53 protein-coding genes (1 of these 53 running past the window's edge) are annotated in these 56,621 nt (G+C 71.1%); 23 read left to right on the forward strand and 30 right to left on the reverse strand.

The features are described 5' to 3' along the window. Positions 1-324 precede the first annotated feature (324 nt). The 5 genes from ACBJ59_RS41650 to ACBJ59_RS41670 form a co-directional block, all read right to left on the reverse strand. Complete coding sequence (locus ACBJ59_RS41650) at positions 325-900, reverse strand: calcium-binding protein (RefSeq protein ID WP_375115624.1); 576 nt, start codon at positions 898-900, stop codon at positions 325-327. 141 nt (positions 901-1,041) lie between these two features. Beyond that, a complete protein-coding gene (locus tag ACBJ59_RS41655; RefSeq protein WP_364114868.1) occupies positions 1,042-1,641 on the reverse strand; it encodes a response regulator transcription factor in 600 nt (199 codons plus the stop codon). Next, positions 1,638-2,750 (reverse strand): sensor histidine kinase, encoded by a 1,113-nt coding sequence (locus ACBJ59_RS41660; protein WP_375115625.1) that lies wholly within the window; start codon positions 2,748-2,750, stop codon positions 1,638-1,640. The genes ACBJ59_RS41655 and ACBJ59_RS41660 overlap by 4 nt, the downstream gene beginning before the upstream one ends. Beyond that, positions 2,747-3,853 (reverse strand): sensor histidine kinase, encoded by a 1,107-nt coding sequence (locus tag ACBJ59_RS41665; RefSeq protein ID WP_375115626.1) that lies wholly within the window; start codon positions 3,851-3,853, stop codon positions 2,747-2,749. The genes ACBJ59_RS41660 and ACBJ59_RS41665 overlap by 4 nt, the downstream gene beginning before the upstream one ends. Before the next feature lie 45 nt (positions 3,854-3,898). Continuing rightward, on the reverse strand, positions 3,899-4,903 hold the full coding sequence (locus tag ACBJ59_RS41670) for a hypothetical protein (protein ID WP_375115627.1): 1,005 nt from the start codon (positions 4,901-4,903) through the stop codon (positions 3,899-3,901). A gap of 118 nt (positions 4,904-5,021) precedes the next feature. On the opposite strand from ACBJ59_RS41670, the gene ACBJ59_RS41675 reads away from it, so the two are divergent. The 5 genes from ACBJ59_RS41675 to mug are packed head-to-tail and all read left to right on the forward strand — an operon-like array spanning position 5,022 to position 11,904. Further along, the gene (locus ACBJ59_RS41675) at positions 5,022-5,936 is read left to right on the forward strand and encodes an LLM class F420-dependent oxidoreductase (RefSeq protein ID WP_364114860.1); all 915 of its coding nucleotides are present in this window, start codon (positions 5,022-5,024) and stop codon (positions 5,934-5,936) included. Between the two features lie 44 nt (positions 5,937-5,980). Beyond that, positions 5,981-7,498, forward strand: a complete 1,518-nt coding sequence (locus ACBJ59_RS41680) for a 3' terminal RNA ribose 2'-O-methyltransferase Hen1 (protein ID WP_375115628.1) — start codon at positions 5,981-5,983, stop codon at positions 7,496-7,498. Continuing rightward, on the forward strand, positions 7,482-9,941 hold the full coding sequence (locus ACBJ59_RS41685; protein WP_375115629.1) for a polynucleotide kinase-phosphatase: 2,460 nt from the start codon (positions 7,482-7,484) through the stop codon (positions 9,939-9,941). Before ACBJ59_RS41680 ends, ACBJ59_RS41685 begins: the two co-directional genes overlap by 17 nt. A gap of 57 nt (positions 9,942-9,998) precedes the next feature. Beyond that, positions 9,999-11,399: a sugar porter family MFS transporter gene (locus ACBJ59_RS41690; protein WP_375115630.1), complete on the forward strand. Its 1,401-nt coding sequence runs from the start codon at positions 9,999-10,001 to the stop codon at positions 11,397-11,399. A 10-nt stretch (positions 11,400-11,409) separates the two neighbouring features. Further along, on the forward strand, positions 11,410-11,904 hold the full coding sequence (gene mug / locus ACBJ59_RS41695; RefSeq protein ID WP_375115631.1) for a G/U mismatch-specific DNA glycosylase: 495 nt from the start codon (positions 11,410-11,412) through the stop codon (positions 11,902-11,904). Positions 11,905-11,914: 10 nt separating this feature from the next. Here the strand turns inward: mug and ACBJ59_RS41700 are convergent, their stop codons facing one another. The 3 genes from ACBJ59_RS41700 to ACBJ59_RS41710 all read right to left on the reverse strand — a co-directional run bounded on the left by ACBJ59_RS41700 (position 11,915) and on the right by ACBJ59_RS41710 (position 15,399). Continuing rightward, the gene (locus ACBJ59_RS41700; protein ID WP_375115632.1) at positions 11,915-12,784 is read right to left on the reverse strand and encodes a CAP domain-containing protein; all 870 of its coding nucleotides are present in this window, start codon (positions 12,782-12,784) and stop codon (positions 11,915-11,917) included. Positions 12,785-12,990: 206 nt separating this feature from the next. Further along, positions 12,991-13,467 carry a DUF3307 domain-containing protein gene (locus ACBJ59_RS41705; RefSeq protein ID WP_375115633.1) on the reverse strand — a complete coding sequence of 159 codons (477 nt, stop codon included), beginning with the start codon at positions 13,465-13,467 and terminating at the stop codon, positions 12,991-12,993. A 702-nt stretch (positions 13,468-14,169) separates the two neighbouring features. Then, on the reverse strand, positions 14,170-15,399 hold the full coding sequence (locus ACBJ59_RS41710; RefSeq protein ID WP_375115672.1) for a class I SAM-dependent RNA methyltransferase: 1,230 nt from the start codon (positions 15,397-15,399) through the stop codon (positions 14,170-14,172). Between the two features lie 85 nt (positions 15,400-15,484). Between ACBJ59_RS41710 and ACBJ59_RS41715 the strand changes: the two genes are divergently transcribed. After that, a complete protein-coding gene (locus ACBJ59_RS41715) occupies positions 15,485-17,125 on the forward strand; it encodes an alpha/beta hydrolase (RefSeq protein ID WP_375115634.1) in 1,641 nt (546 codons plus the stop codon). Here the strand turns inward: ACBJ59_RS41715 and ACBJ59_RS41720 are convergent, their stop codons facing one another. After that, positions 17,126-19,174: an APC family permease gene (locus tag ACBJ59_RS41720; RefSeq protein ID WP_375115635.1), complete on the reverse strand. Its 2,049-nt coding sequence runs from the start codon at positions 19,172-19,174 to the stop codon at positions 17,126-17,128. Positions 19,175-19,276: 102 nt separating this feature from the next. Here ACBJ59_RS41720 and ACBJ59_RS41725 point away from each other — a divergent pair, with 102 nt between their 5' ends. The 4 genes from ACBJ59_RS41725 to ACBJ59_RS41740 all read left to right on the forward strand — a co-directional run bounded on the left by ACBJ59_RS41725 (position 19,277) and on the right by ACBJ59_RS41740 (position 21,751). Beyond that, a complete protein-coding gene (locus ACBJ59_RS41725; RefSeq protein WP_375115636.1) occupies positions 19,277-19,942 on the forward strand; it encodes a potassium channel family protein in 666 nt (221 codons plus the stop codon). Further along, positions 19,942-20,601 (forward strand): TrkA family potassium uptake protein, encoded by a 660-nt coding sequence (locus ACBJ59_RS41730; protein ID WP_364114840.1) that lies wholly within the window; start codon positions 19,942-19,944, stop codon positions 20,599-20,601. Before ACBJ59_RS41725 ends, ACBJ59_RS41730 begins: the two co-directional genes overlap by 1 nt. A 210-nt stretch (positions 20,602-20,811) precedes the next feature. Further along, positions 20,812-21,198: a cyclase gene (locus ACBJ59_RS41735; protein ID WP_375115637.1), complete on the forward strand. Its 387-nt coding sequence runs from the start codon at positions 20,812-20,814 to the stop codon at positions 21,196-21,198. A gap of 115 nt (positions 21,199-21,313) precedes the next feature. Further along, a complete protein-coding gene (locus ACBJ59_RS41740) occupies positions 21,314-21,751 on the forward strand; it encodes a hypothetical protein (protein ID WP_375115638.1) in 438 nt (145 codons plus the stop codon). Between the two features lie 109 nt (positions 21,752-21,860). On the opposite strand, the gene ACBJ59_RS41745 is transcribed toward ACBJ59_RS41740, so the two are convergent. After that, positions 21,861-22,142 carry a hypothetical protein gene (locus ACBJ59_RS41745; protein ID WP_375115639.1) on the reverse strand — a complete coding sequence of 94 codons (282 nt, stop codon included), beginning with the start codon at positions 22,140-22,142 and terminating at the stop codon, positions 21,861-21,863. Positions 22,143-22,234: 92 nt separating this feature from the next. Then, positions 22,235-23,473: a 3-phosphoshikimate 1-carboxyvinyltransferase gene (gene aroA, locus ACBJ59_RS41750; RefSeq protein WP_375115640.1), complete on the reverse strand. Its 1,239-nt coding sequence runs from the start codon at positions 23,471-23,473 to the stop codon at positions 22,235-22,237. A 157-nt stretch (positions 23,474-23,630) separates the two neighbouring features. On the opposite strand from aroA, the gene ACBJ59_RS41755 reads away from it, so the two are divergent. Then, a complete protein-coding gene (locus ACBJ59_RS41755) occupies positions 23,631-25,364 on the forward strand; it encodes an HAD hydrolase family protein (protein ID WP_375115641.1) in 1,734 nt (577 codons plus the stop codon). Positions 25,365-25,401: 37 nt separating this feature from the next. Here the strand turns inward: ACBJ59_RS41755 and ACBJ59_RS41760 are convergent, their stop codons facing one another. From ACBJ59_RS41760 to ACBJ59_RS41785, 6 genes are all read right to left on the reverse strand, one after another. Beyond that, entirely contained in the window at positions 25,402-26,073 is a 672-nt protein-coding gene (locus ACBJ59_RS41760; protein ID WP_375115642.1) for a DUF3159 domain-containing protein, read from the reverse strand. Between the two features lie 4 nt (positions 26,074-26,077). Then, positions 26,078-26,464, reverse strand: a complete 387-nt coding sequence (locus ACBJ59_RS41765; protein WP_364114824.1) for an OB-fold nucleic acid binding domain-containing protein — start codon at positions 26,462-26,464, stop codon at positions 26,078-26,080. A 29-nt stretch (positions 26,465-26,493) separates the two neighbouring features. After that, positions 26,494-27,129 carry a DUF3710 domain-containing protein gene (locus ACBJ59_RS41770; protein ID WP_375115643.1) on the reverse strand — a complete coding sequence of 212 codons (636 nt, stop codon included), beginning with the start codon at positions 27,127-27,129 and terminating at the stop codon, positions 26,494-26,496. Positions 27,130-27,213: 84 nt separating this feature from the next. After that, positions 27,214-27,654: a dUTP diphosphatase gene (dut, locus tag ACBJ59_RS41775; protein ID WP_364114820.1), complete on the reverse strand. Its 441-nt coding sequence runs from the start codon at positions 27,652-27,654 to the stop codon at positions 27,214-27,216. Then, positions 27,651-28,205 carry a PaaI family thioesterase gene (locus ACBJ59_RS41780; RefSeq protein ID WP_375115644.1) on the reverse strand — a complete coding sequence of 185 codons (555 nt, stop codon included), beginning with the start codon at positions 28,203-28,205 and terminating at the stop codon, positions 27,651-27,653. The genes dut and ACBJ59_RS41780 overlap by 4 nt, the downstream gene beginning before the upstream one ends. A 134-nt stretch (positions 28,206-28,339) precedes the next feature. Further along, complete coding sequence (locus tag ACBJ59_RS41785; protein ID WP_375115645.1) at positions 28,340-29,746, reverse strand: AI-2E family transporter; 1,407 nt, start codon at positions 29,744-29,746, stop codon at positions 28,340-28,342. 163 nt (positions 29,747-29,909) lie between these two features. Here ACBJ59_RS41785 and ACBJ59_RS41790 point away from each other — a divergent pair, with 163 nt between their 5' ends. Beyond that, the gene (locus tag ACBJ59_RS41790) at positions 29,910-32,057 is read left to right on the forward strand and encodes a DUF6351 family protein (RefSeq protein ID WP_375115646.1); all 2,148 of its coding nucleotides are present in this window, start codon (positions 29,910-29,912) and stop codon (positions 32,055-32,057) included. Here ACBJ59_RS41790 and ACBJ59_RS41795 read toward each other — a convergent pair. Then, a complete protein-coding gene (locus ACBJ59_RS41795) occupies positions 32,035-33,282 on the reverse strand; it encodes an MFS transporter (protein WP_375115647.1) in 1,248 nt (415 codons plus the stop codon). The genes ACBJ59_RS41790 and ACBJ59_RS41795 overlap by 23 nt on opposite strands. Before the next feature lie 41 nt (positions 33,283-33,323). Between ACBJ59_RS41795 and ACBJ59_RS41800 the strand changes: the two genes are divergently transcribed. After that, on the forward strand, positions 33,324-33,842 hold the full coding sequence (locus ACBJ59_RS41800) for an ArsR/SmtB family transcription factor (protein ID WP_375115648.1): 519 nt from the start codon (positions 33,324-33,326) through the stop codon (positions 33,840-33,842). 42 nt (positions 33,843-33,884) lie between these two features. On the opposite strand, the gene valS is transcribed toward ACBJ59_RS41800, so the two are convergent. Next, positions 33,885-36,398: a valine--tRNA ligase gene (gene valS / locus ACBJ59_RS41805; RefSeq protein WP_375115649.1), complete on the reverse strand. Its 2,514-nt coding sequence runs from the start codon at positions 36,396-36,398 to the stop codon at positions 33,885-33,887. A 78-nt stretch (positions 36,399-36,476) separates the two neighbouring features. Between valS and ACBJ59_RS41810 the strand changes: the two genes are divergently transcribed. Beyond that, positions 36,477-36,761: a DUF4235 domain-containing protein gene (locus tag ACBJ59_RS41810; RefSeq protein WP_364114806.1), complete on the forward strand. Its 285-nt coding sequence runs from the start codon at positions 36,477-36,479 to the stop codon at positions 36,759-36,761. Here the strand turns inward: ACBJ59_RS41810 and ACBJ59_RS41815 are convergent. Genes ACBJ59_RS41815 through ACBJ59_RS41825 form a run of 3 tightly spaced genes read right to left on the reverse strand, consistent with a single transcriptional unit; the run spans position 36,694 to position 40,627 of the window. Then, entirely contained in the window at positions 36,694-38,127 is a 1,434-nt protein-coding gene (locus ACBJ59_RS41815) for a trehalose-6-phosphate synthase (protein ID WP_375115650.1), read from the reverse strand. The two genes, ACBJ59_RS41810 and ACBJ59_RS41815, sit on opposite strands and share 68 nt — an antisense overlap. Positions 38,128-38,144: 17 nt before the next feature. Continuing rightward, complete coding sequence (locus ACBJ59_RS41820) at positions 38,145-39,683, reverse strand: FAD-dependent monooxygenase (RefSeq protein ID WP_375115651.1); 1,539 nt, start codon at positions 39,681-39,683, stop codon at positions 38,145-38,147. Then, positions 39,680-40,627: an MBL fold metallo-hydrolase gene (locus tag ACBJ59_RS41825; RefSeq protein WP_375115652.1), complete on the reverse strand. Its 948-nt coding sequence runs from the start codon at positions 40,625-40,627 to the stop codon at positions 39,680-39,682. Before ACBJ59_RS41825 ends, ACBJ59_RS41820 begins: the two co-directional genes overlap by 4 nt. Positions 40,628-40,873: 246 nt before the next feature. Between ACBJ59_RS41825 and paaI the strand changes: the two genes are divergently transcribed. The 3 genes from paaI to ACBJ59_RS41840 are packed head-to-tail and all read left to right on the forward strand — an operon-like array spanning position 40,874 to position 43,175. Further along, on the forward strand, positions 40,874-41,242 hold the full coding sequence (paaI, locus tag ACBJ59_RS41830) for a hydroxyphenylacetyl-CoA thioesterase PaaI (protein ID WP_364115152.1): 369 nt from the start codon (positions 40,874-40,876) through the stop codon (positions 41,240-41,242). Beyond that, the gene (paaK, locus tag ACBJ59_RS41835; protein ID WP_375115653.1) at positions 41,239-42,561 is read left to right on the forward strand and encodes a phenylacetate--CoA ligase PaaK; all 1,323 of its coding nucleotides are present in this window, start codon (positions 41,239-41,241) and stop codon (positions 42,559-42,561) included. The genes paaI and paaK overlap by 4 nt, the downstream gene beginning before the upstream one ends. Before the next feature lie 8 nt (positions 42,562-42,569). Further along, a complete protein-coding gene (locus tag ACBJ59_RS41840) occupies positions 42,570-43,175 on the forward strand; it encodes a TetR/AcrR family transcriptional regulator (protein ID WP_375115654.1) in 606 nt (201 codons plus the stop codon). Between the two features lie 28 nt (positions 43,176-43,203). Here the strand turns inward: ACBJ59_RS41840 and ACBJ59_RS41845 are convergent, their stop codons facing one another. From ACBJ59_RS41845 to ACBJ59_RS41860, 4 genes are all read right to left on the reverse strand, one after another. Then, positions 43,204-44,031 (reverse strand): hypothetical protein, encoded by an 828-nt coding sequence (locus tag ACBJ59_RS41845; protein WP_375115655.1) that lies wholly within the window; start codon positions 44,029-44,031, stop codon positions 43,204-43,206. A gap of 93 nt (positions 44,032-44,124) precedes the next feature. Continuing rightward, positions 44,125-44,424, reverse strand: a complete 300-nt coding sequence (locus tag ACBJ59_RS41850; protein ID WP_090929286.1) for a DUF4193 domain-containing protein — start codon at positions 44,422-44,424, stop codon at positions 44,125-44,127. A gap of 319 nt (positions 44,425-44,743) precedes the next feature. Beyond that, on the reverse strand, positions 44,744-45,976 hold the full coding sequence (locus ACBJ59_RS41855) for a sensor histidine kinase (protein WP_375115656.1): 1,233 nt from the start codon (positions 45,974-45,976) through the stop codon (positions 44,744-44,746). A gap of 71 nt (positions 45,977-46,047) precedes the next feature. Next, positions 46,048-46,701 (reverse strand): response regulator transcription factor, encoded by a 654-nt coding sequence (locus ACBJ59_RS41860; RefSeq protein ID WP_138693059.1) that lies wholly within the window; start codon positions 46,699-46,701, stop codon positions 46,048-46,050. Positions 46,702-46,938: 237 nt separating this feature from the next. Between ACBJ59_RS41860 and ACBJ59_RS41865 the strand changes: the two genes are divergently transcribed. After that, the gene (locus ACBJ59_RS41865; RefSeq protein WP_165974805.1) at positions 46,939-47,103 is read left to right on the forward strand and encodes a hypothetical protein; all 165 of its coding nucleotides are present in this window, start codon (positions 46,939-46,941) and stop codon (positions 47,101-47,103) included. A gap of 54 nt (positions 47,104-47,157) precedes the next feature. Here ACBJ59_RS41865 and ACBJ59_RS41870 read toward each other — a convergent pair whose 3' ends face one another. Both ACBJ59_RS41870 and ACBJ59_RS41875 read right to left on the reverse strand, forming a co-directional pair. Beyond that, positions 47,158-47,946, reverse strand: a complete 789-nt coding sequence (locus tag ACBJ59_RS41870; protein ID WP_375115657.1) for an inositol monophosphatase family protein — start codon at positions 47,944-47,946, stop codon at positions 47,158-47,160. Then, positions 47,946-49,922, reverse strand: a complete 1,977-nt coding sequence (locus tag ACBJ59_RS41875) for an alpha/beta fold hydrolase (RefSeq protein ID WP_375115658.1) — start codon at positions 49,920-49,922, stop codon at positions 47,946-47,948. The genes ACBJ59_RS41870 and ACBJ59_RS41875 overlap by 1 nt, the downstream gene beginning before the upstream one ends. Positions 49,923-49,978: 56 nt before the next feature. On the opposite strand from ACBJ59_RS41875, the gene ACBJ59_RS41880 reads away from it, so the two are divergent. Next, positions 49,979-50,965, forward strand: a complete 987-nt coding sequence (locus ACBJ59_RS41880; protein WP_375115659.1) for a ferrochelatase — start codon at positions 49,979-49,981, stop codon at positions 50,963-50,965. On the opposite strand, the gene ACBJ59_RS41885 is transcribed toward ACBJ59_RS41880, so the two are convergent. Further along, complete coding sequence (locus tag ACBJ59_RS41885) at positions 50,956-52,146, reverse strand: lytic transglycosylase domain-containing protein (RefSeq protein WP_375115660.1); 1,191 nt, start codon at positions 52,144-52,146, stop codon at positions 50,956-50,958. The genes ACBJ59_RS41880 and ACBJ59_RS41885 overlap by 10 nt on opposite strands. 92 nt (positions 52,147-52,238) lie before the next feature. Here ACBJ59_RS41885 and ACBJ59_RS41890 point away from each other — a divergent pair, with 92 nt between their 5' ends. The 3 genes from ACBJ59_RS41890 to ACBJ59_RS41900 all read left to right on the forward strand — a co-directional run bounded on the left by ACBJ59_RS41890 (position 52,239) and on the right by ACBJ59_RS41900 (position 55,550). Continuing rightward, positions 52,239-53,441 (forward strand): MFS transporter, encoded by a 1,203-nt coding sequence (locus ACBJ59_RS41890; RefSeq protein WP_375115661.1) that lies wholly within the window; start codon positions 52,239-52,241, stop codon positions 53,439-53,441. 99 nt (positions 53,442-53,540) lie between these two features. Next, positions 53,541-54,221 (forward strand): polysaccharide deacetylase family protein, encoded by a 681-nt coding sequence (locus ACBJ59_RS41895; protein ID WP_375115662.1) that lies wholly within the window; start codon positions 53,541-53,543, stop codon positions 54,219-54,221. Positions 54,222-54,269: 48 nt separating this feature from the next. After that, positions 54,270-55,550 carry a D-arabinono-1,4-lactone oxidase gene (locus ACBJ59_RS41900; RefSeq protein ID WP_375115663.1) on the forward strand — a complete coding sequence of 427 codons (1,281 nt, stop codon included), beginning with the start codon at positions 54,270-54,272 and terminating at the stop codon, positions 55,548-55,550. A gap of 105 nt (positions 55,551-55,655) precedes the next feature. Here ACBJ59_RS41900 and ACBJ59_RS41905 read toward each other — a convergent pair whose 3' ends face one another. After that, positions 55,656-56,444 (reverse strand): hypothetical protein, encoded by a 789-nt coding sequence (locus ACBJ59_RS41905; protein WP_375115664.1) that lies wholly within the window; start codon positions 56,442-56,444, stop codon positions 55,656-55,658. Between the two features lie 113 nt (positions 56,445-56,557). Here ACBJ59_RS41905 and ACBJ59_RS41910 point away from each other — a divergent pair, with 113 nt between their 5' ends. After that, a protein-coding gene (locus ACBJ59_RS41910; RefSeq protein ID WP_375115665.1) for a S8 family serine peptidase crosses the window boundary here: on the forward strand, positions 56,558-56,621 show its beginning. 884 nt of this gene lie beyond the right edge of the window; 64 of the gene's 948 nt are visible here — the first part of the coding sequence; its start codon is at positions 56,558-56,560; the stop codon falls past the right edge of the window.

Genomic DNA, 56,621 nt, shown 5'->3' on the forward strand with positions numbered 1-56,621 from the left:
CGATGGACCGGCTCCGGCCGACACCTCCTGGGAGCGCTCCCAGACCTGACACAAAGACAGGCTCCCGCCCGGTGACCGTTCACTACGTCAATCTGCTGAACCGGATAAGTACCGCGAACGTAAATTCCGCGTGTCCACCCCGTCAAGAGCCGTGACGCTTTCGAGACGTGGCCCGCAAACGCTCTCATGCCTCCTGGGCTAACCGGTTCAACGATGCGAGCCCGTACCGGCGGTCAGCCGTCCTCCGCCCATGTCAGCTGCTGAAACCCGCGGTGCTCCCCGGCGGGCACGGGTGGCCCGCCGGGGAGCACCCGGGCGGTCGATCTACTCGCAGTCGGTCAGGATCTCGGCGTCGCACTTGTCGACGCCGTCACCGCCGTTGGCGCTGTCCGTGCCGGCGCCGCCGAGCAGGACGTCGTTCCCGGCCAGCCCGGCGAGCCGGTCGTCGCCGTCGTCGCCGGAGGCCATGTCCGTGTCCAGCCCGCCGATGAACATGTCCGCGCCCGGCCCGAGGACGACCCTCGACCGCAGCGTGGTCCGGTTGCGCAGCGTGTCGTCGCCGGCCGCCGTGTTCGCCGAGATGGTGGTGATGCCCGCAGCCGGGCAGACCGCCTCGTTCTTGGCCACCGCCACGCACGGCGCGGCCGGGATGACCAGGTCGCCGTTGTTCCGGACGACCAGCCGGCCGCCCACCTGCGAGACCAGGAGGTCGTCGGACACGCCTCCCGAGGTGATCTGCAGCACCGCGCCCGACACGCCCACGTTGGTGGTGGCGTGGGCGGGCCCGGCGACGGCGATCAGCGAGGCCGCCAGCGCCGCCCCTGCCGTCAGCGCGCGCACCCCGTGCCTGCGCAGGACAGTGGCCCTGGAGCGCCTCTCGGTCCCCCGTGTCGTACTCATGAGTCCCCCTCTGTCGGATGACAGGCCGCCGGGATCGGCGGCCGAGGACGAGTACAGCGCGGGAACCGCCCGGTGCTCAGTGCCGGAGCGGACAGCGCTTGTGTGCCGTTCTACGTGTCTTTCCCGGGCCTCTTCCGAGGGTCAGAGCCAGCCCATGCGCTGAGCCGTGCGGATGGCCTCCAGGCGGTTCTGGGCGTTGAGCTTGGTCATGGCGCTCGACAGGTAGTTGCGTACCGTGCCCTCGGTCAGGTGCAGCTCGGCGGCAATCCTGGAGATCGTGGCACCGTCGCCGGCCAGACGCAGCGCGTCGCGCTCGCGCTCGGTCAGCGGGCTGTCGCCGGCGGCCATCGCGGCCGCCGCCAGCTCGGCGTCCAGGTAGCGGCCGCCGCCCTGGACCTTGCGGATGGCCATCGCCAGCTCCTCCGCCGAGGCGTCCTTGCCGAGGAAGCCGCTCACGCCCGCCGCCATGGCCCGGCGCAGGTAGCCGGGGCGGCCCAGGCTCGTCAGGATGACGATCTTGCACTGGGAGCTGATCTGCTCGGCCGCGCTCAGGCCGTCCATGCCCGGCATCTCGATGTCGAGCACGGCCACGTCGGGCCGGTGCTCGGCGACGGCGGCCATGACCTCGTCGCCGCGCCCCACCTGGGCGACGACCTCGATGCCGTCCTCCAGGTCGAGCAGGGCCGCGATGGCGCCGCGGATCAGGTGCTCGTCGTCGGCCAGCAGCACGCGCGTGGTCATGCCGGCACCGCCGCCCGCAGCAGGTAGCGGCCCTCGTGGGTCGGCTCCGCCTCCAGGGTCCCGCCCGCCGCGCGCACCCGCTGCGCCAGCCCGGCCAGCCCGTTGGGGGCGTGCTCGCCCACTGGCCCGCTCACCCCGTCGTTGGACATCTCCAGCACCCCATCCTCGATCGTGATCGTGCAGCGTTCGGCCCTGCTGTGCTTGAGCACGTTCGTCGCGCCCTCGCGTACGACGGTGGCCAGCAGCGTGCGCGTCTCGGGCGTCAGCGAGCCGGTCTCCGCGCGCACGGTGCAGCGCACGTCGGCCGCCTCCAGCACCGCCCGCACGCTGGCCAGGACCTCGTCCAGGTCCACGGCCCGGTAGTTCTGCACGACGGTGCGCACCTCGCGCAGCGACCGCCGGGCCAGGTCGCGCACCTCGAACATCTCGGCCGCGGCCGCCTCCCGGTCGGCGGGCAGGGTGTGCTCGGCGTGCTCCGTCCTGACCGCCACGTCGCTGAGGCTCCGCCCGAGCAGGTCGTTGAGATCTCGGGCGAAGCGCAGCCGCTCCTCGGAGACCGCCAGCCTGGCCTGCGCCTCCTCGCCCTCGTGCGCCTCCAGGGTCAGGCGCCAGATCGCCAGGTTGGCCCGCACCGCGCCCACGGAGAAGACGGTGAACAGCAGCTGGACCGCCGCCAGCAGGGTGATGTCCCACCCGCCGTCCCACCACATGTACAGGTTGGCCAGCACGATCGAGGCGGCGGACAGGACGACGGCCGCGCGCAGGCGGACGAAGGGCGCCAGCAGCGCCATCCAGGTGGGTATCGCCCAGACCTGCGAGAACACGGTCAGCAGCACCAGGACGATCGCCCCGGTGACCGCCAGGATGGCGGTGGGCCGCGGGCCACCTCTGACGGCGATCCGGAACGGTCGCGTGCTGAGCACGTTGAAGGCCAGCAGCAGGGCGCACCCGGCCAGCACCTTGAGCACCGGGAGGCCCGCCTGCCAGCTCAGGTAGAAGCCGAGATATCCGAGGAGGGGGAACACCAGGATGATGTCCGTGCAGTAGACGATCAGCCAGCGGACCTTGGTCAGCTTGGACGCGTTCCGCATCCGGTCGAACGCCTTCACGCCGGGACCGCCGCGCGCAGGAGGAACTCCCCGTCCGGGGTGGGCCCGGCGGTGACCGAGCCGCCCGCCGTGACCAGCCGTTCGGACAGGCCGCGCAGGCCGTTGCCGGGCGCCGCCGAATGCGCCGTCACGCCGTCGTTCCGGATCTCGAGCACGCCTCCGTCGATCCTGATCGCGCACCGCGTGGCCGTGCTGTGCTTGAGGACGTTCGTACCCCCCTCGCGCACCGCCCAGGCCAGCAACGCCCTGGCGGGTGGCGGCAGATCGTCGACGCTGGCCTCGATCGCGCAGTCCGCGCCCGCCGCCTCGAGCGCGGCGCGCAGCCCCACGAGCTCCGCGTCCAGGTCGAGCTCCTGGTAGCCGTGCACCGCCTGCTGCACCTCGAACAACGACTCCCCGGCCAGTCTGCGCACCATGGCCATCTCTTCGGCCGCGCGGTCCACGTCCTTGGTCGCGAGCTTGGCGGCCAGCTCGCTCTTCAGCGTGATGACCGACAGGCTGCGCCCGAGCAGGTCGTGCAGGTCGCGGGCGAAGCGCAGCCGCTCTTCCGCCACGGCCAGCCGGGCCCTGGCCTCGCGGCTCTTGTGGGCGTCCCTGATCACCCACCAGAGCCAGCGCCACAACAGCATGGCCAGGATCATCATGACGGCGTTGAACGCCTCGGCGGCCAGGACGCCCGGCCATGACCGCCCGGTGATGAGGACGACGTAGACGGTGATCGCGGAGACCACCGTCGCGGACAGCCATACCGTCGTCCACGGCCTCAGGTGGAGCGCGGCCAGCGCCAGCCACAACATCGACGTGTCCACCCATACGGCAGTCTCGTCGCCGAACTGCAGCATCAGCGCCACGGAGAGCAGCCCCGCGATCAGCAGTCTCGGCGACGGCTTGGGGCGGTGTTCGAAGGCCGCCCTCAGGATGAGAGGGAAGAGCCCGAGGAAGCCGGCCAGCAGGACGAGGACGAGCACCATCTGCGGGATGGAGAGCCGGCCCTCCACCACCGCCGCGAGCATGAGCACCACGTACATCAGGGCCATGAGCGCGACGGAGCCGTCCATCCAGTACAGCAGGATCTTCCTCGCGGTCTCCGGACGCGTCGCCATCACGCCCTCCCCTGCTGACTGACAACCTCCCCGGTCAGCGAGATCCTATCTTCCGGGTGGACTTCGCCAAAGAATTCGTGACACGTCCGGCTTTGGCGTGACTCCTCGCAGTGACAACCACGCCAGCCCGTGACGGGCGGCGTACGCGGCCAGCTTGCGGGCGTCGAGCTCGGTCAGGTCGCCCTCGCCGGCCAGCACCGGGGTCAGCGCGATGCGCCGCCACGCCTCGGCGGGGTCCGCCAGGTCCTGGGCCAGCGCGATCTGCTCCCCGGCGGCCTCCACGGCCGTCGCCACCCGGCCCAGGCGCCCGCCCTCGGTGTCGCGGGGCTCGATGGGCGCCAGCAGGTTGACGGTGCCGATCTCCGCGCCCGCCTCGCGGGTGGCGCGCAGCATCTCGACGTCGCCCGCGGCCAGCCCGTACCGGCGCAGCGGCAGCGTGAAGCTGACCCGCAGCGGCTGCTCGCGCTGCATGGCGTGGATGGCCCGCGCGCGGCGCAGCACCGCGGCCCGGTCGGCGCTGTCGCGGACCTCGAAGTCGATGCTGCCGGCGTCGAACGCCCCGACCACCCGGCGGTAGGCGGCGGCCAGCCCGCCCGGCCTGGTGCAGGTGGCGGCCAGCTCCTGGCCGTCGGGTCCGCCGAAGACCGGGGCGGCGTCGCCGCCCATCGCCCTGAGCCGGCCGATCCGGCCGGCCACCGGGTTCCGGCCGGGGTCGGCGAGGCCGCTCCACTTGGGGGCGCAGCCGTCGCCGCCCGCGACGAGGTGGCCGAGGGCGTAGCGGCGCACTCCGGTGCGGCGGGAGTCGGCGGGCAGGTCGAAGGCGGGCTCGCGGGCGGTGTCGACGAACGCCACGAACGCGGCGGCCGGCTGCTCCGCCGTCGCGGGCGCAGGCGTGGCGGGAGCCCGCGCGACCGGCGGGCGCGCGGGCGGCGGAGCCGCTCCCGCGGGGAGCAGGTGGATCGCCGCCGCGGTGCCGGCGGTGAGGGCGAGCGCGCCGAGAACGGCGAGCGGACGCGGGAGCGTACCGGGCTCCCTCCTGTGCCGAGGCATAGGCCACCCCAGGTGGTCGATCGGCTACAAACGGCCTGGCGGGTGAACGCTAGCAAGCCCGTACGGCGTGGCGCGGGCCTTTTCCGGTTCGCGTCCGTTGTGTGCGGATAATGTGCTCATGAAGCTGCGGATCTTCACCGAGCCCCAGCAGGGCGCGACCTATGACGACCTGCTCGCCGTCGCTCAGGCCACCGAACGGCTGGGTTTCGATGCTTTCTTCCGGTCTGACCACTACCAGCGCCTCGATCCGGGCGACCCGGGCCCCGGCTCGACCGACGCGTGGATCACGCTGGCCGGCCTGGCGAGGGACACCTCCACGATCCGGCTGGGCACGCTGGTGACGCCGGCCACGTTCCGGCTGCCGGGGCCGCTGGCGATCAGCGTGGCTACGGTGGACCGGATGAGCGGTGGCCGGGTGGAGCTGGGCTTCGGCACCGGCTGGCACGACGGCGAGCATTCCTCGTACGGCATCCCGTTCCCGCCGCTGGGTGAGCGGTTCGGGCGGTTCGAGGAGCAGTTGGAGATCATCACCGGCCTGTGGACGGCGGAGAAGGGCTATTCCTTCGAGGGCCGCTACTACCGGCTGGCCGACTCCCCCGCGCTGCCCAAGCCGGCCCAGCGGCCGCGGCCGCCGCTGATCATCGGTGGCCTCGGGACCAAGCGCACGCCAAGGCTGGCGGCGACGTACGCGGACGAGTACAACGTGCCGTTCCACACGCCGGCCGACACCGGTGCGGCGTTCGTTCGGGTGCGGCAGGCGTGCGAGGCGACCGGCCGTACGCTGCTGCTGTCGGCGGCGCAGACCGTCGTGGTCGGGGCGGACCGGGCGGAGGTCGAGCGGCGCGCGGCCGCCATCGGCGAGAACCCCGTCACCCTGCGCGAGCACGGCCTCGCCGGCACGCCGGCCGAGGTGCTGGACAAGCTCGGCAAGCTCGCCGAGCTGGGCGCCGATCGGGTCTACCTGCAGATCATGGACCTGAGCGATCTGGAGCACCTGGAGCTGATCGCCGCCGAGGTGCTGCCGCACGTGTAGTAATCGAATAGCGGCGCTTTGCGGGGTTACGGCAGACTTGGGGGGTGCTGCTGACGATCTCCACCACCGCCTGGCCCGCCACAGACCTGGGCTTTCTCCTGCACAAGCATCCAGAGCGGGTGCAGGAGTTCAGCCAGTCGTTCGGGACGGCCACGGTGTTCTACCCCGAGGCGGGCGACGCGCGCTGCACGGCGGCGCTCATGCTTCAGGTGGACCCGATCGCGCTGGTCAGGTCGCGCGGCAAGAACTCGCCCGACTTCAGCCTCTCCCAGTACGTCAACGACCGGCCCTACGCGGCCTCCTCGCTGCTGGCCGTGGCGCTGGCCGACGTGTTCCGCACCGCGCGGGCGGGCCGCTGCAAGGCCCGTCCCGAGCTGCCCGGCACGCCGCTGCCGCTGGAGCTGCGCCTGCCCGCGCTGCCCTGCCGGGGCGGTCCCGAGCTGGCGCGGCGGTTGTTCGAGCCGCTCGGCTGGGAGGTGGACGCGCGGCCGGTGCCGCTGGACGAGGGTTTCCCCGACTGGGGTGATTCCCGCTATGTCGGGCTCACCCTGCGCGGGACCACCCGCCTGCAGGACGCGCTCAACCACCTGTACGTCCTGCTGCCCGTGCTCGACGACGGCAAGCACTACTGGATCGCGCCCGACGAGGTGGACAAGCTGATCAGGGCCGGTGAGGGCTGGCTGCACGGCCATCCCGAGCGCGGCCTGATCACCCGGCGCTACCTGGGGCGGCGCTGGGCCCTGGCACGCACCGCGCTGGCCCGGCTGGCCGAGCTGGGCGACGAGACCGAGGAGCGGCTGGAGCCCGCGGTCGAGGAGGAGGCCCCCGCGGACGTGACCGCCGCCGACGAGGCCGCCGCCGCGGAGGCCGAAGCCCAGGAGGGCCAGGCGCAGGAGGGCCAGGCGCAGGAGGTTCCTGGGCCGGGGATTCCCGGGCAGGGTGAGTCGCCCAAGCCGAAGGCGCTCAACGTCCGGCGGCGCGAGGCCGTGCTGGCCAAGCTGGAGCAGCTCGGCGCGGCCAGCGTGATCGACCTCGGCTGCGGCCAGGGCGAGCTGGTCGGCGCGCTGCTGACCAGGCCCCGCTTCACCAGGGTCGGCGGCATGGACGTCTCCTCGATGGCGCTCACCATCGCCGCCCGCAAGCTGCGCCTGGAGCGCATGCCCGACGCCAAGCGCGCCCGGCTCACCCTGTTCCAGGGCGCGCTGACGTACGCCGACAAGCGCCTGGCCGGCTACGACGCCGCCGTCCTCATGGAGGTGATCGAGCACGTCGACCCGCCCCGCCTGGCCGCGCTCGAACGCGTCGTGTTCGACCGCGCCCGGCCCCGGCACGTGCTCGTCACCACCCCCAACATCGAGCACAACGTCCGCTACGAGTTCCTGACCGGCCTGCGCCACCCCGACCACCGCTTCGAGTGGACCCGCGCCGAGTTCGCCGCCTGGGCGCGGCGGGTGGCCGGCCAGTTCGGCTACCAGGTCGCCGTCGAGCCGGTCGGCGACGACGACCCCGAAGTCGGCCCGCCCACCCAGATGGGAGTGTTCACCCGTGATCAGCGTTCCTGAGCTCTCCCTCGTGGTGCTCGTCGGCGTGTCCGGCAGCGGCAAGTCGACGTTCGCGAGCAGGCACTTCAAGCCCACCCAGGTCATCTCCTCCGACTTCTGCCGCGGCCTGGTCTCCGACGACGAGAACGACCAGGCGGCCACCCCGGCGGCCTTCGACCTGCTGCACCACATCGTCGGCGTGCGCCTGGCCAGGGGCCTGCTCACCGTGGTCGACGCCACCAACGTCCAGTACGCCGCCCGCAAGAGCCTCATCGACCTGGCCAGGAAGCACAACGTGCTGGCCGACGCGATCGTCCTCGACGTGCCGGAGGAGGTGGCCATCGAGCGCAACGCCACCCGCCCCGACCGCGCCTTCGGTCCCGGCGTGGTGATCCGGCAGCGCAAGGACCTGCGCCGCTCGCTCGGCAAGATCTCCAACGACGGCTTCCGGCGGGTGCACGTGCTGCGCGGCCTGGAGGAGGTCGACCAGGCCGTCATCACGTACGAGAAGGCGTGGTCCGACAAGACCGAGCTGACCGGCCCGTTCGACATCATCGGCGACGTGCACGGCTGCCGCTCCGAGCTGGAGACGCTGCTGCGCGAGCTCGGCTGGCAGGGCCTGCGCCACCCCGAGGGCCGCACCGCGGTGTTCGTCGGCGACCTGGTGGACCGCGGCCCGGACACGCCGGGCGTGCTGCGCCTGGTCATGGACATGGTCGAGGCGGGCACCGCGATCTGCGTGGCCGGCAACCACGAGCAGAAGCTGGTGCGCGCGCTCAACGGCCGCCAGGTCAAGGCCACGCACGGCCTGCAGGAGTCGCTCGACCAGCTCGCCGCGCAGCCGCCCGAGTTCGTGGAGCGGGCCAGGGTGTTCATGGACGGGCTGCTCAGCCACTACCGGCTGGACGGCGGCCGGCTGGTCGTCGCGCACGCGGGCCTGAAGGAGGCCTACCACGGCCGCGCCTCCGGCCGCGTACGCGCGTTCGCCCTGTACGGCGACACCACCGGCGAGACCGACGAGTACGGCCTGCCGGTGCGCTACCCCTGGGCCGACGAATACCGCGGCCGCGCCATGGTCGTCTACGGCCACACCCCGACCACCCGGCCGGAGTGGGTCAACAACACGATCTGCCTCGACACCGGCGCCGTGTTCGGCGGTCACCTGACCGCGCTGCGCTACCCGGAGCGGCAGATCGTCCAGGTCCCGGCCGAGAAGGTCTGGTACGAGCCGGCCAAGCCGCTGTCCGCCACGGGCCGCGACCCCGGCATGCTCGACATCGGCGACGTGATCGGCACCCGGCACGTCGAGACCAGGTTCGGCTCCCGGGTCAAGGTCATGGAGCAGAACGCCGCCGCCGCGCTGGAGGTCATGAGCCGGTTCGCGATGGACCCGCGCTGGCTGGTCTACCTGCCGCCGACCATGGCCCCGCCGGAGACCTCCAAGCTCGACGGCTACCTGGAGCACCCGCACGAGGCGTTCGAGGAGTTCGCCGCCGCCGGGGTGCGCGAGGTCGTGTGCGAGGAGAAGCACATGGGCTCGCGGGCCGTGGCCGTGCTGGCCAGGACGCCCGAGGTGGCCGCGGCCAGGTTCGGGGTGGACGACGGGAGCGCGGGCGCGATCTACACGCGTACCGGGCGGCCGTTCTTCGCCGACACCGCGCCGCTGGTCGACCGGCTGCGCGCGGCGTGCGAGCCGCTCTGGGCCGAGCTCGGCTCCGACTGGGTGGTGCTCGACTGCGAGCTGCTGCCCTGGTCGGCGAAGGCCGGCGAGCTCATCAGGTCGCAGTACGCCTCCGTCGGGGCGGCCGCCCGCGCCGCGCTGCCCGAGGCGGTCTCGGCACTTGAGGCGGCGGCCGGGCGCGGGCTGGGTGTGGGCGATCTGCTGGACCGCACCCGACGCCGCCTCGACAACGCTGCCCTGTTCCGCGACGCTTACGCACGCTACTGCTGGCCGGTCGACGGCCTGGAGGGGATCCGGGTCGCGCCGTTCCAGATCCTGGCCTGCGAGGGGCGGGCCACGGCGCTGGAGCCGCACGCCTGGCACCTGTCCACGCTGGAGCTGCTGGACTCGCCGCTGATCACCCGCACCCGGCACGTCTTCGTCACGCTGGACTCTCCCGGGTCCAGGGCCGAGGCGACGGCCTGGTGGGAGTCGATGACGGCGGCCGGCGGCGAGGGCATGGTGGTCAAGCCGGCCGCGTACGCGCCGGGCCGGGTGCAGCCGGGGGTCAAGGTGCGCGGGCGCGAATACCTGCGCATCATCTACGGCCCCGACTACACCGAGTCGCTCGACGTGCTGCGCCGGCGCTTCCTCGGCAAGAAGCGCTCGATGGCGTTGCGCGAGTACGTCCTCGGTCTGGAGGCGCTGTCGCGGCTGGCGGAGGGCGAGGCGGGCTGGCGGGTGCACGAGCCGGTGTTCGCCGTGCTCGCGCTGGAATCGGAGCCCGTCGACCCGCGGCTCTGATGGGCATACAAGGGTGATCAGCGGGTAGTTCCCCGACCATTCGGGGGAAGGTCCGGCATGGCTACTCAATACACCCATCATGAGCATTTGGGCCACGTCGTGTTCATCACGGCCGCCGCGGCCATCGGCGGGTTCCTGTTCGGGTACGACAGCTCCGTCATCAACGGCGCGGTGGTCGGGATCCAGAAGCACTTCCAGGTGGGTCCGGTCGAGATCGGCTTCGTGGTGGCCATCGCGCTGCTGGGCTCGGCCCTGGGCGCCTGGGTGGGGGGTGGCCTGGCCGACCGGTTGGGGCGTACGCGGTCGATGCAGGTCGCGGCGCTGCTGTTCGCGGTCAGCTCGATCGGGCAGATGTTGCCGTTCGCGATCTGGGACCTGGCGCTCTGGCGGGTGATCGCGGGCTTCGCCATCGGCATGGCGTCGGTGCTCGGCCCCGCGTACATCGCCGAGGTGGCCCCGCCCGCCTACCGGGGGCGGCTGGGGTCGTTCCAGCAGCTGGCCATCGTGCTCGGGATCGCGGTCTCGCAGCTCGTCAACTACGTGATCGTGCGGCTGGCCGGCGACAACGTCAACAACCACCTGTGGCTGCTGCAGGCGTGGCAGTGGATGCTGGGCGCCTGCGTCGTGCCGGCCGTCTTCTACCTGCTGTTCGCGCTGAACATCCCCGAGTCGCCGCGCTATCTGATCATGTCGGGCCGCACCAGCCGGGCGCGCGAGGTGCTGGCCGAGGTCGAGGGCGACGACGTGGACCTCGACAGCCGCATCTCGGAGATCCAGCGCGTGCTGCGCACCGAGCGCGTGCCGGGGCTGCGGGACCTGCGCGGCAGCGCGCTGGGCCTGCTGCCGATCGTGTGGATCGGCATCGTGCTGTCGGTCTTCCAGCAGTTCGTCGGCATCAACGTGATCTTCTACTACTCGTCCGTGTTGTGGCAGTCGGTCGGCATCAACCAGAGCGACTCCCTGCTGATCAGCTTCTCCAGCTCGATCATCAACATCGTCGGCACGTTCATCGCGATCTCGCTGGTGGACAAGATCGGGCGCCGGCCGCTGCTCCTGATCGGCTCGGCCGGGATGGCGATCGCGCTGGCCACCGCGGCGTGGGCGTTCAGCTTCGCCAGGGGCGAGGGCGCGGCGGTCTCCCTGCCGGACCCGCAGGGCGCGATCGCGCTCATCGGGGCCAACCTGTTCGTGCTGTTCTTCGCGCTGTCGTGGGGCGTGGTGGTCTGGGTGCTGCTCGGGGAGATGTTCCCCAACCGCATCCGCGCCGCCGCCCTGGGCGTCGCCGCGGCGGCCCAGTGGATCGCCAACTGGGCGATCACGGTGTCGTTCCCGGCCCTGGCGGATTGGAACCTGCCGCTCACGTACGCCATGTACGCCCTCTTCGCCCTCCTGTCGTTCCTCTTCGTGACCAAGTGGGTCAGGGAGACCAAGGGCCGCAAACTCGAGGACATGGGCTAATCTCCGGCACGTGCTCGAAGACGTCCTCGGTCCCTCGCTCGACGTGCTGTTCTGCGGCATCAACCCCGGTCTCCTGTCCGAGGCCACCGGACACCACTTCGCCCGGCCGGGCAACCGGTTCTGGCCGGCGTTGCACCTGTCCGGCTTCACGCCCCGCCTGCTGGCGCCCGCCGAGCAGCACCTGCTGCCCTCGTACGGGCTGGGCATCACCAACATCGTGCCGCGGGCCAGCGCCAAGGCCTCGGAGCTGACCCGGGAGGAGCTGGTGGCGGGCGGGACGGCACTGGCCGCCAGGGTGGCCGGGATCGGCCCCCGGGTGCTGGCCGTGCTGGGCGTCTCCGCCTACCGCACGGCCTTCGCCCGGCCCAAGGCGGTCATCGGCCCGAGGGAGGAGCTCGTCGGCGGGGCCAGGGTCTGGGTGCTGCCCAATCCCAGCGGGCTGAACGCCCACTGGAGCCTGGCCGGCATCGCCGGCGAGCTCGGCCGCCTGCGCGCGTCCCTCTAGCTCCGGTGCGTCACTTCGCGGCGAAGTCCTGCGTCCAGTAGATCTTGCCGGAGGAGTTCTTCGCCGCGCCCACCCCGATGAGCGTGTACTTGCAGTTCATGATGTTGGCCCGGTGCCCGGAGCTGTTCATCCACGCCTGCACCACCGAGGCGGGGCTCGTCTGCCCGGCCGCGATGTTCTCGGCCCAGCCGGAGCCGCCGGTGAAGCCGGCCGCCCTGATGCGGTCCATGAAGCTGCGGCCGTCCTGGGAGTCGTGGCTGAAGTAGTTCTTCGCCGCCATGTCGGCGGAGTGGCCGCGCGCCGCGGCGTTCAGCTGAGCGTCGTGCTTGAGCGGCTGACAGCCGCCCTTGGCGCGCTCGGCGTTGGTCAGCCTGACGACCTCGTTCTCCTCGGCCGAGCTCACGGTGCCGTTCGCGGGGGGCGGCGTGGTGGGGGTGGAGGTGGGGGACGGCGACGTGGGGGTGGGAGTGGGGGTGGGGGTCGGGGTGCCGCTGCCCGGGGTGCAGGTGAGCCTGGCGGCCCTGGACCTGGCGGTGCGGCCGCGGTAGTCGGTGGCCACCGCGTAATAGGTGCCCGGCTCGCAGGGGAGCGCGAGGGTGATGCGGCCGTTCCTGGTGGCGCCGCTCTTGACGACCGGGTCGGCGCCCGGGACGGCGCGCTTGATGCGGATGCGAAGCAGCGCCGAGCCGGAGCAGCCGCGGCGGGCTGCCGAGGACTGGATCTTGAGCGTGTCGCTGACGCGCGGCTTGGCCACGCTGACGCGGCACCTGGCCGCCTCAGCCGCCGCTTCCGACGCCGCGGCGGCCTCGGCCACGCTTACGGGCGTGGCGATCGCTGCCAGGCTTACGGCTGCGGCGAGTACCCCAAGGGGTCTACGCATAGGGGTTTTCCTCCAGTTGCGGTAGACGCTGGATGGCACCGCATTCTGTCGGGACCGATACCGATTTGTCATCAAAATCGGCACATTTCCTTAAAGCGGGAGTAAACCAGAGTGGCCGCTGGGGCGTCTGCGCAGGTCGTCACGGGTGACCGAAACCCCCGCAGCACGCCGGAAACGAACAGGCTGGGCGGGCCGCCTGGCCCGGTTCATCCGTTCGCACCTGCCGCGATGACGAGGGCGGCGACGAACAGCCAGGCGTGGTGCCAGGACTGGTCCAGGGCGTACCGGCCGGTGCCGAGGTGCGGGGCGTCGTCATGGCCCGGCCGGGGCAGCCCCATCCGGAAGAACTCGCCCTTGCCGACCCTCTCCGCCAGCCACGCGAGCGTGGACCTGCGGTCCGCCCAGTAGTGCGAGGCCGCGTCCACCAGCAGCCCGGCCGCGACGTACAGCGGGGACGGCCTCAGGCCGGTGACGAGCAGCATCGCGCCCAGGGCGCCGAGCTTGGTCAGGGTCAGGGTGGCGACGTGGCGCAGGCAGGCCAGTCGGCCGGCCCGGCCGGGCGCCGCCTTGTGACGGGCCTGGTGGTTGGTCTGGGCCCAGTGGTCGCCCACGCTGTGCGCGACGAGGAGGGCCACGAAGACCGCCGCGAAGGTGACGGCCCTGAGAATGGTGATCCCGGTCATGCTGCTGCCTCTCTCGTACGCGTGTCCGTACCGAAGACCGCTCGGCGGGCGTCGGTGACGGTCTTCTCGCACCACGACCGCTTGCGCTCCGAGCGTGCTTCGAGCGCCTCGTAGTCCGGTAGCCACTTCTCGTTCTGCGCGGCGGGGATTTCCCGTACGGATATGGAGCGGCCAATGAGCTGCTGAACTGCGTGTGACTGGAAGAGGAGCACCCGACGTACGAACACCGTACGGAAGACGCAGGCACGGGCGGCGGTCCGATCCCGTCGTCCGCCCACGCGGCGGCCCGGCGCCGGGCGGTCGGGTGGCTCTAATCCGTTCATGGTGCGCGGGCCTCTCATCCAGGTCCGTATAGGGCCCCGCCCGGCCGGGCCGCCGGGCGGTGCCGGCGTGAGCGTTCCTCGGTCAGCTCGTCCCAGATCGTCCGAGCCATGGCGTAGATACCTCCGGCATGGCGGTCACTCGGCCGGGTGCTCGGGCCGCCCGGCCGCGAGATCACCGCGATCAAGGATGAGTTCGTGATCGCCAGGGTCACTGTGCGAGGGATGAGGGTCGATCTACGCCCGGCCGAACCTGGGATCGTTCGCGGGGCCGGAGCCGCCCGACGATGAGGAGCGCGCAGCGCCCCGCGGCCCGGTTCGGGCGGCGGGGCGCTTTCATGATCGTGTCTAAGATCCCGGAGGCGCCTGCCAGAGGCATGGGCTACGCCTTGACCAGCAGCGCCACGCACTCCACGTGGTGGGTCATCGGGAAGGCGTCGAAGGCCCGCAGGTCGGACAGCGTGTAGCCGCGCTCGCGCAGCCAGGCCAGGTCGCGGGCGAGCGTGGCGGGGTCGCAGGAGACGTACACGATGCGCAGCGCGTCCAGCGCGGCGATCCGGTCCACGACCTCGCGCCCCAGCCCGGCCCGCGGCGGGTCCACCACCACGATGTCGGCCCGCTCGATCTGGAAGCGGTCGAGCGCCTCCTCCACGCGCCCCCGCTCCACCCTGGCCTGCGGCAGGTCACGCAGGTTGGCCCGCGCGTCGCGGACGGCCGCCGCCTCCGACTCCAGCCCGAACACCGCCCCCTCGGGGCCCACGGCCTCGGCCAGCCCGGCCGCGAACAGGCCGACGCCGCAGTAGAGGTCGAGGGCCCACTCCCCCGGCTCCGGGGCCGCGTACGCCAGCACCGCGTCCACCAGCGTCTCCGCCGCCCCCGGGTGCACCTGCCAGAAGCCGCTGCCCGCCACCCGGAACTCCCGGTCGCCCACCTGCTCGTGCAGCACGCCGGATCCGCGCCGCGGCACGGTGCGGCCCTTGCCCTGGTCGAGCAGGATCGAGGCGGGCGCCTCCAGGTCGGGCACGGTGACGCTGCGCCGGGGCCGGGGCGCGACCACCACGGCCCGGTCGCCGCCGGACGAGGCGATGACCTCGACGCCGGAGGCCCCCGGCCACAGGTGGCTCTCCACCGCGACGGCCTCCACCTCCGGGTGGGCGATCAGGCAGGCGTCCACGATCTCGATGTCGTGCGAGCGGTGCCTGCGGAAGCCCAGCTCGCCAGCGGACGTGGCGGCGAACTGCACCCGGGTCCGCCAGCCGAGCCCGTCCTTGGCCCCCGGCACCTCCTCCACCACGACCTCGCGCTCGATGCCGGCGAGCCGGTGCAGCTGCTCGGCCACGACCTGGGCCTTGAGCCGCCGCTGCGCCTCCGGGGTGGCGTGCTGCCAGTCGCAGCCGCCGCAGCGCCCCGGCCCGGCGTACTGGCAGGGCGGCACGACGCGGTCGGGCGAGGCCTCCAGGATCTCCACGGCGTCGGCCCGCAGGAAGCGGGTGGTCTCCTCGGTCACGTCGGCGATGACCCGCTCGCCCGGCAAGGCATGCCGTACGAACACCACGCGCCCTTCATGGCGCGCCACACACCAGCCGCCATGGGCGACCGGACCTACCGTCAGCTCGAGAGATACCTGTTCCACAAGGACACCCTATGCCCAGCCGGGATGACTACTTATCCGACTTCTTCCATTACTCTAGGTGATCGTGGACAGGTCGCGGGTGGTGCGGCGGCGGCTCGGCTTCGGCGGGACGCTGCTGGGCACGCTGTTCGCGTGCGCGTCGCTGACGCCGTCGCTGCTGCCCCGCACGTGGCTGTACCAGGGGGTGATGGGGGCGGTCACGGGCATCCTGGGCTACGCGGTGGGCGCCTCGCTGGGGGCGCTGGGGCGGTCGGTGATGTCGTACCGGCTGCCGGAGCGGGGGCGGCGGATCGCCTGGCAGGTCATGCTCGGCGGCTGCGCCGCGCTCGCGGTGGTGGCGCTCTGGTACAGCCTCGACTGGCAGCGCGACCTGCGGGCGCTGATGGGGGTCGACACGCGCATCACCTGGTTCCCGCCGGTGATCCTGGCGCTGACCTGCGGGCTCCTCGCGGCGGCGCTGCTGGCCGCCCGGCTCGTACGCCTCGGGGGCCGCCGGCTGAACGCCTGGCTGGACCGGTACGTCCCCGCGTACGTGGGCCACGCCTTCGGCGTGTTCGTCATCGGCCTGCTGGTCGCGGTGGTGGCCAACGACGTGCTGTTCAACGGGTTCGTGGCCAGGGTGAGCGACATCTCGTCGGTCGCCAACGAGGGCACCCATCCGGGCGTGCGCAAGCCCGTGTCGGCGTTCGTGTCGGGCGGGCCCGGCTCGCTCGTGAGCTGGGAGTCGCTGGGCCGGGAGGGCCGCCGCTTCACCGGCACCGCCGCCACCCCGGCCCGGCTGGCCGCCTTCTCCGGGGAGCCCGCCGCCGAGCCGATCCGGGTTTACATCGGACTTGACAGCACCTCCTCGCCGCGGGCCCAGGCGGCGCTGGCGGTGCGCGAGCTGGAGCGCACCGGCGCGTTCGGCCGGCCCGTGCTGGCCGTGCTCGGCACCACGGGCACCGGCTGGGTGGACCCGCACATCGCCGACGCCCTGGAGTACATGTACAACGGCCGCTCCGCCATGGTCGCGCTGCAGTACTCGTACCTGCCGAGCTGGGTGTCCTTCCTGGTCGACAGGGATAAGGCGGCGGCCTCGGGGCGGGCGCTGTTCGAGGCCGTGCGCGAGCGGTGGGCCCGGCTGCCCGCCGGGGAGCGGCCGCGGCTGCTGCTGTCGGGCGAGAGCCTGGGCTCGTACGCGCTGGAGGGGGCCTTCCGCAACCTGTCCGACCTGGTGTCCAGGGCGGACGGGGCGGTGTTCGTGGGCCCGCCCAACGCCAACCACATCTGGTACCACCTCACCAGCGCGCGCGAGCGCGGCAGCCCCGTGTGGCGGCCCGTCTACCGCTCGGGCCGGACGGCCAGGTTCGCCCAGCTGCCGGCCGACCTGGGCCGGCCACCGCGCGCCCCGTGGCCGCGCCCGCGCGTGGTCTACCTGCAGAACGCCTCCGACCCGGTCGTGTGGTGGTCGCCCCGGCTGATCTACCGCAGGCCGGCGTGGCTGGAGGGCGCGCGGGGGCCCGGCGTGAACCCGCAGATGAACTGGTTCCCGCTGGTGACGTTCTGGCAGGTGCTGGTGGACATGACGGCCGCGCTGGACGTGCCGCCCGGGCACGGCCACCGGTACGGCGCCAACATCGTGGACGGCTGGGCCGCCGTCGCCGCGCCGCCGGGCTGGGACACGCGCGACACGGGGCAGCTGCGCGCCCTGATCAGCGGGCCCTGATCAGCGGGCCCTGATCCGGCTCTCCTGGTCCTTGACCGTCTTGTGCCACGGACGCCGCACCGACCCGGGCGCGAACGGCTCCGGCCTGCCCTGCAGGCGGTCGGAGGAGTGCAGCTGCCACGGCACGCTGGTCACCATGACACCCGACTTGAACAGCAGCCGCGCCTTCAGCCGCAGCGCGCTCTGGTTGTGCAGCAGGTGCTCCCACCAGTGGCCGACCACGTACTCGGGGATGAACACGGTCACCACGTCGCGCGGCGAGCGCCTGCGCAGCGTCTTGACGTAGTCGAGGATGGGCTGCGTGATCTCGCGGTAGGGCGAGTCGAGCATCTTCAGCGGCACCGGGATGCCCCGCCGCTCCCACTCCTCCTGCAGCTTGCGCGCCTCCTCGCCCTCGACGCCGACGGTGACGGCCTCCAGCGTGGAGGGGCGGGTGGCGCGGGCGTACGCGAGGGCGCGCATGGTCGGCTTGTGGATCTTCGAGACCAGCACGATCGAGTGGTTGCGGGCGGGCAGCATGGCCGGCTCGTAGTCCTCGGTGATCTCCAGCTCGGCCGCCACGTTGTCGTAGTGGCGCCGGATGCCCTTCATCATGAGGAACAGGATCGGCATCGCGATCACCACGATCCACGCGCCCACCAGGAACTTCGTCAGCAGCACGACGATCAGCACCAGCCCCGTCATGACGCCGCCGAAGAAGTTGATCACGCGCGAGCGGTGCATCTGGTGGCGGATCTTGGGGTCGGTCTCGGTCTTCAGGTGGCGGGTCCAGTGGATGACCATGCCGGTCTGGCTGAGGGTGAAGGAGACGAAGACGCCGACGATGTACAGGTTCAGCAGGCGGCTGACGTCCGCCTGGAACCCCCACAGCAGCAGGCACGCGCCCAGCGCCAGGATGACGATGCCGTTGGAGAAGGCCAGGCGGTCGCCGCGGGTGTGCAGCTGGCGCGGCAGGTAACGGTCCTGCGCCAGGATCGAGCCGAGCACCGGGAAGCCGTTGAAGGCCGTGTTGGCCGCCAGGAACAGGATCAGCGCCGTCACCGCGGAGATGATCACGAACGGCAGCGACCCGCCCCCGAACACCGCGTCCGCCACCTGGGAGATGATCGGCTGCTGGTAGTAGCCGGGGCCGACGGGCGTGCCGTCCGGCCTGAGCAGGTCCTCGGCGACCACCGACGGCTCGGCCACCTTCACCCCGGAGGCCAGGCCGAGGGCGATGATGCCGCCGAACATGGTGATCGCGACCAGGCCCATCATCAGCAGCGTGGTGGCCGCGTTCTTGCTCTTGGGCTTCCGGAACGCGGGCACGCCGTTGCTGATGGCCTCGACACCGGTCAGGGCGGCGCAGCCGGAGGAGAACGCGCGCAGGACCAGGAAGGCCGCGGCGAAGGCGGTGAGGTTGGTCTGCTCGGGCTCGATGCTGAAGTGGGCGCTCGGCGCCTCGATCGCCTCCCCCAGCACCAGCAGCCGGAACCCGCCCCAGGCGATCAGGCTCAGAACGGCGATCATGAACGCGTACGTGGGAACGGCGAAGGCGGCGCCGGACTCGCGGATGCCGCGCAGGTTGACCACGGTGAGCAGGATGACGATGACGATGGCGACGGCGGGCTTGTGCTGCCCCACGAACGGGATCGTGGCGCCGACGTAGTCGACGCCGTTGGCGACGGACACCGCGACGGTCAGCACGTAGTCGACCATGAGGGCGCTGGCCACGGTCAGCCCGGCGTTCTTGCCGAGGTTGGTGGTGGCGACCTCGTAGTCGCCGCCGCCGCTGGGGTAGGCGTGGACGTTCTGCCGGTACGACGCCACGACCGTGAGCATCACGACCACGACGGCGATCGCGACCCAGGGGCTGAAAGAGTAGAAGGAGACGCCGGCCAGCGACAGGATGACCAGAATCTCCTGGGGGGCGTACGCGACGGAGGACAACGCGTCGCTCGCGAACACGGGGAGTGCGATCCGTTTGGGGAGTAGTTGCTCGTGGAGCTGCCCGCTACGCAGGGCGCGCCCCACGAGCAAACGTTTGACAAGATCCGTTACCTTCGCCACGTAACGAGATGCTAGTCCCACGACGAGGCCCTAAACGAGGCGCTCCCCCATCGGGCCATACTGGTGTCGAACAACCGGCCGACCGCGACGATGCGGGGGGAAATGCATATAGTGATCATGGGGTGTGGCCGGGTCGGATCGACCCTGGCCCACATCCTCGAAGACAGCGGGCATTCCGTCGCGATCATCGACCGCGACCCGCAGGCGTTCCGCCGCCTCCGGGCCGGGTTCCGCGGGCGGCGGGTGACCGGCGTGGGCTTCGATCGCGACGTGCTCACCGAGGCCGGCGTCGAGTCGGCCACCGCCTTCGTCGCGGTCTCCAGCGGCGACAACTCCAACATCATCTCCGCCCGCGTGGCGCGCGAGACGTTCGGCGTCGACAACGTGGTGGCCCGCATCTACGACCCCCGCCGGGCCGAGGTCTACCAGCGGCTGGGCATCCCGACGGTGGCGACCGTACGGTGGACGGCCGACCAGATCATGCGCCGCATCCTCCCGGAGGGCGCCGAGCCGCTCTGGCGCGACCCCACGGGCACCGTCGTCCTGGCCGAGGTCACCGTCAACCCCTCCTGGATCGGCACCCGCGTCATCGACCTCGAATCCCGCGCCAGGGCACGCGCCGCCTTCCTCAACCGCATGGGAGAGGCCCTGACCATCACGGAGGACTCCGTGGTGCAGGAGGGCGACGTGCTGCACGTCATCGCCGCGGAGACCGACATGAACCGGATCAACAAGGTGCTGGCCGCGGCACCGGAAGAGGACGAGTGATGCGCGTCGCCATCGCCGGAGCCGGCGCCGTCGGCCGTTCCATAGCGGCCGAGCTCCTGGAGAACGGCCACGAGGTCCTGCTCATCGACGTCGACCCCCGGGCCATCAAGATAGACAGCGTGCCGCGCGCCGAGTGGCTGCTCGCCGACGCGTGCGAGATCGCGTCCCTGGACGAGGCCGGCCTCAACAACTGCCACGTCGTGGTCGCCTCCTCCGGCGACGACAAGGTCAACCTCGTCGTCTCCCTGCTGGCCAAGACCGAGTACGGCGTGCCGCGCGTGGTGGCCCGCATCAACCACCCCAACAACGAGTGGCTGTTCAACGAGTCGTGGGGCGTCGACGTGGCCGTCTCGACCCCGCGCCTGCTGAGCGCCCTGGTGGAGGAGGCGGTCAGCGTCGGGGACCTCGTACGGCTGATGACGTTCCGGCAGGGGCAGGCGAACCTGGTGGAGCTGACCCTGGCGGAGGACGCACCGGTGGTGGGGCAGCGGGCCGGCTCGGTGCCCTGGCCGGTGGACTCCGCCCTGGTGGCGATCCTGCGGGAGGGGCGCGTGCTGGTGCCGACGGCGGACGATCCGCTGGAGGCCGGGGACGAGCTGCTGTTCGTGGCCAGCCAGGAGGTCGAGCAGGAGCTCGCCCACCTCCTCTCCCAGCACTGACCCCCTCGGGATCCGCCCACCCGTGGGCCGGCTGCCGGGTGCGCCCCATATGCCCGTCCCGAGGCGGTCCTGCGTCGTCGGCTCGTACGCGCTGTCCGGGCTCGGGGCTCCCACCCCGAGCCCGCGGTCGAGGGAGGTGACCACGCTCGTCCTCGCACCCCGGCACTCGTCTTCGACGCGTCCTTGTCCGTCGAGTCGCACACCTCCTCCATGCGAGGCTCACGCGAGCAGGCCGTCGCAGGGGTCACCTCCGGGCAACTCTCCCTGGGCGATCGTGTCACCTGGAGAGCACGCCACTTCGGCCTCACCTGGCACCTCACCTCCACCATCAGCGCCTGCACCCCGCCCTCGTACTTCGTCGACGAACAAGTGAGCGGCCCGTTCCGGCGCTGGATCCACACGCACACCTTCGCATCGACGCCCGACAACGAGACCGGCACCGAAGCGACCCTCATGAAGGACATCGTCGACTTCGCCGCCCCCGCCGGGCCGCTGGGCACCATCGCGGAGATCCTGGTCCTGCGCCGCTACATGACCGGGCTCATCCTGCAGCGCAACGCGTACATCAAGCAGCTCACCGAAGCCGCCGTCCGCTGAACCGCCCTTATGGCTTGCCGATGTGCCCGAGCAGCGTGCTGCCGTTCGGCTGTTGCCTGGCGTGATTTCTTCCCCGGCCGCGTTTTGGGGAGGAACTCATCAGGACAAAGCCCTCGTGAAGGGCATGAGCCTGCGGGAGCGCATGAGCATGCATTGGCACGCCTACCGGTGGACCGGCACCGGAGCCGAGCGGGGCAACGAGGACGAGCGCCGTCCCGCCTCACCCGGCTTCCGTGCCTCCCCGCTGCCGCCCATGCGGACCGGCGACTGGCTGGCCAAACCCGCCTCGCGCGTCGCCGCGACCTTCGACGACGCCCGGCAGGCCACGGAGTGGATGGCGGGCGAGTACGCCAAGGTCGGCGAGGCGCTGCTCCTGCCGGAAGCGGTTCCGATCGAGGAGCGGCTGCGGATCGCCCTCGATCTGCTGACCCGTGGCGTGGACGTGCAGTGGGGCGAATGGCTGCAGGGCGGGCGGTTCATCACGATCGGCGTGATCTGCTGCCCGAACCGGCAGGTCCGCCACCCGTGCCCGATCCGCCGTCCGCACGCGTGAGCCGCAGCCACCTCCGGCTGGGCCGGCGGACGTGCCCGGCGACTCTCCGAACAGCAGGAAACCCCTCGCGACACCCGTCCGAGGGGCCTCCCGGTTCGGACGTACGGACTCAGTCCATGTCCTCGTGGGTCTCGTCCTCCATGCCGAACTCCTTGATGTCGAACTCGTCCGTGCCGAACTCCTCCATCTCGAGCTCCATGTCCGCACATGCCCCGTTCGTGAACACGACCAGCATCGGCTGGCGGAGCTTGACCAGCGTGGCCATCTGCTTCTCGCATGTTCCGTGCTCCGGCGTCTTGGAGTCGGGATCGCCGGAAGCGAGCGCGGGCATGGCGGCGAGGAGCAGGGCGGCAGCTGTCATGGTGACGGCGGCGATGGCGCTTTTGTACATGGTGGTCCCCCGATGAAGTGCGAGATGATCGTTCGCCAGCGTTCGTACCCGCACAAGTGGATCAAGTGGTTAAGGGTTGGACCCGGAGGTCTTTACTCCAGCCCCCACCCGGCCCGCAGCCCCGCCAGCGCCTCGTGGAAGCCGGGGAACGTCTTCTTCACACACCCCGGCTCGTCCAGCGTGATCCCCGGCGTGCGCAGCCCCGTGACGCTGAACGCCATCGCGATCCGGTGGTCACCGTGGCAGGCGATCTCGGCGGGGCGCGGCGTCGCCGGCTGGATCTCGATCCAGTCCCGGCCCGTGCTCACCGGAACGCCGAGGCGGCGCAGATTCTCGGCGCACGCCTCCAGCCGGTCGCACTCCTTGACCCTGGTGTTGTAGACGTCCTCGATCCGTACGGGGCCGTCGGCGAACGGGGCGATGGCGGCGAGCGTGGGGACGGTGTCGGAAATGTCGCGCATGTTGACCGTGAGACCGTTCAAGCGCCCCGTCCCGGTCACGGTCACGGCATCGGTGGACATCTCGACGGATGCACCCAGCCGGCCGAGAACCTCCGCGAACCGTACGTCCCCTTGCAGGGAGCCCGAACCCAGGCCCGGGACGGTGACGCTGTTCCCGGTGAGCGCGGCGGCGGCGAGCGGGTAGCTCGCCGTGGAGGCGTCGGGCTCGATGGTGTAGTCGGCGGCGGTGTACGGCTGCGGCGGCACCAGGAAGGTGTCGCCCGCCCGCCGCACCTCCACCCCGAAGCTCCGCATCATGGCGAGCGTGATCTCCACGTACGGCGCCGACACCAGATCCGTCACCGTGATCTCCAGGCCCTCGTGGGTGAGGGGGCCGACGAGCAGGAGCGCGGTGAGGAACTGCGAGGACAGGCCGGCGTCCAGCGTGACCCGGCCGCCCTTGATGCCGTTCGCCCGCACGGTCAGCGGGTGGTGTCCCTCCTCCCCTTCGTGCGTCAGGTCCACGTCCAGCTCGCGCAGCGCCCGCGTGAGGGGGCCGAGCGGGCGGCGGCGCATCTGGGCGGAGGCGTCGAAACGGAAGACCCCGTGCCCGGCCGCCACCAGCGCGGGCAGGAAGCGGGCGGTCGTGGCCCCGTCGCGGCAGAACACCTCGGCCTCGCCGGACGGCGGCCCCTCGGGGCGGCCCTCGATCGTCCACGCGTCCGGCCCGCGCTCCACCCGGTACCCCAGCGCGAGCAGCCCCTCCGCGAAGCCCTCCGTGTCATCGGAGACCAACGGCCGCCGCAACACCGTGGTGCCGCGCGCGGCGGCGGCGAGGAACAGGGCGCGGGCGGTGACCGACTTCGATCCCGGAACGTACAAGATGCTCATCCCAGGAGCCTAGGGCTCCGACGTCTCAGGGCCCGGCCACCCCCGGCCGCACCCGCTCCCCGGAGGGATGCGCCGGACGTCGCGCGACCAGGTCAAAGTTCACCTCGGATTCACCTGCCCGGCCGGATGCCCGGCCCCCGCCGGGTAGGTGGGGATCATGCGCTACAACGTGCTGGCCTGCGACTACGACGAGACCCTGGCCAGGGCCGGCCAGGTGGCCGACGAGACGATCGAGGTGCTGGAGCGGCTGTCGCGCGCCGGCATCAAGCTGCTGCTGGTGACCGGGCGCGAGCTCGACGACCTGCTGTCCGTCTTCCCGCACCCGGCCCTGTTCGACCTGGTCGTGGCCGAGAACGGCGGTCTGCTGTACGACCCCCGCCAGCACACCTGCGACGCCCTGGCCGAGCCTCCGCCGCCCGAGCTGGCCGAGCGGCTGCGGGAGGTGGGAGTGAGCCCGCTCGGGATCGGGCAGGTGCTGGTCGCCACGCGCGAGCCCCACGACCACGACGTCCTGGAGGCGATCCACGACCTGGGCCTGGAGCTGCAGGTGATCTACAACAAGGGCGCCGTCATGGTGCTGCCCCCGGGCGTGAACAAGGCCACCGGCCTGACCGCCGCCCTCGACCGGCTGGGCCTGTCGCGGCACAGCGTGGTCGCGGTCGGCGACGGGGAGAACGACCACGCGTTCCTGGCCGCCGCCGAGTGCGGTGCCGCCGTGGCCAACGCCCTGCCCGCGCTCAGGGACGCCTGCGACCTGTGCCTGGACGGCGAGGCCGGGCGCGGGGTGGCCGAGCTGGCCGGGAAGCTGCTGGCGGGCGACCTGGACGGCCTGGCGATCCCGCGCCACGACGTCCTGCTCGGGCACGTGGAGGGCGACGAGGTACGCCTGCCCACGTACGGGATCGGCCTGCTGGTGGCGGGACCCTCGGGCAGCGGCAAGTCCACGGTCACCACGGCGCTGCTCGAACGGCTGGCCGGCGACGGCTACCAGTGCGTGATCGTGGACCCGGAAGGCGACTACGCGGAATATCCGGGCGTCACCGTGCTGGGCGACCCGGACCGGGTGCCCGGCGTGGACGAGGTCGTCCACGTGCTGGAGCAGCCGGGCCACAGCGTCGCGATCAACCTGATCGGCCTGCAGCTGCGCGACCGGCCCACGTACTTCGCCGAGTTGCTGCCCCGGCTGTCCGGGCTGCGGGCCAAGCTGGGGCACCCGCACTGGCTCGTGCTCGACGAGGCCCATCACCTGATGCCCGCCGAGGTGCGTCACGTACCCATCGAGGACCCCGGCGACCTGGGCGCGGTCCTGATGATCACCGTGCACCCCGACGCGATGAGCCCGTCCGCGCTGCGGCTGGTCACCAGCACGGTCGCGGTGGGCAAGGAGCCGGAGAGCACGCTGGCCGCGTTCGCCGGCGCGCGCGGCCTGGAGGCTCCCTCGCTGCACCCCTCCCCGGACGGCGACCTCGCGCTGTGGCACGACGGAACCGCGGAGGCCCGGCGGCTCACGCTGGCCCCGGCCCGGATCGAGCGGACCCGGCACCGGCGCAAGTACGCGGCCGGCACCATGGCCAAGGACAAGAGCTTCTACTTCACCGGCCCCGAGGAGCGGCTGCGGCTACGGGCCAGGAACCTGCACACGTTCGTCGAGCTGAGTGAGGGCGTGGACGACGACACGTGGATGCACCACCTGCGCCGGTGCGACTACTCGGCGTGGATCCGCGACTGCCTGGGCGACGCGGAGCTGGCGGACGAGGTCGCGGCGCTGGAGCGCGCGGAACGGGACGGCCCGCCGCAGGAGAGCCGGCGACGCGTGGCCGACCTCATCGGCGCGCGCTACACCCTGCCCGCCGAGCCCACGGCGTACGACCCCGACCACAAGGACCGCTGACGACCGGCGCCCGGACAGGCCGGGCCCCGACCGCTGCTCAGGCCGGAGCGACGGGCGGCTTGATCGGGGTGCGGCCGCGGCCGAGCACCCAGAGCATCGCCGCCAGCCCGGCCACCTGGAGCGGCCAGCCCATGACGATCTTCGCGAAGCCGAGTGCCGCCACCGCCTGGTCCCCGCCACCGAACAGGTAGACGGGACCCTGCACCGCCACCCGCACCGCACAGGGCAGCATGAGGAGCCAGGTCAGCCGCGTGCACAGCTTCACGATGCCGGGATCCTTGTGCCAGGCGGTCGGATCACCGGTGACCGAACCGATCAGGAAGCCCACGACCGGCCATCTGGTGACGATCGAGATCAGCATCGCCACCATATAGCCGGCGTTGTACAGGATCCCGGGCAGGAAGTAGTCTTTCGCGTCGCCCGTACGGCTGGCGAAGAACGCGCCGATCGCGATGCCGATCAGGCTGTTGATCACGAACTGTGGCGAGGACCGCTGAATGATCCGTACCGCCAGCAGCAGCACCGCCAGCGAGATGCTGACGATGAGCGACGTCTTCAGGTCCTCGGTGGTGATCCACGACACCGTGAACGCGATCGTCGGCACCGCCGCCTCGATGATGCCCCGCACGCCGCCGAACGCCTTGGCGAGCTGTGCTCGCACCGCCGCCTCAACGGTGTCGTGGGCGACTTCTTCCGCCTCAGCACTCACCTGATCAACTCCCTGGGCGCAGCTCGTAACGCGGATTGAACATCACCTTGCGCCCGTCCTGCATGCTGACCAGGCCCTCGGCCTTGACGATCCGGCCGGGCTCGATGCCCGCGATCTTACGGCGGCCGAGCCAGACCAGATCGATCACGTCTGACCCGTCATAGAGCTCGGCCTCGAGAGCGGGGGCACCGCCCCGCGGACGCAGTGTCACCGTACGTAGCGTACCCGCCACGCAGAAGCGCCGGCGGCCGCCACACGAGACGATCGGGGTCGCTCCGATCTCGTCGGCGTCTTCTCGCAGTTCCTGGGCCTCGATCTCGGACTGGGTGGATGCCAGCCGACTGAAGAACCCGCGCAATCCCCCGCGTTTGGGGGGCTCTGCCGTACTCATGATGGTTCAGCCTATGTGAATGTCAGCCCTTAGCGAATCTCGCTGATTTCAGGACCTCGTTTGAACGGGTTGAGGCCCGGCCGCTCCTCGCCCTCGCTCGCCTGATCGTTGGGCCGGCGCAGCGGGATCGCCTCCTCCCGCGCCATCGGCTCGTCACCGCGGACGACCACGACGTCCTTGATGAAGTCGACGTACGCCGCCGCCACCGTGTCGTCGACGGCCGCCTTGCCGGAGACCACCGCGAGCAGGAACCAGCGCGGGCCGTCGATGCCGATGTAGCGGACCGGTCTGGTGTTGCCGTCGGCCTTCATCTCGCCGGTCAGCTCGCTGCCGAACGGTCCCTCGCGCTCCTCCAGGTGCTTGGCCTGGGCCAGGATCTTCGTCTTCACCTCGTCCCACAGGCCCGAGCTGCGCGGCGCGGCCAGGGCCTGGAGCTGCAGCGAGCTGTCCTCGTACAGGACGACCACGCCGACGTGCTGATCCCCGACCGAGGCCAGGCGCACGTCGAAGTCGGGGTTGTGCGGCAGCCGCAGACCGCCCAGGTCGATCCGGTCGGTCTCCGGGTGGGGCTCGTCGGCGTCCCACGGGCCGGACTCTCGCGTGGGGGCCGCAGCCTCCTGCTCGCCCACTTGCTCCGGCTGCTCACGACGACGACGTCGGAACACGTTCCTCACTCTCCCTGCTCATCGGGCCACTCGCGGGGCCCCTTGTTGGTCGGGCCCCGGCCGGGGCCCCTTGCTGCGCACCGGTCAGCGACCGGTCGATCCGAACCCGTTGGCGCCGCGTACGGACCCCGGCAGGCGCTCGACCTCGGAGAAGACCGCGCGCTCGACCCGCTGGACGACGAGCTGCGCCACGCGGTCGCCCCGCTTGAGCCGGAACGGTTCCTTGGCGTCGGTGTTGATCAGCGTCACCCTGATCTCGCCCCGGTAGCCGGCGTCCACCGTGCCGGGGGCGTTGACCAGTGTGACACCGTTCCTGGCCGCCAGCCCCGAACGCGGGTGCACGAATGCGGCATAACCATCGGGCAGAGCGATCGCCACCCCGGTGCCGACCACGGCCCTTTCGCCGGGCATCAGCTCCACGTCCTCGGCCGCGTGGAGGTCGGCGCCCGCGTCTCCGGCATGGGCGTACGACGGCATCGGCAGCTCGGGGTCGAGCCGCTGGATGAGAATCTCCACGTTGCTCAAGGGTTCACCTCGTAGTCCTGGTGTTCGGCGGCGATGGCGGCCAGGTCGCCGTGCTTGGCGAAGTGTTCCATGTTCACCTCGATGAACAGCGCTGCCGCGCGGACGGCGACCGGTCCGTCGGGGGCGCCGATGCGCCCCTCAGCCTCAAGGTACGCCTTCCTGCCCGAGATGCCGTTGCACCAGGCACGCAGGTGGAGTGTCGTGCCCACGGGAACGGGGAGGAGGTAGTCGGTCTCCAGCCGTCCCGTCACATAGGGCTTGTGGAACAGGTAGACGGACATTCCGATGACCTCGTCCATGGCGGCGGCCAGCACACCGCCGTGCGCCAGCCTGGGCGCTCCCTGGTGCGCCTCCCCCACCGTGAACTCGGCCTCGACGGTGGCGCCGTCGGGGGTCCTGGCCGTGAGGTGCAGCCCGGTCGGGTGCCCGGTGCCGCAGCCGAAGCACTGGCTGTAGTGGGAGCCGAGGGTGGTGCCCGGCGCCGGCGCGTCGGGATGCGCCTCGGGCGCGCTAGCGCCCGGTGGCGGGGTGGTGAGGGAGGAACGAGTCACGGGTGACGAGGTTACTCCGTGTCCCCCCGACGCTCGTCCCCAGTCGCCGTGCCGCACCCCGACACCACCGCCACGCACCCCGCCGCGCGGATCGGCGTTTCCGGCCGCGCAGGTCTGCTCTCGGACTCGCGGGCTTACGACCCTGCAGCGCGGGCCTGCGCGCCGACACTGCCGTCACGCGCGACACTGCCGTCACGCGCGGCGCCGTCGTCACGCGCGGCGTCGTCGTCACGCACCCCGGCAGCCCGCTCGCCCGACCCGATGGGGCGATCGCCCGGCCGGGCCGGAGGCGCTCCCGGCCCCGCAGGCCGATCACCCGACCCCGCAGGTCGCTCACCCGGACCGGCGGGCCGATCACCCGAGCCGCCGGGACGCTCCGGCCACCCCCGGTCGCCGCCGCCGTCGTCGCCGAGCAGACCGCTCCCGGGACCCGGGCCGGGCGGAGGGGCGCCGCCGGGGGGTTCGTCGTCGTGGCCCGGTGGTAGCTCGCGTGGTTTGTGTCTCAGCTCCGGCAGCGCCCGGTAGATCACCGCCGCCACCGGAACCGCCACGGCGGCCCCCGCGATGCCCGCCAGGATGCCCCCGATGGACAGCACCAGGATGATCGCCAGCGGATGGAAGTTCAGCGCCCGGCCCACGATCAGCGGCTGCAGCACGTGGTTCTCGAGCTGCTGCTCCACGATGAGGATCCCCAGGAAGATCAGCGCGTAGACGAGCCCCTTGGCGCCGAGCGTGACCAGTGTCGCGATGGTCCCGGCGAAGAAGATGCCGACGATGGGGATGAAGCTGGCGAAGAAGATCAGCACGGCCAGCGGCGCCCAGAGCGGCACCCCCATCCCGGCCAGCACGATGCCCATGATCAGCCCGTGCACGGCGGCCACCGCCACGGTGCCCTGGACGTAGTGGGAGAGCGTGGCCCACGCGGCCCGCCCCGCCCGGTCGACCCGCGGCGCCACCCCGCCGAACGCCTTCAGGAACCACGACCAGATCCGGTCGCCGTCCTTGAGCAGGAAGAACGTCACGAACAGCAGCAGCACGATGGAGGCGAGCACCTCGACGGCCACCGCGCCCGCGGACAGCACGGTGCCGGTGATGGCCGAGCGCTGCGCGTTGACCATGGCGGCGATCTCGTCGACGTAGCCGGTGATCTGCGCCTGCTGGAGGTGCAGCGGGCCGGTGATCAGCCACTCCTGAACGGTCCTGGCCGTCTCCTGCACCTGTTTGACCAGGTTGGGGAACTCCTCGCCGGCCCGCGCCCCGACCAGCCACCCCGTGCCGACGAGCACGGTGAGGGCCACCAGCATGGTGATCCAGGTGGCGTAGATGGGCCGCATGCCCGCGTTGCGCAGGCTTCTCGTCAGCGGGAACAGCAGCGCGGTCAGCAGCAGCGCGATCGCCACGGGCAGCGCCACGAACGCGAGGCGGGCGATCACCTGGACGATGAAGTAGACGACCACGCCGACGACGATCAGGCACACGCACCATGCGGTTATCTTGGCCAGCACGGGCGGCACGAGCTTGGTTGGGCGGTCGGACAGCACGTGTTCAAGACTGGCATGTCCGGGCCCGGGATGCGCGCGGATAACGGCCGGGCAGCTCACAGCGTAATCAAGCAGCACGCCGCGCACCCATGCGACGGCACGCGGCTCACAACTCCGAGATCGGGCCTGTGCAAGGGGTGGAGCGCGTGTCACCGTCATGGTCATGAAGGCTGTGGTGGTCCTCACCGTGCTGGCGTCCCTCGTCGCCGCCCCCGCCCCCGCGTACGCCTCCCGCGCCGCCCTGGCGCTGGAGGTGCTCTCCAGCCGCGCCGACCAGGTCAGCGGCGGCGACGCCCTGATCAGGGTCCGTCAGACCCGCGGCGCGCGCCTCAAGGTCCTGCGCAACGGCGAGGACGTCACCCAGTCCCTCACGAAGACCGCCGACGGCCTCACGGGCCTGGTGACCGGCCTGGCCGACGGGGACAACACGATCACCGCGGTGGCGTGGCCGCACCGGGAGAACCTGAGGGTGCGCAACCACCCGATCCAGGGGCCGATCTTCTCGGGCGCCCACCAGTACCCGTTCCTGTGCAAGACCGAGCGCAGCGGCCTCGGGCCGCCGGCCGTGGACAACCAGGACGGCCAGGGCATGCGCGTCAGCGGCGGCTGGAGCAAGGACTGCTTCGCCCCCACGGTCACCGACCGCCTCTACCGGTCCACCGACGGCACGTACAAGCCCATGCCCGCGCAGCGCCCCGCCGACCTGGCCACGACCACGCTGCTGGACGGCCGTACGGTCGACTTCGTGGTACGCCGCGAGCGCGGCGTCATCAACCGCTTCCTCTACTCGATCGCCATGCTGGAGGACGGCTGGAACGGCCGGGCGATCTACCGGTTCGACGGCGGCGTCGCGATCGGCCACGACCAGGGCACGCTGGGCGGCGCCGCCCTCGACCCGTACGGCCTGGGCAAGGGCTACGCGATCCTGCACTCCTCGGGCACCCGCACCTCCACCCACTACAACCTGATCCTGGGCGGCGAGACGGCCCTGATGGTCAAGGAGCGCTTCGTCGAGCGGCACGGCCTCCCGCTCTACACGGTGGGCGTGGGCGGCTCGGGCGGCGCCATCCAGCAGTACATCTACGGCCAGAACCACGGAAACAGGGTGATCGACGCCGCCGTCCCGCAGTATTCCTATCCGGACATGGTCACCCAGACCATCCACGTGGGCGACTGCGAGCTGCTCGAACGCTACATGGACCACAACCCCCGCTGGGCGAGGTGGGACGACCGTACGGCCCTGATCGGCATGAACGCCAGCGACACCGTGCCCAACCCGTACACCGGCAGGCCCGGCTCCGACGAGTGCGTCAACGGCTGGCGCGGCCTGACCCCGCTGACCATGAACCCGCTCTGGACCTCCGACAACGACCCCGAGTGGCAGCGCATGGACCCGCCGGGCGTCAAGGACACCGTCCAGTGGACCCACTGGGACGACCTCAGGAAGGTCTACGGCGTGGACGAGCGCGGCTATGCCCGTTCCACCTGGGACAACGTGGGCGTCCAGTACGGGCTGAGGGCGCTCACCGACGGGGTGATCACGCCGGAGGAGTTCCTCGACGTCAACGCCAAGGCGGGCTCGTGGAAGGAGGCGGCCGACATGGTGCAGGAGGGCTGCCCGTTCGTGCCCTCCGCCTGCCCGGCCGACCTCGACCCGTGGAGCGCCCGCAACGCCAACCTGGGCGACCCGGCCCCGAGGCGTACGGGAGACCCCGTCGCGATCAGGAACGTGCAGCGCAGCGGCCTGGTGTTCCGCGGCGACATCGACCTGCCGATCATCGACTGGCGCCCGTACCTGGAGGACCAGCTCGACATGCACAACTCGCACCAGTCGTTCGCCTCCAGGAAGCGGATGCTGGACCACGACGGCCGGGCCGGCAACCAGGTCATCTGGTTCACCGACGCCCGCCCGGACGGGCCGAAGTTCGACCAGACGCCCGAGGCGCTGCGGGTGATCGACGAGTGGATGGCCAATATCCGGAAATATCCGGCGCGCGGCGTGACGGGCAACAGGCCGCCCGACGCCGTGGACCGCTGCTTCGCCACGGACGGCACCCAGATCGCGGCCGGCCCGCACGTCTGGGACGGCGTCCTCGACCGCCGCTCCCCCGGCGCCTGCACCCAGCGCTTCCCGCTCTACTCGACCTCCCGCATCGTGGCGGGCGGCCCCATCGAGGGCGGCGTCTACAAGTGCCGGCTCCAGCCGGTCGAGCGGGCCGTCGCGCGGGGCCTGTACGGCTCCTGGCAGCCGACGGCGGACCAGCGCGCCCGCCTGAAGCAGATCTTCCCTACAGGCGTGTGTGACTACTGACGGGCAGCTCCCGCATGGAGCGCATGGGCGAGGTGACCACCCACAGGAACGCCAGGCAGGCGCCGGACGCGGCGACCAGCAGCGTGTTCCTGACCCCGATCGCCGCGCTCAGCGCCCCGCCCAGCAGGCCGCCGAGCGGCATCGTGCCCCAGACGAGGAAGCGGATGGTGGCGTTCATCCGGCCGAGCAGCGGCTCGGGTGTGATGGCCTGCCGGAAGCTGAGCTGCGTGACGTTGAAGACGACCGCGCCCGCGCCGAAGAAGAACTCGAACACCACGAACAACCCCAGCCGCCAGTCGGCCTCCACCCACGGCACCAGGAACATCAGCGGCGCGGGCAGCCCGATGGCCAGCCAGATCGTCGGCCCCTGCCCGAAGCGGGCGGCGATCCGGCGGTTGGCCAGCGCTCCGGTGACGCCCCCGAGCCCGCCCGCGGCCATGAGCAGCCCGATGGTGCCCGGGGCCAGGGCGAGGTCCCTGGCCAGCAGCAACAGGATCGGCGGCTGGGCCATGGTGGCGAACAGGTTCGCGGTGGCCGCGCACCCCGCGACGCGGCGCAGCAGCCGATGCCCGAGCACGAACCTGACGCCCTCCCCGATCTCCCTCCCCAGGTGGCCACGGCGGCGCTCCTGCCGGGCCTCCGGTTTGCGGATGGTGGCCAGGCACAGGGCCGACCAGGCGAAGCCGGCCACGGTGACGACGAGCGCGAACGGCGCGGTGAGGAACTGGATCAGGTAGCCGCCGGCGCCGGGCCCGCCGAGCTGCGCCACCGTACGCACGCCCTCCAGCGCGGAGTTGCCCTCGACGAGCCGCTCGCGTCCGACGAGGTGCGGCAGGTAGCTCTGGTACGCGGCGTCGAAGAACACGGTGAACACCCCGAGCACGAGCGCGACGGCGTAGAGCTGGTGGATGGTCAGCCCGTCCAGCCACCAGGCCACCGGCACGGAGGCCAGCGCCAGGGCCCGCGCCCAGTCGCTGACCACCATCACCGCGCGCTTGCCCAACCGGTCGACGATCGCCCCGGCAGGCAGCCCGATCACCACGAACGCCAGCGTCTGGCACGCGGCCAGCGCGCCCACCTCGAACTCCGAGGCGTGCAGCGCCGAGACCGCGACCAGCGGCAGGGCCAGCACCAGGATCTGGGTGCCCGCCTGGCTGGCGCTGTCGGCCAGGAACAGCCCACGGAAGTCGTGATCTTTTAACAAGCTCACGAAAAGAGAATCCATGACCGATTGATAAAAATCAACCGGTTATAGGGTGGCCATCCATGGGCACCAAACGCCGCCCGGCCACCGAGGCCGAGGCCCGCGCGCTGGCCTCCGCCATCCGCCTGCGCATCCTGCGGCTCTGCCTCGACCAGGCGCTGACCAACAAGGAGATCGCGAGCCGGCTCGGCGCCAATCCCGCCACCACGCTCCACCACGTGCGCAAGCTGGTCGACACCGGCTTCCTGGCGGCCGAGCCGAGCCGTCCCGGCCCGCGCGGCTCCACCGAGATCCCCTACCGCGCCACCGGCAAGTCGTGGGAGATGGACGTCCGCGAGAGCGGCGTGACCGGCGCCAACACCGCGATCCTCGACGCCTTCCTGGAGGAGGTCAGGCTCGCCGACGTCGAGGAGGGCGACTTCACCCGGCTCGGCCTCAGGCTCACCGCGCAGGGCCGGGAGGAGCTGCGCAGGCGGCTGCAGGAGGTGTTCGACGACTTCCAGGGCCGGCAGTCGCCGCCGGGCGGGGAGGCATATTCGGTGTTCCTCGCCCTCCACCGCGACGTCGCCAGAGACGGCTGACGCCGGGCGCCCCGCGCGGGGCGCCCGGCGTCGGAGCGCCGGTCAGCCCAGCTGGACCTCGACCTTGAGCTCGTCGCCGTAGTCGAGCACGAACTCCTCGACGTTGCCCGCCGCGCACAGGTCGTCCTGCGCCTGCCGCACGAGCTCCACGTCGGGCGCCCACACGGTCAGCCGGGAGACCTCGGCCCGCATCGACTGCTTGGCCTCCGACTTGGCCTTGCGGACCTGCCCGAGCACCTCCGAGGCCACCGCCAGCACGGCCGGGTCGCCCTCTCCCCGCTCCGTGAGCGGCCAGGCGGCGCGGTGGACCGAGCCATCGCGCCACCACGACCACACCTCTTCGGTCACGAAGGGCAGGAACGGCGCGAACAGCCGCAGCAGCGTGTCGAGCGCCTGCCGCAGCGCCGCGTGCGCCGACGCCGAGGCGGCGCCGGACTCGTACGCGCGGGCCTTGACCAGCTCCAGGTAGTCGTCGCAGAACGCCCAGAAGAAGCGCTCCACGGCCTCGATCGCCCGGGTGTGGTCGTAGGCCTCGAACGCCTCCGTCGCCTCCCGCACGGCGTCGCTCAGCGCCGTCAGCATCGACCGGTCGAGCGGCTCGGTCACCTCGGAGCCGGCGTCGTCGGAGGCCAGCCCGAGCACGAACTTGGAGGCGTTCAGGATCTTGATCGCCAGCCGCCGCCCGATCTTGAGCTGCCCCGCGTCGAAGGCGGTGTCGACGCCGTAGCGCCCGTTGGCCGCCCAGTAGCGCACCGCGTCGGAGCCGTGCTGCTCCAGCAGGTCGAGCGGGGTGACCACGTTGCCCTTGGACTTGGACATCTTCTTGCGGTCGGGGTCGAGGATCCACCCGGAGATCGCCACGTCGCTCCATGGCGTGCCGCCGAACTCGTAGTGCGATCTGACCACGGTCGAGAACAGCCAGGTGCGGATGATCTCGTGGGCCTGCGGCCGCAGGTCGGCGGGGAAGACGCGGCGGAACAGGTCGTCGTCGGAGCCCCATCGGCCGGCGATCTGCGGCGTGAGCGACGAGGTGGCCCAGGTGTCCATGACGTCGGGGTCGGCCATGAACCCGCCGGGCACGCCCCGCTGCTCCTCGGTGTAGCCGGGCGGCACGTCGGAGGACGGGTCCACCGGCAGCATGTCCTCGGTGGGCAGGATCGGCGCGTCGTGGACGGCCTGCCCCGACTCGTCGATCGGATACCACACCGGGAACGGCACGCCGAAGAAGCGCTGGCGCGAGATCAGCCAGTCGCTGGTGAGCCCCTCGACCCAGTTGTCGTAGCGCACGCGCATGTGCGGCGGGTGCCACGTCAGCTCGCGCCCGCGCGCCAGCATCCGCTGCCGCAGCTCCTCGTCACGGCCGCCGTTGCGGATGTACCACTGGCGGGTGGTGACGATCTCCAGCGGCTTGTCGCCCTTCTCGTAGAACTTCACCGTGCGCCGCACGGGCCGGGGCTCGCCCTCGAGGTCGCCCGACTCCCGCAACAGCTCCACGATCCGCTCGCGGGCGCTGTGGACGGTCTTGCCGGCCAGCTCCTTGTACGGCTCCTCCTCCACGCCCTCCGGCGGCTCGGGCAGCAGCCGCCCGTCCCAGCCGAGGATCGGCCGGGTCGGCAGGTGCAGCTCCCGCCACCAGGTGACGTCGGTGATGTCGCCGAACGTGCAGATCATCGCGATGCCGGTGCCCTTGTCGGGCTCGGCCAGCCGGTGGGCCAGCACGGGCACCTCGACCCCGAACAGCGGCGTCAGCACCGAGGTGCCGAACAGCTCCTGGTAGCGCTCGTCGTCGGGATGGGCGACCAGCGCCACGCAGGCCGGGATCAGCTCGGGCCGGGTCGTCTCGATCCAGACCGGGCCCTTCTCGCCGTAGAAGGAGATCTTGTGGAAGGCGCCGGGCCACTCCCGGTCCTCCAGCTCGGCCTGGGCGACGGCGGTGCGGAAGCTGACGTCCCACAGGGTCGGCGCCTCGGCGAGGTAGGCCTCGCCGCGCAGCAGGTTGCGCAGGAACGCCCGCTGCGACACCGCGCGGGACTCGTCGCTGATCGTGGTGTAGAGCAGCGACCAGTCGACCGACAGCCCGACCCGCCGCCACACCTCCTCGAACGCCTGCTCGTCGAGGGCGGTCAGCTTGTGGCACAGCTCCACGAAGTTGCGCCGCGAGATCGAGATCTCACGCTTGCCGGGCTTGTCCGGGGGGACGAACTCGGGGTCGTAGGGCAGCGACGGGTCGCAGCGCACGCCATAGACGTTCTGCACCCGGCGCTCGGTGGGCAGCCCGTTGTCGTCCCACCCGATCGGGTAGAAGACAGACTTACCGATCATCCGCTGGTAGCGGGCCATGATGTCGGTGTGGGTGAAGGAGAAGACATGCCCGACGTGCAACGACCCCGACACGGTCGGCGGCGGCGTGTCGATCGAGTAGACCTGCTCACGCGGCTTGGACCGGTCGAAGCGGTAAGTGCCCTCGTCCTCCCAGCGAGCTACCCATACCTGCTCCAAGCCGTCAAGGGTCGGCTTTTGGGGCATGGATGGACGGCGTAGTCGCTGTTGAGTCATGCCTCCTTATGGTACGGCTTCACGGGCGCGGCCTGCGGTAGAGACTAGTGTTCGTTACAAAGGGGAAGGGAGATCGACATGGCGGAGGACAAGCCCGATGTCGCCTGGCGTGTCATCGGTGGCCTGGTGGGCCTGGTGACCGCCTGGGCGGCGCGGAAGATCCTCGGGTTCGCCTGGCGGAAGGCGACCGGCAAGGAGCCGCCCATCGACACGGACTCGCCCGAGGTCAGCATGGGTGAGGCGATCGGCTACGCCGTCGTCATGGGAGTGGGCATGTCAGTGGCGCAGATCGTGGTCAACCGGACCGCCAAGAAGCGCTACGACGCGTGGAAGTCTGTGAAGCAGGTGTCTCCAGGGCCGTGAGGAACTCGCTGGCCCAGCGGTCCACGTCGTAGGTGGCGACCCGGCGGCGCATCGTCCGCATCCGCCGGGCCAGCTCGTGCGGGGTGGCGCGCATCGCGGCCAGCATCTGCCGCTTGACGTCCTCCACGTCGTACGGATTGACCAGATAGGCCTGCCGCAGCTCGTCGGCGGCCCCGGCGAACTCGCTGAGCACCAGCCCGCCGTGCAGGTCGTGGTGACAGGAGATGTACTCCTTGGCCACCAGATTCATCCCGTCGCGCAAGGGCGTGACGACCATGACGTCGGCCGCCAGATAGAGCGCCGCCAGCTCCTCGTGGCCGTAGGACTGGTGGAAATACCAGATCGGCTGGTAGCCGAGCTGGGCGTGCTCCCCGTTGATCCGGCCGACCTGCAGCTCGATGTCGTCGCGCAGCCGGCGGTATTCGTCCACCCGCTCCCGGCTCGGCGTCGCGATCTGCACGAACACGGCCTCGCCGGGCCGCAGCTGCCCGTCCTTGAGCAGCTCTCCGAACCCCTCCAGCCGCTGCCCGATGCCCTTGGTGTAGTCGAGCCGGTCCACGCCCAGCAGCACGTGCTCGGGGTCGCCCAGCTCCATCCTGATCTCCTTGGCCCGCGCCACGATGTGCGGCTCGCGCACGATCGTGTCGAGCTGCGCGAAGTCCACCGAGATCGGGAACGCCTGCGTGGTCACGATCCGGTCGTCGAGGAAGATCTCGTTCCCCTTGTACGGCAGCCCGAGCAGCCGCCGGCACAACCTGCGGAAGTTCGAGGCGCCGCCGGGCAGCTGGAAGCCCACCAGATCGGCCCCGAGCAGCCCTTCGACCAGCTCCTTGCGCCACGGCAGCCGCCAGAACAGCTCGGTCGGCGGGAACGGGATGTGCAGGAAGAACCCGATCCGCAGGTCGGGCCGGAGCCTGCGCAGCATGGCGGGCACGAGCTGGAGCTGGTAGTCCTGCACCCACACGACCGCGCCCTCCTCGGCGGCCTCGGCGGCCGCGACGGCGAAGCGCTCGTTGACGGACCGGTACGTCTCCCACATCGCCCGGTCGAACACCGGCGGCGCCACCACGTCGTGGTAGAGCGGCCACAGGGTGGCGTTGGAGAAGCCCTCGTAATAAAGCTCCACCTCGCTGGCCGACAGCGGCACGGGGATGAGACTCATCCCGTCCTGCTCGAACGGCTCCAGTTTCTCGTCGGGCGCCCCGTGCCAGCCGGCCCAGGCGCCATGGCGGCGCTGCATCACCGGCGCTATGGCGGTGACGAGGCCTCCTGGACTCCTGCGCCACGAGGCCGCTCCGTCAGGCTCGATCGTCCGGTCCACCGGCAACCGGTTCGCGACGATCAGAAACGAGCTACGGCCACTCACGCAGTCCTCCTATGGGGTCATGTGTCAGGAGAGCCGCCGAGTGCGCGGCTCACAGCGGCCGCCACCGACTCCGGCCCCGCATGGGGGATGATCGCGGCGATGTGGGAATCGGGCCTGATGAGCCATGCCTCATCCGGCCCGGCGCCGAGCCTCTCAGCGAGCGAGCCAGTCCCATCCATCTCCGCGAGCCCGCGTACGGCGAGCGGCGCCGTAATGACCTTGCCCAGGACCTGCACAAACAAACTCGAATCGCACATATCACCCAATAGCACGAGAAATCCGTCCCGGGCAATCTCCCGCAATCTGCCCCCGGGAAGCGGCACGTCGGGCAGGATCACGCCCGGCGCGGGCACGCACAGCGCTCCCTTCGGCGGTCTGCCGAGGAAGGGCCGCGACGGCTCGGGCGTGGTGAGCGGCGAGTCCACGTACCAGTACGGCTCGGCGAAGCGCCCCGAGTCCACCTCGGCGACCCGGCCGCCCTCCAGCACGGCCCGCCTGCGCATCCGCTCCTCCACGCTCCTGGGCGCGAGGAAGCGCATGGTGGCCGCGGTGACCTGCAGATTCTCCCGCGCGGCCGCGTGCCGCTCGGCGTGGTACGACTCCAGCAGCTCCTCCCCCGCCCAGCCGTTGAGCACGAAGGCCAGCTTCCAGGCCGCGTTCTCGGCGTCGGGCACGCCGGAGTTGAGCCCCCGCGCACCGAACGGGGCCACCAGGTGGGCGCAGTCGCCCGCCAGCAGGACCCGGCCGACCCGCATGCGGGAGGCGATGCGCGAGTGGAAGCGGTAGGTGCTGTGCCAGAGCAGCTCGTACGGCCGATCCCCGATGATCTGCCGGATTTTTCGCGATATATCGGCTTCTGTTGGGATGAAGTCCGGCGCGATCTGCCAGTCGATCCGGTACGTGCCGCCGGGGCAGGGATGGATGAGCACCTGCCGCCCCGGGTTCCAGACCGGGTCGAAGTAGAAGCGGCGCTCGTTCTCCCAGCCCGGCAGCTCGGCCTTGATGTCGCAGATCAGGAACTGGTCCTCGAACGTCTCCCCGGAGAAGGCCACCCCCAGTCCCCCGCGCAGCCCCTGGGCCCTGGCACCCGCGCAGGCCAGCACGTAGGGCGCGCGCAGCCGCCGCTGGCCGCAGTGCACGGTGACGCCCGTGGAGTCCTGGGACAGGCCGGTGACCTCGTGGTCCCAGCGCACCTCGATGAGCGGCTGCCCGGCGATGACCTCGTCGAGGATCTGCTCGGTGCGGCTCTGGGAGATGTTCACGCAGGGTGGCAGCGGCCCCTCACGCTCGAACGCCCAGGAGAACAGCTCCCGGTCGCGGTAGTAGGTGCGGGCCGTGGTCCAGGCCAGGCCCTCCTCGGCCACCTTGGCCGCGCCGGCGGCGGCCCAGATGTCGAGCACGTCGCGCTGCTGGCAGATGGACTTGGAGCCGCCCCTGCCCCGCGACGGGCGCTGGTCGAGCACCAGCACCTGGACGCCCCAGCGGGCCAGCAGCAGCGCGGCGCTCTGCCCGACCGGGCCCGCGCCGATCACGATGACCTGTGCGTCGTTCCTCATGACTGCAGCTCGTCCCACACCTGCCGGTCGCGCTCGGCGGTCCAGATCCGTGGCCGCTCGACGCCGTGCAGCTCGTCCCAGAGCCTGGAGACGTTGAACGGCAGGCAGTGCTCGAAGATCGGCCAGGCGCCGTAACGCGGCTCCAGGGCCCGGTGCGTACGCTCGAACGCCTCCTTCATCGACCCCGCCGCGCCCACCTCGCGCAACATCACCGCCAGGAAGTCGCGCGTCTGCCCGATCGCCGCCGCCACGCCGTCCTTCCCCCTGGCCACCGCGCCCCGGCCGCCGACCAGCGTCTCCGCCCCGAACGACGCCACCCGGTCGAGCGTCCCCGAGGACCACTCCCGGTGGAAGGCGTCGCCGGTGTAGAGGGCGGCCTGCGACTCCACCAGGTCTCCGGCGAACATGATGCGCCGATCCGGCAGCCAGGCCACCAGGTCGCCCTCGGTGTGGCCGCGCCCGCAGTATTGCAGGACGAGGTCGCCCCGCCCGCCGCCCAGATCGATGGTGAACCGGTCGCTGAACGTCGCCGTCGGCCACGTCAGGCCCGGGATCGAGCCGGGCTCCTTGAACAGGCGCGGCATCCTGCCGTATTCGCTGGCCCAGTCCTGCTCGCCGCGCTCGGCGATCAGCTCGCGGGTCTTCTCGTGGGTGACGATCACGTCCGCGCCGAACGCCGAGGCGCCCAGCACCCTGACCGCGTGGTAGTGCGACAACACGAGGTATCTGACCGGCTTGTCCGTGTGCTCGCGCAGCCGGGCCAGCCACTCGCGGGCGGCCACCGGCGTGGCCAGCGCCTCGAAGCAGACGAGGAAGTCCTCCCCCTCGATCGCGCCCACGTTGGGGTCGCCCTCGGCCGTGAGCGCGTAGACGCCCTCCGCCAGCACCTCCAGAGACTGCCTCTTCTCGCCGAGATCCGCCGACGAGGCGAACGGCTTGGCCATCGCTCCTCCTCCGCTCAGCCGTCGAAGTCCATCCGCACGCCCGACGTCCTGCCCATGCCCATCTCTCCCGAGATCAGGCGCACTCCGCGTGCCACGCCGGCCGCCCGGACCGCACCGCGTGGAAGCGCCCCGCGACGTGGCCCGGGCCGGCGCTTCATCTCTTGACAGGGAAGTCAGGACGGTGATTGGTTTACCGAACATTCGGTCAGTTGACAAGGGAGACTTGCGTTGGAGAGCGCGCGTCGCATGATGGACGCCGACACCGCCTCCGCGGCCCTGGGCATCGAGTTGACGGAGCTGGGCGAGGGCCGGGCGGTGTGCCGCATGACCGTGACGGGCCAGATGATCAACGGCCATGACCTGTGCCACGGCGGATACGTGTTCCTGCTGGCCGACACGGCGTTCGCGTGCGCCTGCAACACCTACGGCCCGGTGACGGTGGCGGCGGGCGCGGAGATCACGTTCGTCTCGCCTGCCCGCGCGGGCGACGTGCTGGTCGCCGAGGCGGCCGAGCGCACCCGCTACGGGCGCAGCGGCATCTACGACATCACCGTGCGAAGGCCGGACGGACAGGTGGTCGCGGAGTTCCGCGGCCGGAGCCGGGAGCTGAAGTGAGACTTGGAGATCCCCCCGCGGACCACGAGCTCGACCCGGTCGAGCGGGTGTCCCGCGACGAGCTCATGGCGCTGCAGCTGGAGCGCCTGCGGCGAACCCTCGACCACGCGTACCAGAACGTACCGATTTATCGGGCGAAATTTGACCAAGCCGGGGTGCATCCGAGCGACTGCAAGGAGCTCGGTGACCTGGCGAAGTTCCCCTTCACCACCAAGCAGGACCTGCGCGACAGCTACCCGTTCGGCATGTTCGCCGTCCCCCGCGAGCAGGTGGTCAGGGTGCACGCCTCCAGCGGCACCACGGGGCGGCCGACCGTGGTCGGCTACACCAGGAGCGACATCGACGTCTGGGCGGAGGTCATGGCCCGCTCGATCCGCGCCTCCGGCGGGCGGCCCGGCGACATCGTGCACGTGGCCTACGGCTACGGCCTGTTCACCGGCGGGCTGGGCGCGCACTACGGGGCCGAACGGCTGGGGTGCACGGTGGTGCCCGTCTCGGGCGGCATGACGGCCCGGCAGGTGCGGCTCATCGCGGACTTCCGGCCCGACATCGTCATGATGACGCCGTCGTACATGCTGGCCCTGCTGGACGAGTTCGCCGCGCAGGGGCTGGACCCGCGCGCCGCGTCCCCGCGCGTCGGGATCTTCGGCGCGGAGCCGTGGACGGAGCGGATGCGCGCGGAGATCGAGGAGCGCTTCGACCTGCACGCCGTGGACATCTACGGCCTGTCCGAGGTGATCGGGCCCGGCGTGGCGAACGAGTGCGTCGAGAGCAAGGACGGCCTGCACGTCTGGGAGGACCACTTCTACCCGGAGACCGTCGATCCGTTCACCGGCGAGCCGGCCGAGGCGGGCGAGCTGGTCTTCACCAGCCTCACCAAGGAGGCCATGCCGGTCATCCGCTATCGCACGCGCGACCTGACCCGGCTGCTGCCCGGCACGGCCAGGCCCGCGTTCCGCCGCATGGAGAAGGTGACCGGGCGCACCGACGACATGATCATCGTGCGTGGCGTGAACGTGTTCCCGACCCAGATCGAGGAGCTCGTGCTGGCCACGCGGGGCCTGTCTCCGCACTTCCAGCTGCACCTGACGCGCCCCGAGCGGCTCGACGTGATGACGGTCAGGGTCGAGGCGCGTCCCGAGTTCGGCGGCGGGCGGGGCGAGGCGGGCGAGGCGCTGCGCAGGGCGGTCAAGGACGCCGTCGGCGTGAGCGTGGAGGTCGAGGTCGTGGATCCGGAGACGCTGGAGCGGTCGGTCGGGAAGCTCAAGCGGGTCATCGACCGGCGAGCTGCGGCGGGCGACCAGGACAAGCAGGGATAATCGGGCATATGGCCACATCAGCCCCCACGCGTCAGCGCAGGCGCGGGCACGACCCCGAGTCCGTGCTGTCCATCGCGGTGGGCGTCTTCAACGAGCGTGGCTACGACGGCACCAGCATGGAGGACCTCGCCAGGGCGCTGGGCGTCACCAAGTCGGCCATCTACCACCACGTGCCGGGCAAGGAGCAGCTCCTCGCCCGCGCCCTCGACCGGGCGCTGGACGGCCTGTTCGAGATGGTGGCCGACGAGCGCGCCGCCTCGGGGGCGGCCATCGAGCGGCTGGAATGGGTCGTACGGCAGAGCGTGCGCATCCTCGTCGACCGGCAGCCGTACGTGACGCTGCTGCTGCGGGTGCGTGGCAACAGCCGCACCGAGCGGGCGGCGCTGGAGCGGCGGCGGGAGTTCGACGCTTTCATCAGCCACCTGGTCGGGCAGGCGGCGGCGGAGGGTGGCATCCGGGCCGACCTGGATCCCGCACTGGTGACGCGGCTGCTGTTCGGCACCGTGAACTCGATCACCGACTGGTACCACCCGTCACGCGGCGCCTGCGCTGACGACCTGGCGGACGCGCTGATCAAGATGGCCTTCGACGGGCTGCGCTCGGACGCGGCCTAGACACCGGGCCCGCGGCCGGGAGGCAGGGCTACGGGTCGAGCTCGTTACGCGGCGGGGACTCGACGGCCTCGGGCTGTCCGGCACCGGGCAGCGGGCGTTTGACGCGCAGGTCGTTGCGGATGGTCTCGCCGAGCTTCTTCGTGGCCATGCGGTTGAGCGCGCCGCCGGCGACGGCGCCGGTCAGGAACGGGCCGAACGTGGTCAGGTGGCGGCCCAGCGTACGCATGAGACGGTTGCGCAGAGCCGTCTTGGTGGCCGCCCCGAGCGCCAGTGAGACGGACGCGGGCGCGAGGGGGTCGATGCCGCGTTGCTTGGCCCAGGCGGCCGTGAATGCGACCGCGCGCTGGGTGCCGGTGCCCTGGACACGTACGCCGTAGACCTCGTGCAGCTCGGCCAGGAGCTTGACCTCGATGGCGGCGACGACGATCGTCTCGGCGACGAGCTGGGCGGGGGCGGAGAGCAGGAGGGGTGGCGCGGCGAACTCGGCCGCGGCCAGTGCTCCGCCGATGGCGCCGACCGTCATCGTGGCCTTCTGCGCGGTGCGCACCAGGTCGTCGGCGAGCTCCTCGCCGGTCAGGCCGTGATGATGTTCGGCAAGGGTGTGCAGATCCCGGATCGGGATGCGCGGCGCGATGTTGAGGAAGACGTCCGCCAGCCAGCGTCCCCGGCCCGCGCCGGTCGCGCGTGCCCTTTTGGCTCCCGCGGACAACGCCTGGGCTAGGCGGCCGAGCAGCCTGCGCCGCTCGGCCGGCGCGAGCTCACCGGACGCGGTGAGCCTGCCTACGAGCTCGCCGACCTCACGGTCGGGGTCGGCGATCTCACTGCCTGGTTGCTGGTCTTTCTCCGGTACGGCCACGCGATGCCTCCATGTCTCTTGGTCGCGACCGCTCAGGGTTCGTGGGCTTCGGTCATCGCTCCCTCGCTACCCCGAGCACTTTCGCTCCAGAAATTAGGCGGCGCACTCCCGGCAGACCTGCTGGCCGTTCCTCTCAGAGGCCAGTTGGCTGCGGTGATGCACCAGGAAGCAGCGTGAGCAGGTGAACTCGTCGGCCTGGCGGGGAATCACCCGCAGGGAGAGCTCTTCGTTCGACAGGTCCGCACCGGGCAGTTCGAGCGACTCGGCCAGATCGGTCTCGTCGATGTCGATGCTGCCAGACGACTTGTCGGTGCGCCGCGCCTGGAGTTCCTGGAGGCTGTCTTCCCCCAGGTCGTCGTCTGTCTTGCGCGGGCTGTCGTAGTCGGTAGCCATTGTGCTTACTCCATCCCCCTCATCCATATGTGTTCGCGCTCATCGCGCGTCTTAACGTCCGGGAAGCCCATCTTGTGCCCGTTCCGTCGGGGAGATTTCCCATCGGTACCCCGCGGAAACGGACAACGAACCTCCCAACACGTCAGGGCCTGCTGCCGACGGCAATGGTTAGCCAAATATGGCGAAACCCACAGCCTTGGCGTCATGCACCACCGTGTTCGACGGCACATCCAACCACATGTGCGGCGCGAATGAGACGCCCCCCGGGCCTCAACACGCGCGGCACCACGCAGACGAACGCGCCTGGACGACACGCCCGTCAACGCCTCGGCAGCTGAATGGTCACGACAAGCCCTCCACCATCACGCGGCACGGCGGCCACATTCCCGCCGTGCGCCTGTACCACCGCACGGACGATGGACAGCCCGAGCCCCGCTCCCTTGGCCGATTCCACGCGGTCCGCATGGAGCCTCCTGAACGGCTCGAACAGGCTGTTCACCTCGTACGCCGGGACGTGCTGTCCCGTGTTGGCCACCTGAACAACCAAGGCACCGTCCACCATTCCCGTTCGGATCCAGACTTTTCCGTTTTCGGGAATGTTGTACTTCACGGCGTTCTCGAGCAGGTTGCTGATGGAGCGCTCGAGGAGCACGGGATCGCCTATGGTAGGCGCGCTGACCAGTTCGGCGCTCACGGTTACGCCGTGTTCCTCGGCGAAGGGCGTGACCTGTTCCAGCGCCGTCTCGGCGACGTCCTGAACGTCGAGCGGTTTGCGCACGGCGAGTTCGCGTTCGCTCCTGGCGAGCAGCAGCAATCCCTCGATGAGCTTCTCATTGCGCGCATTGACCTCGAGGAGGGTACGGCCGAGCGCTTTGAGGTCCTCCGACGCCTCCGGATCCGACAGGGCGATCTCCAGGACCGTCCTGTTGATGGTCAGGGGTGTACGCAGCTCGTGCGACGCGTTGGCCACGAACCTGCGCTGGGTGTCGAAGGCGACGTTGAGCCTGGTGAGCATGGCGTCGAAGGTGTCGGCCAGCTCCTTCAGCTCGTCGTTGGGGCCCTCCAGGGCGATGCGCTGGTGGGCCAGGGTGCTCTCGGACAGCTTGCGCGCCGTCACGGTCATCTGCGCGACCGGCTTGAGCGCCCGGTCGGCCACGAAGTAGCCGATGATGAGGGCCAGGATCCCCACACCCACCAGGGCCATGGGCGCGCTGCCGAGCAGCGCGTCACGGGCGTTGATGATCGCCAGCTGTTCGTACTGGCGCCAGCGGGCCTGCATCTGCGCGTCGGAGATCGGGTCGAGCCCGGTGTCGAGGGTCGGCCAGGCGCGGCTGATCGCCGTGCCGAGGATGACGTACACCGACAGCAGCAGCGCCGCGCCCGCCCCGAAGACGAGCGCGCCGTAGGTGAGCGTCAGCCGCCATCGGATGCTGACCTTGCCCGGCAGATCCTTCACACGATCCATAGTGGATCGTGTGGCCGGCGCCTGCTGCTCCAGCGGAGGGGGACCGTCCCAGGCGGGCGGGCCGACCGGGGGCGGCGCTTCCTGCACCCGCGTCGCCTTCCTCGCCGAGTGCGGGCTGATCATCGGATGCGTCGGGCCCTCACGCTCTGGCCGATCATTCACAACTTGTACCCAACCCCGGGCACAGTCTCGATCACCTGAGGCTCGCCCAGCTTCTTCCGCAGCGTCATCATGGTCACCCGGACCACGTTCGTGAAGGGATCGATGTTCTCGTCCCATGCCTTGTCCAGCAGGTCCTCCTGGCTGACCACGGCCCCTTCGGCCCGCATCAGCTCCTCGAGCACCGCGAACTCCTTCTTGGTCAGCACGACCTCCTTGCCGTCGCGCTCCACCAGCCGCTTGCCCGGGTCGAGCCGGATCCCGGCCCGCTCCAGGACGGGCGGCAGGGCGGGAGCGGAGCGGCGGCCGAGTGCGCGGACCCGCGCGACCAGCTCGATGAACACGAACGGCTTGGCCAGGTAGTCGTCGGCCCCCAGGCCCAGCCCCTCCACCTTGTCGTCCACGTCCCCCGACGCGGTCAGCATGAGGATCCGCGAGGCCGTCCGCTGCTCCACCAGCCGGCGGCACACCTCGTCGCCGTGCACGACGGGCAGGTCGCGGTCGAGCACGATCACGTCGTAGTCGATGTAGGAGGTCCGCTCCAGGGCGCCCCCGCCGTCGTACGCGACATCGACCGCCATGGCCTCACGCCGCAGCCCCGTCGCGATCGCGTCGGCGAGCACCCGCTCATCCTCTACCACCAGCACCCGCACGCCTGGCACACCTCTTCTCCGGATTCTGGGCACTCATTCTGCCCACGGCCTCGATAAGCGCACGGTAAGGCATGTTCAGGGCTCGGTGACCCCGCGGTGAGACGGCCCTTGGAGAAATTCATGTTTCGGTGGGCGACAAGCCGGGGTATGCCTGCGGGACACCCATTGCCCGGTCTTCATCTGGCGATGGGGTAACTTCGCCCCCCACACGGATCGAACCCCCAGAGAGTAGGTGAGATGGGCGAGTTCACGACCACGATCGAACACCGCCTCGACCAGGCTTACAAGGGCCTTCGGGAGGCCCGTAGCGTCGGCGACGACTACCTCGCCGACACACTCACCGCCGAGATCGAGGACCTGCGCAGGCTGGCCGACGATCACGGCATCCCGTTGCCCCGCTAGCCGTGCGAAACGGCCGGAGCCCGGCTCCGGCCGTTTCTCGACCCGGTTCAGCGATCAGGCGGCGCGTTCGGGGTCCAGCCGCGCCAGCAGGTCGTGCAGTTCCTCGAACAGCCCGGGAGCCGCGCACAGCGCGAAGGCCGGGCTGACCGGCTCGCCGCGCAGCCCGCCGAGCCTGGCGCCCGACTCGGTGGCGATCAGCCCGGCCGCGGCGAAGTCCCACTGGTTGACGCCGCGCTCGTAGTACGCGTCCACCCGCCCGGCGGCCACGGAGCACAGGTCGACGGCGCACGAGCCACCGCGCCGGATGTCACGCACGCGGGGCAGCACCTTGGCCACCACCTCGCCCTGGACCGCGCGCTGGGCCTGGGCGTAGCCGAAGCCGGTCGAGACCAGCGCCTGCGCCAGCGGCACGCCGGTGTTGCAGCGCAGCCGCCCGGCCCCGAGCCGGGCGCCCTCGCCGAGCGCCGCGTTGTAGACCTCGCCGCGCTGCGGGACGTTGACGACCCCGGCCACGACCTGGCCGTTCACCTCGACGGCGATCGACACGGCCCAGTCCGGCAGGCCGTACAGGAAGTTGACGGTGCCGTCGATCGGGTCGACGATCCAGCGCACGTCGGACTCGCCGGGCTCCTCCCCGCCCTCCTCGCCGAGGATCCGGTCGCCGGGCCTGGCGGCCAGGATGCGCTCGCGGATGAGCTCCTCCGACGCCTTGTCGAGGGTGGTCACCACGTCGGTGGGGCTGGACTTGGTCTCGATCTCGCCGGACATCGTGGGCCGCTTGGCGAGGAGCATGTCCCCCGCCTCGCGGGCGATGTCCTCGGCGAGCCTCAGGAAATCCGTCATCAGGCCACCGAGTCCGGGCGCTTCCACTCCTGTCCGAGCACGTGCTGGGCCAGGAAGGCGAGGACGGTCTCGTACCAGGCGACGGCGTTGCCGGGCTTGAGGATCCAGTGGTTCTCGTCGGGGAAGTACAGGAACTTCGACTCGACCTCGGTGCGGCGCAGGTCCCACCACAGGCGCAGCGCCTCGCCGATGGGCACGCGGTAGTCCTTGTCGCCGTGGATGACCAGCACCGGGGTGGTGATGTCGGTGAGGGAGTGGTGCGGGGACAGGAGCTGGTACCGCTCGGAGCCGGGCTCGCCGAACTCGCGCTGCCAGTACATGGAGGCGTCGGTGGTGCCGGCGAACTGGTCGAGGTTCCAGAGCGAGGCGTGGGTGACGATGGCCTTGTAGCGGTCGGTGTGCCCGGCCAGCCAGTTGGCCATGTAGCCGCCGTACGAGCCGCCCATCGCGGCGATGCGCTCGCTGTCGATGTCGTCCCTGGCCAGTGCCACGTCCACGATCGCGTCGAGGTCGGCCTGCGTGCGCGGGCCCCAGTTGCCCCAGCCGCGGTCGATCATCTCCTGGCCGTAGCCGGTGGACAGGCAGGGGTCGGGCATGAGCACGGCGTACCCGTGCTGGGCCATGATCCAGGACTGCCAGCGCCACTGCCAGTCGTTCCACGAGGCGACCGGGCCGCCGTGGATGAACAGCACGAACGGCGCGGGGTCCTCGGCCGAGGCGCCTTCCGGCAGCACGAGCCAGCCGCGGACGGTGGCGCCGTCGTCGGCGGTGGCGGAGATCTCGGTCAGCGTGCCGGGCACCTCGGGGCGCGGGGCGGGCGAGGGCAGCTCGGTGATCTCACCGGTGGCCGCGTCGATCCTGGCCGGGGCGGGCGCGAGGTTGACGGCGCTGCGCAGCGCGTACACGAACCGGCCGTCGGGGGACGGGCTGAGGCCGAGGTAGGCGCAGTCGTCCTGGGTGAGCCTGGTGGCCTCCCCCTCCAGGGGCACGCGGAAGATCGGGCGGCGGCCCTGGAAGTCGGCGGCGAGGTAGACGGTCGATGAGTCCGGCGACCACTCGACGTCCGAGGGGAACAGGTCGGGCGCGTACGCACGGCCCTCCCCCGTGGCGAGGTCGGCGATCCACAGCTCGCTACGCGCCGAGACGTTCAGGCCCGTGAGCCGGTCGCGGGAGCAGGCGATCCTGGTGCCGTCAGGGGAGACGGCCAGCGGGCCGGTGAAGTCGTGGGCCTCGTCGCTGAGCAGCACCCGCCGCTCTCCCGTGGCGACGTCGATGGCCACCAGGTCGGTACGCCACTCGCCCTTGGGCAGGTAGTTGCGCCAGGTGGAGATCACGGTGGCGCCGTCGGGGGTCAGCTCGAACCCGCCCTCGCGCAGCGCGTCGCCGGCGTCGGGGGTCAGGTCGCGCACGTCCTCCAGGCGGTCGGCACCGAGCCGGGCCACGAACAGGCGGGGCCGGCCGGGGCCGAGGTCCTGGTCCCAGTAGCGCACGGGGTAACCCTCGTGCAGGACGGCGCTGATCCCGGCGTCCTTGCGGGCCTTGCGCTTCTCCTCCTCCGCGGCCTCCTCGCCGTCGAGCACGTCGGCGACGAACACGACCACGTCGCCGGCCGTGCGCACGGCCCCGATGCCACCGGGCCGGGTGGCCACCTGGCGGGCCTCACCGCCCGCGCGGGGCAGCAACCACAACGAGGGGACCTCGTCGCCGGAGTCCTTCACGGTGGGGTCGGGGCGGGCGGAGGTGAACAGCACGTCCCCGGCGGCGGTGAAGACCGCGGCGGACTCGCCCTTGGCCGAGCGCGTCAGCCGGTACGGCTCGCCGTCCACGGGAACGGCCCAGAGCGCGGTGCCGAACGACTTTCCGTCAGGGTTGAGGGACTGGACGGTGGAGATCAATCTGGAGCCGTCGGGCGAGAGCCGCAGCGAGAGAACCCGAGGGATGGCCACATAGTCACGTATGTCGTTGAATGCGCTCACTCGATCGAACCTACCTCGCGGAAGGGACCGCCGACACTCCCGCATAGGGTTGTCACGTGGGAATTTACGACGCCTTGCTGGTCCTGTCGTTCGGCGGCCCGGAAGGACCGGACGACGTGATGCCGTTCCTGGAAAACGTCGTGCGCGGCCGGGGAGTGCCGCGCGAGCGGCTGCTCGAGGTGGCCGAGCATTACCAGAGTTTCGGCGGGGTCAGCCCGATCAACCAGCAGAACCGCGACCTGGTCGAGGCGCTGCGCCCGGTCGCCGGCGTCCCGGTCTACTGGGGCAACCGCAACTGGCACCCGTTCGGCGAGGACACGGTGCGGCAGATGCGGGCCGACGGCATCCGGAAGGCGGCCGTGTTCGCGACGTCGGCGTTCGCCGGCTACTCGAGCTGCCGGCAATACTACGAGGACATCGCCCGGATCTCCGTCGACGGCGGCCCCGAGCTGGTCAAGATGCGCCACTACGGCGACCACCCCGGGTTCGTGGCCGCGATGGCCGACCACACCAGGGCGGCGCTGGAGCGGCTCGGCCGCGACGACGCCAGGCTGGTGTTCACCGCCCACAGCATCCCCGTCTCCATGGCCGAGACGGCCGGGCCGTCCGGCGGTCTCTACGAGGCGCAGCTGCGCAGGAGCGCCGAGCTGGTCAACCAGGCGCTCGGCCGCACCGAGCCGTGGGACCTGGTGTGGCAGTCGCGCAGCGGGCCGCCGCAGGTGCCGTGGCTGGAGCCGGACGTCTGCGACTTCCTGCGCAAGACCGACGCACGCTCCGTCGTGCTGGTGCCGATCGGTTTCGTCTCCGACCACATGGAGGTCGTCTACGACCTCGACACCGAGGCCAGGGCGGTGGCGGCGGAGCTGGGCCTGCCGATGGAGCGGGCGGCGACGGCGGGCACGCACCCGAGCTTCGTGCGGATGGTGCGCGAGCTGCTGGAGGAGCCCGAGCCGGTGCCGTGCGCGCTCACCTGCTGCCCGCCGCCGCGCAGGCGGCCTCAGGCGGCTCAGGCGGCTCAGGCGCCTCAGGCGGCTCAGGCGTAGGTGCGGGCGTACGCCTCGGCGATCCCCATGACCTTGTTCACGTAGTCCCACGAGTGGTTGTAGAACCAGATCGCCTTGCGCAGCCTCTCGCCGCCCTGGCCCGCCTTGTTCGCGCACAGGTAGTTGGCCGCGCCAGGCACGGCGTCGTACGGGCTCCAGATGTCCTTCTTGCCGTCCCCGTCGCCGTCCACGCCGTAGTGCTTCCACGTGGCGGGCATGAACTGCATCGGCCCGAGCGCGCCCGCGCTGGAGGGCCCGTTGTTGCGCCCGTGCGAGCTCTCCACCTGCCCGATCGCGGCCAGCACCGTCCAGGACAGCCCGGGGCAGCGGGTGGCGGCGGCCTTGTAGAGCTCCAGATAGCTGCCCGGCCGGCCGACGTTGACCTGCTGCGGCTGCTGCTGGGCGGGCTGCTGCTGCTTGGCGGTGCGGGCGGCCGCGTCCAGCACGACGACCTGGGCGCCCTTGCCGAGCAGCTTGCGTACGCCCGACTCGCTGATCTTGCCTTCCTTGCCGTGCAGCAGCACCGCCACCCCCGGCGCGAACCCCAGCGACCGGCCCAGGTCCGCGCTCACCAGACCGTCCACGCCGTGCAGCCCGAGCGTGGCCGAGGCCGCGACGCGGAGCCGGGGCCCGCCGTCCACCTGGTACATCGCGCCCAGGATCATCCCGAACTTGCGTATCGCGCCCGCGTCGGCGACCAGCCCGCCCCTGGCCAGCGCGCTCCACAGCGCGGGCTGGTCGGCCACGGGCTGCGGCGTCCAGGAGCGGAAGTCGGACGGGTCCACGGCCAGCAGGTTCAGCGCGGTGCCGGACACCTTGACCGCGCCCGCGTCCACCACGATCACCTTCTGCACGTGCTTCAGCTCCCCGAGGCGGAACCTGGTCTGCTTGGGCACGGTGCCCGGGGCGATCGCCAGCACGCGCGGCGGCGTGGAGGTGACGCCTGGACCGCCCTGGCCGAAATCCTTGACCGGTGCGGCCGTGGGCACGATCTGGTCCAGGCGGGGAGCGGCGGACTGTCCGGTCTGCGGCTTGGTACGGGGCTCCCGGCGTACGGGCTCCTGCACGGTCCTGACCAGGTCATCGTCCATGATCACGACGATGCCGCCGGCAGCGGCGCAGACCGCGAGCACGGCGATGACCATGAGCATGACCGCGCGAAGGCTGGGAAGACCGGACACCCGGGACACGTTAACTCACGCCCGCGCCAAATCACTTGCCATCCGGACATACAGTGCGCAATGGTTAGCTGCTTGAGTAAGGGGGAAACAGCGTGGTCGGGCCTTACCGGGGGTTGTTCGAGAGGCCCGGTGTCAAAGCTTTCGTGCTGGCCGGTCTCATCGGCCGGATGCCGATGTCCATGCTGGGCATCGGGGTCATCCTGCTGATCTCCACGCTCACCGACAACTACGCCACCGCCGGCGCGGTCGCCGCCACCTCCAACGTCGCCTTCGCCGTGGCCGCGCCCCTGTCGGGCCGGCTGGCCGACAGGTTCGGGCAGGGGCGGGTGATCGCGCCGATCGCCATCCTCAACGCTCTCGCCCTGGCGGCCCTGATGATCCTCGCCGGGTCCGGGCTGCCCGAATGGACGCTGTACGCCTCGGGGCTGATCGTGGGCGCCACCTCGCTGTCGATCGGCTCGATGGTGCGCGCCCGCTGGTCGGTCATCTACGGCGGCTCCGGCCGGTTGCACACCGCGTTCGCGTTCGAGTCCGTGGCGGACGAGGTCGTCTTCGTCACCGGCCCGGCGCTGGTCACGGTGCTCGCGACCGCCGTGAACCCGTACGCGGGCCTGATCGTGGCCCTGGTCTGCATGCTGCTGGGCTCCCTCGCCCTGGCCTCGCAGGGGCGCACCCAGCCGCCCGTGCAGCAGTTCAGGACGTCGGCGGGCACGCCCATCCTGATCCCGGGCATCGCCCTGATCGCCGGCGTCTCCCTGGCGCTGGGCGCGATCTTCGGGTCCGTGGACCTGATCACGGTGGCGTTCGCCGAGGAGCGCGGCGTGAAGGGGGCCGCGGGGTTCCTGCTGGCCTCGTTCGCGGGCGGGTCGATGGTGTCGGGGCTCTGGTTCGGGTCCCGCAACTGGCGCATCTCGATGCGCGCACGGTTCGTGCGGGCGCTGGCCCTGTTCATGGTGGGGCTGGTGCCGATCCTGTTCATCGACAGCCCGTGGCTGATGGCGGGGGCGCTGTTCCTGGCCGGGTTCGCCATCTCGCCGACGCTCATCACGTGCTTCTCGCTCACCGAGCGGCTGGTGCCGCCGTCCCTGCTCACCGAGGGCATGGCGTGGATCTCGACGGCGATCGGGTTCGGCGTGGCGATCGGCTCGTGGGCGGGCGGTCAGCTCACCGAGACGTACGGCGCGTCCAGCGCGTACGGCTTCTCGCTGTGCGCGGCGGTGCTGGCCGTGATCGTGGGAATCGGAGGTTCGGGTTTGCTGAGACTTCCCGAGGCTCCTTCACCCCCGCGGACCTGATCCGCTACGGTCGGGACATCCCTCGCAACACCCATCACACTGGAAGCTCTAGTTATGTCCCGACAAATCAGTTCACTTCTAGCTATCGCGGCTGTTTGCGTGACTCTTGCCCCGGCACCGGCTCTCGCGCAAACCCCCACCAAGAAGGAGCCGGTCGACTGCGAGCAGGTCAAGTGCATCGCACTGACCTTTGACGACGGTCCGGGCAAGTACGCGGGAACGCTGCTCGACACGCTCAAGAAGTACGACGCGAAAGCGACGTTCTTCCTTGAGGGCCAATACGTGAAGAGCCGCCCCTCCTACGTCAAGCGCATGGCCACCGAGGGCCACGAACTCGGTAACCACAGCTACAGCCACCCCGACTTCACCAAGATCGAGCCAGGGGTGATCAGGAGCGAGATCCAGAAGACCCAGGACGCGGTGAAGAAGGCGGCGGGCGTCGAGCCCAAGCTGCTGCGCCCGCCGTACGGGATGGCAGACCTGCAGGTCTCCGACATCGCCGCCGAGTTCGGCATGCCGATGATCCTGTGGACCGCCGGTTCCCAGGACTGGAGCTCCAAGAACGTCGAGGCCATCCAGAAGCAGACCCTGGCCGTGGCCAAGCCGAACTCGATCATCCTCATGCACGACTGGGTGAAGCAGACCGTGGACGGCATGCCCTCGCTCATCAAGACCCTCAAGGGCAAGGGTTACCACCTGGTGACCGTGTCCGACGTGGTCAAGAGCCAGGACCTCAAGCCCGGGGACATCTACCCCGTTCCGGAGGGCTGGGAGAAGTGAGTATCGTTCGCGTTTAGTCGGAACGATGCTCTTGGGTGAGGGGTGCTCGTGGCCTTCGTGAACTGGGCGCGCAACCAGTCGGGCACCCCCGCCGAGGTGCGTACGCCGGCCTCCGTCGAGGACGTCATACGCGCCGTACGCGACGCCGCCGCCTCCGGGCGGCGGGTCCGCATGATCGGCACGGGCCACTCCTTCACCGGGGTGGCCCTCACCGACGGCATCATGCTGCGCCCCGGCGCGCTGACCGGGATCAGGTCATGCGCGGACGACCGCGTCACCGTGCTGGCGGGCACGCCCCTGCGGGCGCTGAACGAGCTGCTCGCCGAGCGCGGCCTGGCGCTGGCGAACATGGGCGACATCACCGAGCAGACCGTCGCCGGCGCCATCCAGACCGGCACCCACGGCACCGGCCGCGACAGCGGCGGCCTCGCCGACCAGGTCGCCGAGCTGGAGCTGGTGCTCGCCGACGGCTCGGTGGCCACCGTCTCGCCGGGCGAGGAGCTGTTCGACGCCGCCCGGGTGGGGCTGGGCGCGCTCGGGGTGCTGACGGCCGTGACGTTCCGGGTGGAGCCCGCGTTCCTGCTGCACAACCGGCGGCGCAAGCTCACGCTCGGCGAGATCCTCGGCTCGCTCGACGAGCTGACCTCCGCGAACGGGCACCTCGACTTCTTCTGGCTGCCGCACACCGACGCCTGCCTGGTCAAGACCAACAACCGGAGCCCCGGCCCGGCGCGACCGCCGGGCGCGCTCCGGCACTGGCTGGACAACGTGTTCCTGGAGAACACCGTCTTCGGCGCGGCCTGCGCCCTCGGCGCCCGCCTCCCCTCCCTGATCCCGCGGATCAACGCGGTCAGCGCGGCGGCGCTCGGGGACTCGGAGTCGGTCGACGCGTCGTACAAGGTGTTCACGGCGCGGCGGGACGTGCGCTTCCTCGAGATGGAGTACGCCGTCCCGCGCGAGCGCCTGGCCCAGGCCCTGCGCGAGACCCGGGACCTGGTCGAGCGGATGGACTGGAGGATCACCTTTCCGGTGGAGGTGCGGGTGACGCCGCCCAGCGACGCGTGGCTGTCCACCGCGTACGGGCGGGCGTCGGCGTACGTCGCCTGCCACATCTACCGGCCGACGCCGAACCCCGCGTACTTCGAGGGGGTCGAGGAGATCATGACCCGCCTGGACGGCCGCCCCCACTGGGGCAAGCTGCACACCCGCGACGCCGCGTACCTGGGCAAGGTCTATCCCCGCCTCGCCGACTTCCAGGCCCTCCGCGACCGCCTGGACCCGGCCCGCCTGTTCACCAACGACTACCTGGACAAGGTGCTCGGCCCCTGACCCCGGCTCCGGGACGCACCCCCCGTACGGACCTCCCTCGCCACCCGCCCAGGACCAGTGCCGAAGTGCGGCGCGAAAGGGAACGGCGACCTGCGGAAGACGGACTCATCGCACGGGCGTGTCCGCGGGCTGCTCGGTCGGTGCCGGCGGCGCGCTGGACACCGGCGCCTCCTCCCCCACGTCGGGCTGGTCCGGCTGCGGCGGCGCTGTCGTGACCTCCCCCGACGGCTCCACCGTGTCCGACGGCGTGGGCGTCGGCTCCGGAGTCGGCCCCGGGCTCGGCGTCCTGGTCGGCTGGGCCGTCGTGGGGCTGGGCGAGGGGGTGGACGGCGCAGGCGTGGAGGTCTGCGGCGTGTACGCGGGCGCCTCGCTCTCCCTCTCCTGCCGTACCGGCCGGCCTCTGTCCTCCTCCTGCGGCTTCTTGGGCGCCTTCCCGGTCACCTGCTCGTGCACGGTCTGCTGCGCCGCCGCCTGGTAGACGAGGATGCTCCCCATGCTGACCCCGAACACGATCGTCGCCGCGGTCGCGATCTTCAGCCATGGCAGCCTCCGCCGCGGCTCCTCCACGACCGGCATGACCAGCGTGGACTCGCCGTCGCCCGGAGTCGCGTGCGCGGCGGCCGCGAGCAGCCGCCCCTCCTCCGGCGGGCCTTCCGGGCCGTGCTCCTCGCGCCAGGAGGTCAGCGTGTGCTGCTTGACCCGCTCTCCGGTGCGCTTGAGATAGTGCGTGTACACGGCCGTGGCGACCGAGCTGGCGATGCTGACCACCGCCGCGCCGATCACGGTGCCCGCCACGCCGAGATACGACGCGGCCACGGCGGCGGTCACGGCGGCCAGGGCGCTGCCCAGGATCTGCGGCATGCTCAGCTCGAACTTCCGCTGCTCGCCGCTCATCTCCGGGATCAGTCCCCTCTGGTCATGCGTTCGGTAAAGAGCTGTCTCGTGAATAGACGCGAGTGCGTGTCCTGTTGTTCCTGTGACCTGCGTGACAGGCACCCTTGTAACTCGTGCCCCGACGACTCGGCCTGCCCTCCGTTTACCTCGCCGCGGCCATGGCCACGGCCGCCACGA

The organism is Nonomuraea sp. MTCD27 (genome assembly GCF_041950495.1).
Taxonomy (GTDB): Bacteria; Actinomycetota; Actinomycetes; order Streptosporangiales; family Streptosporangiaceae; genus Nonomuraea.

Coding starts and splice junctions, on each gene's coding strand:
- ACBJ59_RS41650 (WP_375115624.1), bottom strand. CDS start 900: ATGAGTACGACACGGGGGACCGAGAGGCGCTCCAGGGCCACTGTCCTG.
- ACBJ59_RS41655 (WP_364114868.1), bottom strand. CDS start 1,641: ATGACCACGCGCGTGCTGCTGGCCGACGACGAGCACCTGATCCGCGGC.
- ACBJ59_RS41665 (WP_375115626.1), bottom strand. CDS start 3,853: ATGGCGACGCGTCCGGAGACCGCGAGGAAGATCCTGCTGTACTGGATG.
- ACBJ59_RS41670 (WP_375115627.1), bottom strand. CDS start 4,903: ATGCCTCGGCACAGGAGGGAGCCCGGTACGCTCCCGCGTCCGCTCGCC.
- ACBJ59_RS41675 (WP_364114860.1), top strand. CDS start 5,022: ATGAAGCTGCGGATCTTCACCGAGCCCCAGCAGGGCGCGACCTATGAC.
- ACBJ59_RS41690 (WP_375115630.1), top strand. CDS start 9,999: ATGGCTACTCAATACACCCATCATGAGCATTTGGGCCACGTCGTGTTC.
- ACBJ59_RS41700 (WP_375115632.1), bottom strand. CDS start 12,784: ATGCGTAGACCCCTTGGGGTACTCGCCGCAGCCGTAAGCCTGGCAGCG.
- ACBJ59_RS41705 (WP_375115633.1), bottom strand. CDS start 13,467: ATGACCGGGATCACCATTCTCAGGGCCGTCACCTTCGCGGCGGTCTTC.
- ACBJ59_RS41725 (WP_375115636.1), top strand. CDS start 19,277: ATGCATATAGTGATCATGGGGTGTGGCCGGGTCGGATCGACCCTGGCC.
- ACBJ59_RS41730 (WP_364114840.1), top strand. CDS start 19,942: ATGCGCGTCGCCATCGCCGGAGCCGGCGCCGTCGGCCGTTCCATAGCG.
- ACBJ59_RS41735 (WP_375115637.1), top strand. CDS start 20,812: ATGCGAGGCTCACGCGAGCAGGCCGTCGCAGGGGTCACCTCCGGGCAA.
- ACBJ59_RS41745 (WP_375115639.1), bottom strand. CDS start 22,142: ATGTACAAAAGCGCCATCGCCGCCGTCACCATGACAGCTGCCGCCCTG.
- aroA (WP_375115640.1), bottom strand. CDS start 23,473: ATGAGCATCTTGTACGTTCCGGGATCGAAGTCGGTCACCGCCCGCGCC.
- ACBJ59_RS41755 (WP_375115641.1), top strand. CDS start 23,631: ATGCGCTACAACGTGCTGGCCTGCGACTACGACGAGACCCTGGCCAGG.
- ACBJ59_RS41765 (WP_364114824.1), bottom strand. CDS start 26,464: ATGAGTACGGCAGAGCCCCCCAAACGCGGGGGATTGCGCGGGTTCTTC.
- ACBJ59_RS41790 (WP_375115646.1), top strand. CDS start 29,910: ATGAAGGCTGTGGTGGTCCTCACCGTGCTGGCGTCCCTCGTCGCCGCC.
- ACBJ59_RS41795 (WP_375115647.1), bottom strand. CDS start 33,282: ATGGATTCTCTTTTCGTGAGCTTGTTAAAAGATCACGACTTCCGTGGG.
- ACBJ59_RS41800 (WP_375115648.1), top strand. CDS start 33,324: ATGGGCACCAAACGCCGCCCGGCCACCGAGGCCGAGGCCCGCGCGCTG.
- valS (WP_375115649.1), bottom strand. CDS start 36,398: ATGACTCAACAGCGACTACGCCGTCCATCCATGCCCCAAAAGCCGACC.
- ACBJ59_RS41810 (WP_364114806.1), top strand. CDS start 36,477: ATGGCGGAGGACAAGCCCGATGTCGCCTGGCGTGTCATCGGTGGCCTG.
- ACBJ59_RS41820 (WP_375115651.1), bottom strand. CDS start 39,683: ATGAGGAACGACGCACAGGTCATCGTGATCGGCGCGGGCCCGGTCGGG.
- ACBJ59_RS41825 (WP_375115652.1), bottom strand. CDS start 40,627: ATGGCCAAGCCGTTCGCCTCGTCGGCGGATCTCGGCGAGAAGAGGCAG.
- paaI (WP_364115152.1), top strand. CDS start 40,874: ATGATGGACGCCGACACCGCCTCCGCGGCCCTGGGCATCGAGTTGACG.
- ACBJ59_RS41840 (WP_375115654.1), top strand. CDS start 42,570: ATGGCCACATCAGCCCCCACGCGTCAGCGCAGGCGCGGGCACGACCCC.
- ACBJ59_RS41850 (WP_090929286.1), bottom strand. CDS start 44,424: ATGGCTACCGACTACGACAGCCCGCGCAAGACAGACGACGACCTGGGG.
- ACBJ59_RS41865 (WP_165974805.1), top strand. CDS start 46,939: ATGGGCGAGTTCACGACCACGATCGAACACCGCCTCGACCAGGCTTAC.
- ACBJ59_RS41870 (WP_375115657.1), bottom strand. CDS start 47,946: ATGACGGATTTCCTGAGGCTCGCCGAGGACATCGCCCGCGAGGCGGGG.
- ACBJ59_RS41905 (WP_375115664.1), bottom strand. CDS start 56,444: ATGAGCGGCGAGCAGCGGAAGTTCGAGCTGAGCATGCCGCAGATCCTG.